Annotated in this window: 64 protein-coding genes (2 of these 64 running past the window's edge); 24 read left to right on the forward strand and 40 right to left on the reverse strand. The window is 73.3% G+C overall.

What is annotated here, in order from left to right:
• From ACFFHU_RS12485 to ACFFHU_RS12525, 9 genes are all read right to left on the reverse strand, one after another.
• Positions 1-26 carry the beginning of a GvpL/GvpF family gas vesicle protein gene (locus ACFFHU_RS12485; RefSeq protein ID WP_377338362.1) on the reverse strand. The gene continues 802 nt to the left of window position 1, outside the view, so only the first 26 of its 828 coding nucleotides appear in the window; its start codon is at positions 24-26; its stop codon lies off the left edge, out of view.
• Positions 23-475 carry a gas vesicle protein gene (locus ACFFHU_RS31680; RefSeq protein WP_446686810.1) on the reverse strand — a complete coding sequence of 151 codons (453 nt, stop codon included), beginning with the start codon at positions 473-475 and terminating at the stop codon, positions 23-25. The genes ACFFHU_RS12485 and ACFFHU_RS31680 overlap by 4 nt, the downstream gene beginning before the upstream one ends.
• Before the next feature lie 7 nt (positions 476-482).
• Complete coding sequence (locus ACFFHU_RS12495; RefSeq protein WP_377338364.1) at positions 483-845, reverse strand: gas vesicle protein GvpO; 363 nt, start codon at positions 843-845, stop codon at positions 483-485.
• Between the two features lie 14 nt (positions 846-859).
• The gene (locus ACFFHU_RS12500; RefSeq protein WP_377338530.1) at positions 860-1,066 is read right to left on the reverse strand and encodes a gas vesicle protein GvpG; all 207 of its coding nucleotides are present in this window, start codon (positions 1,064-1,066) and stop codon (positions 860-862) included.
• A gap of 11 nt (positions 1,067-1,077) precedes the next feature.
• Positions 1,078-1,842, reverse strand: coding sequence for a GvpL/GvpF family gas vesicle protein (locus tag ACFFHU_RS12505; protein WP_377338366.1), 765 nt, complete (start codon positions 1,840-1,842; stop codon positions 1,078-1,080).
• 1 nt (position 1,843) lies between these two features.
• Positions 1,844-2,227 (reverse strand): gas vesicle protein GvpJ, encoded by a 384-nt coding sequence (gene gvpJ / locus ACFFHU_RS31685; protein WP_446686809.1) that lies wholly within the window; start codon positions 2,225-2,227, stop codon positions 1,844-1,846.
• Positions 2,224-3,333 carry an SRPBCC family protein gene (locus tag ACFFHU_RS12515; protein WP_377338368.1) on the reverse strand — a complete coding sequence of 370 codons (1,110 nt, stop codon included), beginning with the start codon at positions 3,331-3,333 and terminating at the stop codon, positions 2,224-2,226. Before ACFFHU_RS12515 ends, gvpJ begins: the two co-directional genes overlap by 4 nt.
• 5 nt (positions 3,334-3,338) lie before the next feature.
• Positions 3,339-4,001: a hypothetical protein gene (locus ACFFHU_RS12520; protein ID WP_377338370.1), complete on the reverse strand. Its 663-nt coding sequence runs from the start codon at positions 3,999-4,001 to the stop codon at positions 3,339-3,341.
• A 329-nt stretch (positions 4,002-4,330) separates the two neighbouring features.
• Positions 4,331-5,011, reverse strand: a complete 681-nt coding sequence (locus ACFFHU_RS12525; RefSeq protein WP_377338532.1) for a DUF3159 domain-containing protein — start codon at positions 5,009-5,011, stop codon at positions 4,331-4,333.
• Positions 5,012-5,143: 132 nt separating this feature from the next.
• Between ACFFHU_RS12525 and ACFFHU_RS12530 the strand changes: the two genes are divergently transcribed.
• Together ACFFHU_RS12530 and ACFFHU_RS12535 are read left to right on the forward strand one after the other, a co-directional pair.
• A complete protein-coding gene (locus ACFFHU_RS12530; protein ID WP_377338371.1) occupies positions 5,144-6,070 on the forward strand; it encodes a phosphatase PAP2 family protein in 927 nt (308 codons plus the stop codon).
• 196 nt (positions 6,071-6,266) lie between these two features.
• Complete coding sequence (locus tag ACFFHU_RS12535) at positions 6,267-7,022, forward strand: maleylpyruvate isomerase N-terminal domain-containing protein (RefSeq protein WP_377338373.1); 756 nt, start codon at positions 6,267-6,269, stop codon at positions 7,020-7,022.
• Positions 7,023-7,148: 126 nt separating this feature from the next.
• Here ACFFHU_RS12535 and ACFFHU_RS12540 read toward each other — a convergent pair whose 3' ends face one another.
• The 5 genes from ACFFHU_RS12540 to ACFFHU_RS12560 form a co-directional block, all read right to left on the reverse strand.
• Positions 7,149-8,036 carry an NmrA family NAD(P)-binding protein gene (locus tag ACFFHU_RS12540; RefSeq protein WP_377338375.1) on the reverse strand — a complete coding sequence of 296 codons (888 nt, stop codon included), beginning with the start codon at positions 8,034-8,036 and terminating at the stop codon, positions 7,149-7,151.
• A gap of 102 nt (positions 8,037-8,138) precedes the next feature.
• Positions 8,139-8,525, reverse strand: a complete 387-nt coding sequence (locus ACFFHU_RS12545) for a VOC family protein (RefSeq protein WP_377338377.1) — start codon at positions 8,523-8,525, stop codon at positions 8,139-8,141.
• Between the two features lie 13 nt (positions 8,526-8,538).
• On the reverse strand, positions 8,539-8,811 hold the full coding sequence (locus ACFFHU_RS12550) for an ArsR/SmtB family transcription factor (protein WP_377338379.1): 273 nt from the start codon (positions 8,809-8,811) through the stop codon (positions 8,539-8,541).
• A gap of 138 nt (positions 8,812-8,949) precedes the next feature.
• A complete protein-coding gene (locus tag ACFFHU_RS12555) occupies positions 8,950-9,786 on the reverse strand; it encodes a DUF1028 domain-containing protein (protein WP_377338381.1) in 837 nt (278 codons plus the stop codon).
• Between the two features lie 41 nt (positions 9,787-9,827).
• A complete protein-coding gene (locus tag ACFFHU_RS12560; protein WP_377338383.1) occupies positions 9,828-10,862 on the reverse strand; it encodes a GlxA family transcriptional regulator in 1,035 nt (344 codons plus the stop codon).
• A gap of 97 nt (positions 10,863-10,959) precedes the next feature.
• Between ACFFHU_RS12560 and ACFFHU_RS12565 the strand changes: the two genes are divergently transcribed.
• Complete coding sequence (locus ACFFHU_RS12565) at positions 10,960-11,577, forward strand: hypothetical protein (protein ID WP_377338385.1); 618 nt, start codon at positions 10,960-10,962, stop codon at positions 11,575-11,577.
• Between the two features lie 24 nt (positions 11,578-11,601).
• On the opposite strand, the gene ACFFHU_RS12570 is transcribed toward ACFFHU_RS12565, so the two are convergent.
• From ACFFHU_RS12570 to ACFFHU_RS12580, 3 genes are read right to left on the reverse strand one after another with little or no spacing between them, the layout of a single operon-like run.
• On the reverse strand, positions 11,602-12,060 hold the full coding sequence (locus tag ACFFHU_RS12570) for a VOC family protein (RefSeq protein ID WP_377338387.1): 459 nt from the start codon (positions 12,058-12,060) through the stop codon (positions 11,602-11,604).
• 34 nt (positions 12,061-12,094) lie between these two features.
• Positions 12,095-12,592: a pyridoxamine 5'-phosphate oxidase family protein gene (locus ACFFHU_RS12575; protein WP_377338389.1), complete on the reverse strand. Its 498-nt coding sequence runs from the start codon at positions 12,590-12,592 to the stop codon at positions 12,095-12,097.
• Between the two features lie 13 nt (positions 12,593-12,605).
• The gene (locus ACFFHU_RS12580) at positions 12,606-13,106 is read right to left on the reverse strand and encodes a cysteine dioxygenase family protein (RefSeq protein WP_377338391.1); all 501 of its coding nucleotides are present in this window, start codon (positions 13,104-13,106) and stop codon (positions 12,606-12,608) included.
• Positions 13,107-13,212: 106 nt separating this feature from the next.
• Between ACFFHU_RS12580 and ACFFHU_RS12585 the strand changes: the two genes are divergently transcribed.
• A complete protein-coding gene (locus ACFFHU_RS12585) occupies positions 13,213-14,115 on the forward strand; it encodes a LysR family transcriptional regulator (RefSeq protein ID WP_377338393.1) in 903 nt (300 codons plus the stop codon).
• Between the two features lie 73 nt (positions 14,116-14,188).
• Here ACFFHU_RS12585 and ACFFHU_RS12590 read toward each other — a convergent pair whose 3' ends face one another.
• Positions 14,189-15,079: a DMT family transporter gene (locus tag ACFFHU_RS12590; RefSeq protein ID WP_377338395.1), complete on the reverse strand. Its 891-nt coding sequence runs from the start codon at positions 15,077-15,079 to the stop codon at positions 14,189-14,191.
• 81 nt (positions 15,080-15,160) lie between these two features.
• Between ACFFHU_RS12590 and ACFFHU_RS12595 the strand changes: the two genes are divergently transcribed.
• Together ACFFHU_RS12595 and ACFFHU_RS12600 are read left to right on the forward strand one after the other, a co-directional pair.
• Positions 15,161-16,090, forward strand: a complete 930-nt coding sequence (locus ACFFHU_RS12595) for a LysR family transcriptional regulator (protein ID WP_377338397.1) — start codon at positions 15,161-15,163, stop codon at positions 16,088-16,090.
• Between the two features lie 107 nt (positions 16,091-16,197).
• Complete coding sequence (locus ACFFHU_RS12600; protein ID WP_377338399.1) at positions 16,198-17,112, forward strand: hypothetical protein; 915 nt, start codon at positions 16,198-16,200, stop codon at positions 17,110-17,112.
• A gap of 63 nt (positions 17,113-17,175) precedes the next feature.
• Here ACFFHU_RS12600 and ACFFHU_RS12605 read toward each other — a convergent pair whose 3' ends face one another.
• The 6 genes from ACFFHU_RS12605 to ACFFHU_RS12630 form a co-directional block, all read right to left on the reverse strand.
• Entirely contained in the window at positions 17,176-17,742 is a 567-nt protein-coding gene (locus tag ACFFHU_RS12605; protein WP_377338401.1) for a GNAT family N-acetyltransferase, read from the reverse strand.
• 52 nt (positions 17,743-17,794) lie between these two features.
• A complete protein-coding gene (locus tag ACFFHU_RS12610; RefSeq protein ID WP_377338403.1) occupies positions 17,795-18,430 on the reverse strand; it encodes a class I SAM-dependent methyltransferase in 636 nt (211 codons plus the stop codon).
• Positions 18,418-19,662 (reverse strand): RNA polymerase sigma factor, encoded by a 1,245-nt coding sequence (locus ACFFHU_RS12615; RefSeq protein ID WP_377338534.1) that lies wholly within the window; start codon positions 19,660-19,662, stop codon positions 18,418-18,420. Before ACFFHU_RS12615 ends, ACFFHU_RS12610 begins: the two co-directional genes overlap by 13 nt.
• 125 nt (positions 19,663-19,787) lie before the next feature.
• Positions 19,788-20,162 carry a YciI family protein gene (locus ACFFHU_RS12620; protein WP_377338405.1) on the reverse strand — a complete coding sequence of 125 codons (375 nt, stop codon included), beginning with the start codon at positions 20,160-20,162 and terminating at the stop codon, positions 19,788-19,790.
• A 260-nt stretch (positions 20,163-20,422) separates the two neighbouring features.
• Complete coding sequence (locus tag ACFFHU_RS12625) at positions 20,423-22,279, reverse strand: DUF1996 domain-containing protein (protein ID WP_377338406.1); 1,857 nt, start codon at positions 22,277-22,279, stop codon at positions 20,423-20,425.
• A 135-nt stretch (positions 22,280-22,414) separates the two neighbouring features.
• The gene (locus ACFFHU_RS12630) at positions 22,415-23,245 is read right to left on the reverse strand and encodes an alpha/beta fold hydrolase (protein WP_377338408.1); all 831 of its coding nucleotides are present in this window, start codon (positions 23,243-23,245) and stop codon (positions 22,415-22,417) included.
• A 163-nt stretch (positions 23,246-23,408) separates the two neighbouring features.
• On the opposite strand from ACFFHU_RS12630, the gene ACFFHU_RS12635 reads away from it, so the two are divergent.
• Positions 23,409-24,410 (forward strand): LLM class F420-dependent oxidoreductase, encoded by a 1,002-nt coding sequence (locus tag ACFFHU_RS12635; RefSeq protein ID WP_377338536.1) that lies wholly within the window; start codon positions 23,409-23,411, stop codon positions 24,408-24,410.
• Positions 24,410-25,225: an SDR family oxidoreductase gene (locus ACFFHU_RS12640; RefSeq protein ID WP_377338410.1), complete on the forward strand. Its 816-nt coding sequence runs from the start codon at positions 24,410-24,412 to the stop codon at positions 25,223-25,225. Before ACFFHU_RS12635 ends, ACFFHU_RS12640 begins: the two co-directional genes overlap by 1 nt.
• A gap of 127 nt (positions 25,226-25,352) precedes the next feature.
• Here the strand turns inward: ACFFHU_RS12640 and ACFFHU_RS12645 are convergent, their stop codons facing one another.
• The gene (locus ACFFHU_RS12645; protein ID WP_377338411.1) at positions 25,353-26,417 is read right to left on the reverse strand and encodes a hypothetical protein; all 1,065 of its coding nucleotides are present in this window, start codon (positions 26,415-26,417) and stop codon (positions 25,353-25,355) included.
• 143 nt (positions 26,418-26,560) lie between these two features.
• Between ACFFHU_RS12645 and ACFFHU_RS12650 the strand changes: the two genes are divergently transcribed.
• Positions 26,561-27,265 (forward strand): helix-turn-helix domain-containing protein, encoded by a 705-nt coding sequence (locus tag ACFFHU_RS12650; RefSeq protein ID WP_377338412.1) that lies wholly within the window; start codon positions 26,561-26,563, stop codon positions 27,263-27,265.
• A 52-nt stretch (positions 27,266-27,317) separates the two neighbouring features.
• Here ACFFHU_RS12650 and ACFFHU_RS12655 read toward each other — a convergent pair whose 3' ends face one another.
• Together ACFFHU_RS12655 and ACFFHU_RS12660 are read right to left on the reverse strand one after the other, a co-directional pair.
• A complete protein-coding gene (locus ACFFHU_RS12655) occupies positions 27,318-28,016 on the reverse strand; it encodes a 4a-hydroxytetrahydrobiopterin dehydratase (protein ID WP_377338413.1) in 699 nt (232 codons plus the stop codon).
• A gap of 48 nt (positions 28,017-28,064) precedes the next feature.
• A complete protein-coding gene (locus ACFFHU_RS12660) occupies positions 28,065-28,538 on the reverse strand; it encodes a nuclear transport factor 2 family protein (protein WP_377338538.1) in 474 nt (157 codons plus the stop codon).
• Between the two features lie 37 nt (positions 28,539-28,575).
• On the opposite strand from ACFFHU_RS12660, the gene ACFFHU_RS12665 reads away from it, so the two are divergent.
• From ACFFHU_RS12665 to ACFFHU_RS12675, 3 genes are all read left to right on the forward strand, one after another.
• On the forward strand, positions 28,576-29,229 hold the full coding sequence (locus ACFFHU_RS12665) for a TetR/AcrR family transcriptional regulator (RefSeq protein ID WP_377338414.1): 654 nt from the start codon (positions 28,576-28,578) through the stop codon (positions 29,227-29,229).
• A 55-nt stretch (positions 29,230-29,284) separates the two neighbouring features.
• Positions 29,285-30,400: a MerR family transcriptional regulator gene (locus ACFFHU_RS12670; RefSeq protein WP_377338415.1), complete on the forward strand. Its 1,116-nt coding sequence runs from the start codon at positions 29,285-29,287 to the stop codon at positions 30,398-30,400.
• 104 nt (positions 30,401-30,504) lie between these two features.
• Complete coding sequence (locus ACFFHU_RS12675) at positions 30,505-31,794, forward strand: low temperature requirement protein A (RefSeq protein ID WP_377338416.1); 1,290 nt, start codon at positions 30,505-30,507, stop codon at positions 31,792-31,794.
• Between the two features lie 16 nt (positions 31,795-31,810).
• Here ACFFHU_RS12675 and ACFFHU_RS12680 read toward each other — a convergent pair whose 3' ends face one another.
• The 3 genes from ACFFHU_RS12680 to ACFFHU_RS12690 all read right to left on the reverse strand — a co-directional run bounded on the left by ACFFHU_RS12680 (position 31,811) and on the right by ACFFHU_RS12690 (position 33,886).
• Positions 31,811-32,491 (reverse strand): DJ-1/PfpI family protein, encoded by a 681-nt coding sequence (locus ACFFHU_RS12680; RefSeq protein ID WP_377338417.1) that lies wholly within the window; start codon positions 32,489-32,491, stop codon positions 31,811-31,813.
• Positions 32,492-32,532: 41 nt separating this feature from the next.
• A complete protein-coding gene (locus tag ACFFHU_RS12685) occupies positions 32,533-33,489 on the reverse strand; it encodes a GlxA family transcriptional regulator (RefSeq protein ID WP_377338418.1) in 957 nt (318 codons plus the stop codon).
• A gap of 70 nt (positions 33,490-33,559) precedes the next feature.
• Positions 33,560-33,886, reverse strand: a complete 327-nt coding sequence (locus ACFFHU_RS12690) for a putative quinol monooxygenase (protein ID WP_377338419.1) — start codon at positions 33,884-33,886, stop codon at positions 33,560-33,562.
• 75 nt (positions 33,887-33,961) lie between these two features.
• Between ACFFHU_RS12690 and ACFFHU_RS12695 the strand changes: the two genes are divergently transcribed.
• Positions 33,962-34,315 carry a winged helix-turn-helix transcriptional regulator gene (locus ACFFHU_RS12695; RefSeq protein ID WP_377338421.1) on the forward strand — a complete coding sequence of 118 codons (354 nt, stop codon included), beginning with the start codon at positions 33,962-33,964 and terminating at the stop codon, positions 34,313-34,315.
• On the opposite strand, the gene ACFFHU_RS12700 is transcribed toward ACFFHU_RS12695, so the two are convergent.
• Entirely contained in the window at positions 34,312-35,076 is a 765-nt protein-coding gene (locus ACFFHU_RS12700) for a class I SAM-dependent methyltransferase (RefSeq protein ID WP_377338423.1), read from the reverse strand. The genes ACFFHU_RS12695 and ACFFHU_RS12700 overlap by 4 nt on opposite strands.
• Before the next feature lie 75 nt (positions 35,077-35,151).
• Here ACFFHU_RS12700 and ACFFHU_RS12705 point away from each other — a divergent pair, with 75 nt between their 5' ends.
• From ACFFHU_RS12705 to rph, 3 genes are all read left to right on the forward strand, one after another.
• A complete protein-coding gene (locus ACFFHU_RS12705) occupies positions 35,152-35,514 on the forward strand; it encodes an ester cyclase (protein ID WP_377338425.1) in 363 nt (120 codons plus the stop codon).
• 64 nt (positions 35,515-35,578) lie between these two features.
• A complete protein-coding gene (locus ACFFHU_RS12710; protein WP_377338427.1) occupies positions 35,579-35,980 on the forward strand; it encodes a VOC family protein in 402 nt (133 codons plus the stop codon).
• A 169-nt stretch (positions 35,981-36,149) separates the two neighbouring features.
• Positions 36,150-38,801, forward strand: a complete 2,652-nt coding sequence (rph, locus tag ACFFHU_RS12715; RefSeq protein ID WP_377338428.1) for a rifamycin-inactivating phosphotransferase — start codon at positions 36,150-36,152, stop codon at positions 38,799-38,801.
• Between the two features lie 59 nt (positions 38,802-38,860).
• Here rph and ACFFHU_RS12720 read toward each other — a convergent pair whose 3' ends face one another.
• Complete coding sequence (locus ACFFHU_RS12720; protein WP_377338430.1) at positions 38,861-39,601, reverse strand: NUDIX hydrolase; 741 nt, start codon at positions 39,599-39,601, stop codon at positions 38,861-38,863.
• 58 nt (positions 39,602-39,659) lie between these two features.
• On the opposite strand from ACFFHU_RS12720, the gene pnuC reads away from it, so the two are divergent.
• The 3 genes from pnuC to ybiA are packed head-to-tail and all read left to right on the forward strand — an operon-like array spanning position 39,660 to position 41,952.
• On the forward strand, positions 39,660-40,253 hold the full coding sequence (gene pnuC / locus ACFFHU_RS12725) for a nicotinamide riboside transporter PnuC (protein ID WP_377338432.1): 594 nt from the start codon (positions 39,660-39,662) through the stop codon (positions 40,251-40,253).
• A complete protein-coding gene (locus ACFFHU_RS12730) occupies positions 40,250-41,347 on the forward strand; it encodes an AAA family ATPase (RefSeq protein ID WP_377338434.1) in 1,098 nt (365 codons plus the stop codon). Before pnuC ends, ACFFHU_RS12730 begins: the two co-directional genes overlap by 4 nt.
• On the forward strand, positions 41,347-41,952 hold the full coding sequence (gene ybiA, locus ACFFHU_RS12735) for a riboflavin biosynthesis intermediates N-glycosidase (protein WP_377338436.1): 606 nt from the start codon (positions 41,347-41,349) through the stop codon (positions 41,950-41,952). Before ACFFHU_RS12730 ends, ybiA begins: the two co-directional genes overlap by 1 nt.
• 6 nt (positions 41,953-41,958) lie before the next feature.
• On the opposite strand, the gene ACFFHU_RS12740 is transcribed toward ybiA, so the two are convergent.
• From ACFFHU_RS12740 to ACFFHU_RS12755, 4 genes are all read right to left on the reverse strand, one after another.
• A complete protein-coding gene (locus ACFFHU_RS12740; RefSeq protein WP_377338438.1) occupies positions 41,959-42,813 on the reverse strand; it encodes a polysaccharide deacetylase family protein in 855 nt (284 codons plus the stop codon).
• Positions 42,814-42,880: 67 nt separating this feature from the next.
• On the reverse strand, positions 42,881-43,540 hold the full coding sequence (locus ACFFHU_RS12745; protein ID WP_377338440.1) for a class I SAM-dependent DNA methyltransferase: 660 nt from the start codon (positions 43,538-43,540) through the stop codon (positions 42,881-42,883).
• Positions 43,541-43,624: 84 nt separating this feature from the next.
• Positions 43,625-44,377 (reverse strand): class I SAM-dependent methyltransferase, encoded by a 753-nt coding sequence (locus ACFFHU_RS12750; RefSeq protein ID WP_377338442.1) that lies wholly within the window; start codon positions 44,375-44,377, stop codon positions 43,625-43,627.
• A 24-nt stretch (positions 44,378-44,401) separates the two neighbouring features.
• Positions 44,402-44,980: a TetR/AcrR family transcriptional regulator gene (locus tag ACFFHU_RS12755; RefSeq protein ID WP_377338444.1), complete on the reverse strand. Its 579-nt coding sequence runs from the start codon at positions 44,978-44,980 to the stop codon at positions 44,402-44,404.
• 49 nt (positions 44,981-45,029) lie between these two features.
• On the opposite strand from ACFFHU_RS12755, the gene ACFFHU_RS12760 reads away from it, so the two are divergent.
• A complete protein-coding gene (locus ACFFHU_RS12760) occupies positions 45,030-45,947 on the forward strand; it encodes an SDR family oxidoreductase (protein ID WP_377338446.1) in 918 nt (305 codons plus the stop codon).
• Between the two features lie 165 nt (positions 45,948-46,112).
• Here ACFFHU_RS12760 and ACFFHU_RS12765 read toward each other — a convergent pair whose 3' ends face one another.
• Together ACFFHU_RS12765 and ACFFHU_RS12770 are read right to left on the reverse strand one after the other, a co-directional pair.
• Positions 46,113-47,315 (reverse strand): RNA polymerase sigma factor, encoded by a 1,203-nt coding sequence (locus ACFFHU_RS12765; protein ID WP_377338540.1) that lies wholly within the window; start codon positions 47,313-47,315, stop codon positions 46,113-46,115.
• Between the two features lie 65 nt (positions 47,316-47,380).
• Positions 47,381-47,755: a YciI family protein gene (locus ACFFHU_RS12770; protein WP_377338448.1), complete on the reverse strand. Its 375-nt coding sequence runs from the start codon at positions 47,753-47,755 to the stop codon at positions 47,381-47,383.
• A gap of 163 nt (positions 47,756-47,918) precedes the next feature.
• On the opposite strand from ACFFHU_RS12770, the gene ACFFHU_RS12775 reads away from it, so the two are divergent.
• The 4 genes from ACFFHU_RS12775 (at position 47,919) to ACFFHU_RS12790 (ending at position 51,265) form a co-directional block, all read left to right on the forward strand.
• Positions 47,919-48,374 carry a carboxymuconolactone decarboxylase family protein gene (locus ACFFHU_RS12775; RefSeq protein ID WP_377338450.1) on the forward strand — a complete coding sequence of 152 codons (456 nt, stop codon included), beginning with the start codon at positions 47,919-47,921 and terminating at the stop codon, positions 48,372-48,374.
• Between the two features lie 85 nt (positions 48,375-48,459).
• Complete coding sequence (locus ACFFHU_RS12780; RefSeq protein WP_377338452.1) at positions 48,460-49,356, forward strand: sigma-70 family RNA polymerase sigma factor; 897 nt, start codon at positions 48,460-48,462, stop codon at positions 49,354-49,356.
• 90 nt (positions 49,357-49,446) lie between these two features.
• Complete coding sequence (locus tag ACFFHU_RS12785; protein ID WP_377338454.1) at positions 49,447-50,313, forward strand: DUF6745 domain-containing protein; 867 nt, start codon at positions 49,447-49,449, stop codon at positions 50,311-50,313.
• A 238-nt stretch (positions 50,314-50,551) separates the two neighbouring features.
• Entirely contained in the window at positions 50,552-51,265 is a 714-nt protein-coding gene (locus ACFFHU_RS12790; protein WP_377338456.1) for an alpha/beta fold hydrolase, read from the forward strand.
• On the opposite strand, the gene ACFFHU_RS12795 is transcribed toward ACFFHU_RS12790, so the two are convergent.
• Both ACFFHU_RS12795 and ACFFHU_RS12800 read right to left on the reverse strand, forming a co-directional pair.
• On the reverse strand, positions 51,192-51,602 hold the full coding sequence (locus tag ACFFHU_RS12795) for a type II toxin-antitoxin system VapC family toxin (RefSeq protein WP_377338458.1): 411 nt from the start codon (positions 51,600-51,602) through the stop codon (positions 51,192-51,194). The two genes, ACFFHU_RS12790 and ACFFHU_RS12795, sit on opposite strands and share 74 nt — an antisense overlap.
• Positions 51,599-51,849 carry the 3' portion of a type II toxin-antitoxin system Phd/YefM family antitoxin gene (locus tag ACFFHU_RS12800; protein ID WP_377338460.1) on the reverse strand. 28 nt of this gene lie beyond the right edge of the window, so 251 of the gene's 279 nt are visible here — the last part of the coding sequence; its start codon lies off the right edge, out of view — the gene reads right to left on this strand; its stop codon occupies positions 51,599-51,601. Before ACFFHU_RS12800 ends, ACFFHU_RS12795 begins: the two co-directional genes overlap by 4 nt.

Below are 51,849 nucleotides of genomic sequence, written 5' to 3' on the forward strand. Positions count from 1 at the left end.
CAGACGCCCTGCTCCGCGGAACTCATCGTGCCTCCCTCGCCGGCCGCCGGGGCCGGGGGCGGCGCTGCGGTGGCGGCGCCGCCCGGGGCTCCTCGTGCCAGTCCTCGTCGTACTCCGGCTCGTCGTACCCGGGCTCGTCCTCTGCCCGGCCGGCGGTGACCGCCGGACGCGAGCCTCGGCGGCGGCCGGCGCGCGGCTCCGCGGCCACCGCCGGCGGCGGGTCCTCCGCCTCGGCCGCGGGCCGCGGCCGGCTGGACAGGAACGGGTCCCGTTCCCACCAGTCGATGCCCATCTCCCGCGCGGTGTCCACGGAGGCCACCACGAGACGCAGCTTGATGGTGAGCAGCTCGATGTCGAGCAGGTTGATCCGGATGTCGCCGGCGATCACAATGCCCCGGTCGAGGACGCGTTCGAGGATGTCGGCCAGGTTGGTGGGCTCCGGCGTCGGGCCCCGCCCGGACTGCAGCATGCTCATCCGCGGCTCACCGCCCGTCGCCGCGGCCGCGGGCGTACCGCTGGACCCGCCGGTAGCCGCGCAGCTCGCCCTCGACGTCGAGGTCGGCCTGGTAGATGGCCAGGACGTCGCTGGAGGACGGGATGCGGTGCTCCTCCACCACCTCGACGCCGACCCGCCAGCCCTCGTCGGCGCGTTCCAGGGCTGTGATGCCGACCGGCTCGCGCCCGGTCAGCTCGGTCACGTACCGCAGCGCGGTCCGGGCCGCCTCGGTCGCCGTCGGACCGTCCGGCGCCCCGTCGTAGGTCGAATCGTCGTACGCCTGCTCGTCGTGCTCCTCGTCGTAGGCGTCCCGGTCGTCCCGGGTCGTGCGCGTGCGGTCCCTGGGCATGGCAACCTCCCCTCTCAGGCGATCAGCCGGTCGATGATCTGCTGTTGCGCGTCCTCAAGCTCGGCGCCGGACAGCTCGCCGGCCGCGGCCGCGCGGTCCAACTCCTCCAACTGCTGCCAGGCGGTGGCCGGGTCGTACAGCTGCTGCTCGGCCTGCTCCTGCAGCACCCCGGCCAGGGCCGTGACCCCGCGCAGCGGGGCCAGCGGCAGGCCGAGCAGCATCCCCAGCACGGTCAGGCTCCGTTCATGAGCTGGTCGACGAAGTCGTACGGGGCCAGCGGGCCGAGCAGCTTGACGCTGGCCCGCTCGTCCCAGTCGGCCGCGATCCGCTGCACCATGCCCTCGAAGTCGGCCTCGCGGTCAACCTTCACCAGCACCGCCAGGTGGGCGGCGTCCAGCTCGGAGGTGGGCGAGCGGAGCGACTGGGCCACGCAGAACGGTTCCAGCTCCGTGGCCAGTCGCTGGGTGTCGGCGTCCCGCCGGGCGGAGACCTCGGCGTTGAGCAGCTCACCCAGCCGGATCCGTTCGTCGCGCAGCGCGTCCTCGGGCTGGCCCCGCAGCCGGTCGCGCAGGGCGGCCGCCTCGGCGTTGCCGGCCAGCGCCTCGGCCAGGACGACGGGCTCGTCGTAGCGGGCCCGCACCACGTACTGGGCGCACCCCTCGACGCGGTCCAGCGCGCGCCGGTAGTCGTCGTGCCGCGCTCCCAGCAGTTCGGCCACGGCGGCCTCGTCCCGGGCGACGGTGCCGAACCGGACCGGCAGCACCGGCGCCACGCCGGTGACCCGGTCCAGCAGGTCCTTGTAGGCCCGCAGGTCGTCCGGCCGGCCCAGCGGCCGGTCGACGGGCACCTCGCTGACCAGTGCGGCGATGTCGCCGTGCGCGACGACCCCGACCGGGGTGGGCGGGTTGCCCACCCCGGTCGCGTCGTCGGTCGGCTCGACGTCGGCCGGCACCAGGCCGTACAGCAGAAGGCCGGTCTTGGTGTCGACGGTTGTCATCTCAGCGGTCCCTTCGCCTTTCCCGACGCGGCGCCCGGTCCCGCTCGTCGCGGTCGTCGCCGCCGCTCACCAGCTCGCCGAGCGCGTCGCCGGCCTTTTCCAGCAGATTTCCCTTGGGCCCCTGGACGATCTCCGGCAGGCCCTTGCCCGACTGCGAACCGTCCAGGGTGAGCCGGTTGGTGGCCTCGGCGAACCGCAGGTAGGTGTCCACGCTCGCCACGACGATCCGGGCATCGATGGTCAACAGCTTGATGCCGATCAGGCCGACCGAGACGTGCGCGTCGATCACCACGCCCTTGTCGAGGATGGTGCCGACCACCTCGGCGAGGTCGCCCGAGGATCCCCGGTCGACCGTCCCGGCGCTGGTGGCGGGTTGCAGGCTCATCGCCGCCCACCACCCCGGCGCTGGCCGCGTCCGCGGCCACGGTCCTGCTCGCCGTCGGTCTGGTCGTCGTCCGGCTCGTCCCGGCCGTCGTCGCCGCCCCGGTCGTCCGCCCGGCCGTCGTCGTTGCCGTCGTCGTCGGCATGGTCGTCGGCGCCGCCGCGGTCCCGGCCGTCAGCCGGGTCCTGATCCTGGTCGCCAGCGCCGTCCCGATCCTGGCCGTCGGCGCCGTGCTGGTCCCGGTCGTCGGCGCCGTTCTGGTCGGCGTCCTGCTCCTCCGCCAGGGCGGTCTCGTGGTCGCGGACCACCTCGCCCTCGCGGATCTCACCGCGCCAGCCCTCGACCGAGTCCGGGTCGAGGATGGTCCGGGTCATCACGTGCCGCACGAAGTGCTTCAGCTCGAGGCGTACCCGGCGGCCCTGGGCGCGCCACAGGTTTCCGGTGTGCTCGAAGAGGCCCTGCGGGTTGTACTCCAGCACCACGAGGATGCGGGTGAGGTCCGGGGTGATCTCGTGGAACGTGACGGTCCCGTCGACGTGGCCCTTCTCGCCCTTGGACTTCCACACGATCCGCTCGTCCGGCACCTGCTCGGAGACCGTCGCCTCCCAGCTGCGGTGCGACCAGAACACCTGCGCCTTCCAGGTGGTCTTCGTGTCCTCGTCGCCGCGGTCGACGTTCTCCACCTTCTTCATGAAGGTGGGGAAGTCCGGGTACTGCGTCCACTGGTTGTAGGCGACCCGGACCGGCACGCCCACCTCGATCGCCTCGACGATGTTGGTGACCTTGATCTTGCCCTTGCCGTCGCCCTTGCCCTTGCCCTTGCCGAACATCGACTTCACCTTCTCCTTCAGGCTGGCCATGCCGAAGCTCAGCCCGGCGCGCGCCGGGGACTTGCCGGCGGCCAGCTGACCCGCTCCGGCCGCCGCGGCCCTGAGGTTGGGGTTGTCGCTGTTGCTCGCGTACTCGGTGAGCCGTTCGGTGGCCGAGCCGAGCCGGTCGGTGGCCGCCGAGACCAGCCGGTCGGTGGCCGCGGTCGCGACGTTGCGCAGCTCCTCGGCCAGCCGGCCGGAGATCTTCTCGCCGATGGTCTGTCGGGGGGTCTCCGACATGCCGCTCACCTGCCTCGCCGGCGGACCGGCGCGTCGGAGGCGGCCGGTCGGGGCCGCGGAGTGGGTCGGGCAGACCGGGTCGGCCGCCGCCGTGGCGGTTCCGGCTCCTCGTCATACGCCTCGACGTCGCCCTCGTCGGGCTCGTCCTCGTCGCCCTCGTCGGGCTCGTCCTCGTCGCCCTCGTCGTCCGCGTCGGTCTCGTCGTACCGCTCGTCCCGCTGGCCGCGGCCGCGCTGCGGGTCCCGCGGCCGCCGCTGGCGGTCCTCCGGCTCGCTGTCCTCGTCGTATCCGGCGTCCTCCGGCTCCCGGTCGGCGTCCTGGTCGGTGGCGTCGTCGGCGTCCTGTCCGGCCCGCTGGCGGGGGGAGCGCAGCGACTCGGCCTGGTCGGCGAGCCGGTCGCTCACCCGGTCGATGCGGCTGCTCACCGCCCGCGTCGCCGCGGCCTTGCCGGCGGCGACCAGGGGGCCACGCAGGTCCAGCACCCGGCCGAGATCGGCCGAGCCGCCGAGGGCCTGCACACCCTGCCGCAACAGGCCACCCGAGTTGGTGCTCAGCCGGCCGGCCGCGGCGGCGCCGCCCAGCACGAGGGCGACACCGAGCTTCTTGCGCCGGCCCAACAGGTAGCCCATTCCGAGCATGAGGGCGCAGCGCCCCGCGCGTTGCATCACTGTCGAACTCCTTTGATCATCGGTGCTCGATAATTGGATTCATCCCGAGCGTTCTTTGCCGTCCTGCAACTGCTGCTGGGGCAATCGGTACCCAGGTCAATCGCAGTCTGAACAAGATCTTGACGATTCCAGGAAATTGACAGGGTCAATGGGCTAGGTTCCCGTCCGGGCCGGTGACGGTGGTCACGGCCGGTCGTCGAAAAATGATTACCACCCGGTTGTCGATCGGCGAAAGGCTGCTATTTTTCGCGACAAAGAATGGACGGGACGGCGAATATAAAACGGCGCACGAAGCGCTCACGGAACAGTGCGGAAGGAAACGGGCGAAGTCAGGCGCCACCGGGCGCGGCCGGCTCCACCGGGTGCCGCAGCCCCGGGTGCCCCGCCGGCAGCGAGCGGCGGATCACCCACCAGCTGGCCGCGAGGGTGGCGGTCACCAGCGGCCAGGACAGCACCACCCGGGCCGCCACCAGCGCCACCACCTGGTCGGCCAGATAGAGCGGCACGAACACGAGGACCCGCAGCAGATAGCCGGCCGTCCACAGCCAGCTGGCCCGCCCGTACGCCCGCAGCAGCGCCGGATCGCGCCGCCACCGCCCGCGCTGCCCCGACGCGGTGCCGACCACCACCCCGAGCAGCGGCCAGCGCAGCACGATGCTGACCGCGAACGCGAGCGCGCTGGCCGCGTTCGACACGACCTGCAGCAGGAAGAAGTCGGCCGCCCGCCCGGTGCGCAGCGCCACGAGCGCCGCCACGCACACGGCCAGCAGGCCGACCAGCACCGATCGGGGCCGGTCACCGCGGCGTAGCCGCCAGCCGGCCACGGCCAACCCGATGAGCAGGGCTGCCACCACGCCGGCCAGGATCGATCGGCCGCCCAGCAGATAACCGGCGCCGAACGCGACCGGTGGCAGCGTGGCGTCGACGGCGCCGCGGCGGCCGCCGAGCAGTTCGGTCAGCGATTCCTCGCGGGTCCCTTCCGCACCGGCCGGCACCAGCCACCCCCTCAGCACATGCTGAGGGCACCCTAACCAATGCGGCTGACCAGGCGGTACCACCGGCGCGGGGGCCGACGTGCCGGATAGTCGCAAAAAGCGCCATCCCCGGGCGCGGCGCGGGTCGGGTACGGCTAGCCTCTCCGCATGAAAAGTCGGCGGATCGGCCTGACGGCCACGTGGCTCGTGCTCCTGACCGCCGTCCAACTGCTCGCGCTCGCCGCGCTCTGGCGCTTCTCGGTGCGCACCGAGGCCGGCCAGTGGCTGGACACGGTGGCGCTGACCAGCAACTACATCGGCAGCAACCACATCGGCGGGCTGGTGGCCACCGTGCTGAACGCCATGTCGGTGGCGTCTCTGGTGGTGGCCACCGCGGTGATCGGCTTCATCGCGCTGATCCGCCGGCGGATCGCGCTGGCCATCCTCGCCACCCTGCTGATCGCCGGGGCCAACATCTCGGTCCAGGCGCTCAAGTACCTCATCAACCGGCCCGATCTCGGCATCGATCCCGAGCGCGCCGCGGCCGGCAACAGCCTGCCCAGCGGGCACACGGCGGTGGCCGCCTCGGTGGCCGTGGCGCTGATCCTGGTGCTGCCCCGGACGGCCCGGGTCTGGGGGGCGTTCGTGGGCGCCGTGTACACGGCCCTGGCCGGCGTGGCCACCCTGTCCGCCGGCTGGCACCGGCCCAGCGACGCCATCGCCTCGCTGCTGATCGTCGGCGCCTGGGCCTCGCTGGTCGGGATCGGCCTGCTGCAGACCGACCGGCTGGACACCGAGTCCCGGTCCGCCGACGCGCACCGGGTGGCCACCGGCCTGCTGCTGCTGGCGGCCGCCGTGTCGCTCGCCATCGCCTGGTACGCCGCCGACTGGACGCTCGCGCTGCGGCCCACCCCGCCAAAGCAGATCAGCGACCACCGGCTGCTGGTGGCCTATGGTGGCAGCGCCCTCGGCATCACCGGGACCACCTGCCTGATCGTGGGCCTCGTGCTGGCCACCGTGCACCGGGTGGTGCCCCGGCTCGCCCCGGTCGCCGGGCCGGCGCCGGTCCGCCCGGCACGCACGCCGACCGCGTGACCGGGCCCGGCGGCGTGCTGCGGGCGGACGCCGCCGGTCCGCCGGACGCGCACGCCGACCGCGTGGCCGGCCCAGGCCCGAGCGTGCCGCGTGCGGACGGCGGCGGCCCTTCCGGCCCGAACGGCGACCGGGTGACCGGCCCGGCGGCATGCCGAGCGCGGACGCCAGCGGCCCACCCGGCGCGGCAGCCGACGGCGTGAGCAGCGCGGACGTCGCCGGCGCGCAGGCCGGTGGATCGGACGGGATCCGCGGGGCGTTCGCGGCCGAGGCGGCGCGGCTGGCCGAGGTGATGCTCGCGCTGCCAGAGGCCGACTTCGCCCGGCCCACCGGCTGTGCGCCGTGGACGGTGGCCGAGCTGCTGGCCCACGTCCGCACCGCCACCGGCCGGCTGCTCGACATGCTCGCCCGGCCCGCGCCGGACCGCGCCGAGGTGGACGCCGCCGGCTACTACGGCCCGAGCAAGTTCGCGGCGGCCACCGACGCGGCGCGGATCACCGGCGCCCGGCGCGAGGCCGCGACCGTGCCGTCCGGGCACGCGCTGGCCGAGGACTTCGACCGGGTGTGGCTCGCGGTGCGCGCGGCCGTGGTCGGCCAGCGCGGCGACCGGGTGGTGGTGACCCGGCACGGTGACCCGATGGCGCTGGACGAGTTTCTGCGTACCCGGGTCGTGGAGCTGGGCGTACACGGACTGGACCTGGCCGCGGCGCTGGACCGCGCGCCGTGGCTCACCCCGGCGGCGGCCGCGGTGATCGAGCGGCTGCTGCTCGGCGACGCGGCCGCGGCGGACGCCGCGCCGGCCGGCCCGGCGCGGGTCGACGTGGCGGCGCCGTACGCGGACCTCGGCTGGGACCGGCTCACGTTCATCGCGAAGGCCACCGGCCGGTCGCCGATCGACCCGGGGGAGCGGGCCGCGGTGGACCGCCTCGGGCTGCGCTGGCTGTCCTTCGGCTGACCCCCGCCCGGTCCGCGGGCGCGGGCGCCGGTCACTCCGTTCCGGTGTCGCGCCCCGGTCCCGGTCCGGGCCGGTGCGGTGGGCCGGCGAAGTCCTGCGCGTGGTCCCGGGCCCAGCGGGCGAACGTCAGCGCGGGCCGGCGAAGTCCTGCGCGTGGTCCCGGGCCCAGCGGGCGAACGTCAGCGCGGGCCGGCCGAGTAGCCGCCGGACGGTGTCGGTGACCGGCTCGGGCCGGCCGACCATGGCCTCGTGCGCCGCGATGATCCCGGCGCCAACCTCGGCCGGCAGGTTGGGAAACAGCCGCGCCGTCGCCTGCTCCGGATCCAGTTCCTCGTAGCGCAGCGTCCGACCCAGCGCGGCGCCGATCGCCGCGAGCTGCTCCGCCTGGGTCAGCTGCTCCGGGCCGGTCAGGTGGTGGACGGCCCGGTGCGGCCCGTCGCCGGTGAGCGCCCGGGCGGCCACGGCCCCGAGATCGGCCTCGTGGATCAGGGCGCGGCTGGCCTCGGGAACGAACCACCGCAACACATCCGAGCTGCGGATCTGCGGCGCCCAACCGAGCGTGTTCGCGGCGAACCCGCTGGACCGCAGGAAGGTGTACCGGGTGGCCGACCGGGCGAGCAACGACTCCAGGTGGGCGTGTGAGCCCAGGATGGTCCCGTCGGGCCGGGCATCGGGCTCGGGGTGCTCGGGCACGCCGTGGGCGGACAGGTAGACGACGTGGCCGACCTGTTCGGTGAGCGTTGCCACCAGCCTTCCGGCCGCCCGGTCGGCGGTCACCGAGGGGAACACCAGAAAGGCCGCGTCCACGCCGTCCAGGGCGCCGGCGAGGGTGTCGGGCTCGGTCAGGTCACCGCCGATGACCGCCACGTCCGGCCCGAGGGCCGCCGATGCTGCCGCCGGATCCCGGGACAGCGCCCGGATCCGTACCGTGCCGGCCGTGGCGAGGTGGGCGAGGACCTGCCCGCCCACTCGCCCGGTCGCCCCGGTCACCAGTACCGTTCGTTCGATGCTCATGCGACGACGTCCATCCGTTCGGCGGGTTTGGCGCGTCGAGCGTAAAAGCTGAAGTGGGCTTGAGGTAAAGCCGACCGCGAGGCGGTCGACCTGGTTGCCGCCCTACGTCAACTGGGCGATCTGGATGAGGTTGCCGCAGGTGTCGTCGAAGACGGCGGTGGTCACCGGCCCCATCTCGGCCGGCTCCTGGGTGAACCGCACGCCGAGGCCGCGGAGGCGGGCGAACTCGGCGGCCACGTCGTCCACCGCGAAGGACGTGGCGGGGATGCCGTCGTCGACGAGCGCCGCCATGAACACCTTGCTGGCGGGGTGCGCGTCGGGCTCGAGCACCAGCTCGGTGCCGTTCGGGTCGTCGGGTGAGACCACGGTGAGCCACCGGTGCTCGCCCAGCGGCACGTCGGCCTTGGCGACGAAGCCCAGCACCTCGGTATAGAAGCGCAGCGCCTTCGCCTGGTCGTCGACGAAGATGCTGCTGAGGTTGATTCTCATCGGTTCTCCCTGGTCAGCTCGGCTTGAGCCAGCGGTCGGCGAGGTGCTCCAGCGGCTCGGTGACGATGTGGTGGAACTTGTAGCGGCCCTCCCGGCGGGTGACGATCAGGCCGACGGCCGCCAGCACGTCCAGGTGCTGGGAGACGGCCTGGCGCGTCGAGGTGAGCCCGTGCTTCATCGCGAGTCGTGAGCAGATCTCGAAGAGGGTCTGGCCGTCGCGCTCGGTCAGCTCGTCGAGGATCTTCCGGCGGGTGGGGTCGGCCAGGGCCTGGTAGAGGTCGGCCACGGCGAGAAGTATAGGCAAGCCGTCACTTGCCTGTCGAGGCTCGATCGTTGACCATCGCCGTGCCGGCACGGTTCGGCGGCCGCCCCGCCGATCAACCTGGCGGTGGCAGGGCTGCCGAGGCGGGCGTCGTGCGCCGGCTCAGGACATCGTGCGCAGGTGCTCCAGCACCACCGGGTCGATCCGGCCCGGCACCATGCGTTCCTCGAGGTTCTCCACCCCGGCCCAGGACTCCAGGGCCGCGTCCAGGTCGGCGCCGGCCGGCGGGTGGCCGAGCGCGGTGAGCCGGCGACCGACCTCGGTGGCCAGGTCGCCGGTGAGATCGAGCAGGGTGGCCGGATCCGGCTTCTCGAACAGCATGACGTGCAGGCCCAGCAGCCGGCTCAGCTCGGTGACCGGGTCCGGGTGGTCCTCCACCCGCAGGTCGACCAGCACGTCGCTGCCGCCGCCGTACCCGCCGCCCGGGCACACCACCAGCAATGCGGCGCTCTGCCGGCCGCGCCGGTCACCGCCGGCGGCGTCGCCGGCCCGCAGCGCGGCGAGCAGGCGCGCGGCGAAGCGCGGCTCGGCGGCGCCGGCCAGCCAGGCGTCGCGCATCGCGTCGATCACCTCGGGCCCGGTGAGGATGTTGCCCTGCGCCGCCCAGCCGGGGCCGGCCTGCCCGCCGGCCCAGTCGTGGCAGCCGTCGCCGGTCCAGGTGGCGCCGTCGCCATCCGGGCCGACCACCCCGAGCTGGCGCTGGTCCCGGCCCGGGTCCGCGGCCACCAGGCCGGCCACCACGTCGGCAGCGGCCACGCCGGTACGCAGCAGCGCCAGCCCCTGCGGCCGGTAGGCCAGATTGGCGTACGCCTGGGTGGCGATCGCCCCCACCCGCGCCTCGGCCCCCGGCACGGCCGCGCCGACGGCAAGAAACTTGCTGGCCACGGCCACGCCGTGCAGGCGCCCGTCATCGGAGCGGGCCACGATCGAGAAGGTCACCCGGGAACGATATCCGCGACGACCTCCGCTGGCGAGAGCCGTCAGGCGGTCGGAGTCGCCGTCCCGGTGCCGGGTTCGAGCGAGCCTGTCGGGACGGTGGCCACGGTCGTGTCCGTGCCCCGGTGGATGCTCCGGTACCGGGATGGGGGGATCCCGTACCGCCCCAGGAAGGTCAGGCGAAGCGTCTCGGTCGAGCCGAAGCCGCACTGTTCGGCGATGCTCCCCAGGGGCAGCGATGTGGTGACGAGGAGGCGTGCCGCTGCCTCCGTGCGGAGGTGCCGGACATGGCGGCCCGGCGTCTGCCCGACGTCCGTCAGGAACAACCGGGTGAGGTGGCGCGCGCCGACGCCGGCCACGCCGGCCAGGGCCATGGTGCTGAGGTCGCCACGGAGGTTCGCGGTCACGTGTTCGACCACCCGCCGGACCGCCGGGTTGGCGGGTGACGGCCCGGCGGTGAACATGCTCATCTGTGCCTGGTTACCGGGGCGCTGCAGGTAGGTCACCAGTTCACGGGCGAGCATCCGGGCTACGTCGACACCGTGGTCCTCCTCGATGAAGGCCAGCGCCAGGTCCAGGGCGCTGGTGACCCCGGCCGCGGTCGAGATCATGCCGTCGCGGATGTAGATCGGGTCCGGGTCGACCTCGACCCGCGGGTACCTGGCCGCGAGGGCATCGGCGAAACGCCAGTGGGTCGTCGCCCGTCTGCCGTCGAGCAGCCCCGCGGCGGCCAGCACACTGGCGCCGGTGCAGACTGAGGCCACCCGGCGGCTGATCTTGGCCAGTCGCTGGACATGGGCGACGACCAGGGGATTCGTCGCGGCGTCGGCATGGCCGAGGCCACCGGAGATGATCAATGTGTCGAGCGGGCCGGTGAGCCGTTCGAGGGCCTCGCCGCTGTGCAGCAACACACCCGGCCCGCAGGAGATCGGCTGTCCGCCGGGGCTGACCACCATGACCTGGTACGGCTTCCGTACTCCGCCGGTCGCGTTGGCCATGCCGAAGCTCGTCGTCACACAGGCGATATCAAGCAGTTCGGCGCCGTCGTAGCCGACGATCGCGACCGGACGTTGATCCATGGCCAGAGCCTAGGCCGAACGGACCGGCACCCCACAGTTCCGGACATGCCTCGCTGCGGTATTGGCTCGGCGTGTCGATCGAGGAGACGGTGTGGGCATGAGGCGAACTGCCGTGCCGGGCACGGTCACAAACCCGGCCGAAGGCACCCTCCCGCGTCGACGGACCGCATGGGAACGCGCCACCTCCTTGGTCGGCCATCGCTGGCCGACGTGGTTGGCGCTCGCCTTAGCGGCTGTCACCGTTCCGGACGTGGGTGATGGCTCGGAACTGGCGCTGGTTCTGGTCCTGGCGGCTTGCGCCTACCTCTTCATGGCGGTCACCGACCGGGTGCGCTGCACCTGGCCGGTGTTGGTCGGGTTCGTGGTCACGGTGGTGGTTCTCAAGCTGCTCGACATCGACCCACGGCCCGTGTTCGTCGTCGTTACCGCGGCCCTCGCCGTGGTGGGCTTGATCGGCGGGCAGCTGCGCGGCGCTGGACTGCGCCGACTGCAGGCACCGGCCGCGCTCGGGTTCGTCGCGCTCGGCCTGATCTCGGCGCCGACCCATTCCAGCATCGGACCGTACCTGCTGGCTGCCGGGCTGCTGGGTCACGCCGCCTGGGACGCGGTCCACTGGCGGGCCAACAGGATCGTCACGAGATCCTTCTCCGAATGGTGCGGGGTGCTTGACCTGACACTCGGCCTCGGGATCCTGGTGCTGGCGACCATGAGCTGAGTGACCTGTCGGGGCAGGCGCGGGTCAGCCGAGCTGCTCGGCCAGCGCGACGGCGATGCCGGCGGGGCCGCGCAGGTAGGCGAGCCGGTAGCTGTCGCCGTACCGCACCACCTCGCCCATAAGTTCGGCACCGTGCGGCTTGAGGCGGGCGATGACCTCCTCGATGTCGTGCACGGCGAACATGATGCGGTGCGCGCCCAGCGCGTGCACCGGGCTGGGCTGGTCGCCGCCCGGGCTCGGCGGCGCGTGGTACCTGGTCAGCTCGATCCGGCCCGGGCCGTCCGCAGCGCGCATCATGGCGATGTCCGTCCGCACCCCGTCCAGGCTGATGAGGCGGTCCACCAGGGTGCCCTCCAGCGTCGCCTCGCCCTCCAGCTCCATCCCGAGTTCGGCGAAGAACGCCGTGGCCGCGGTGAGGTCGTCGACGACGATGGCGATGTTGTCCATCCGCGGGAGCGTGCGGGTGTGTTCGACGTGGGTCACGATGATCTCCTGTTCGGGGTTCCGTGGGGGGTGGTCAGGCCCGCTGGCGTTCCTGCTGCCGCTGCATCAGCTCGGCGATGGCGGTGGGCATGGTCGTCTCGAAGTCGATCAGCTTGGCCCAGGTGGGCTTCACGACGACCCGGACCATGCCGTCGTACAGGGCGTGCACGCCCTTCTCCCACTCGGCGCGCTGGTCCGGCGTCATCTCGTAGGTGCCGTTCCACTGGAGGTACTCGTCCGGGATGCCGTCGACGACGTCCAGCTCCGCCCGGCCGCGGATGAGCAGGACCTTCGGCGGGTGCGACTCGGTGTCGATCGTCAGCGCGACGGCGGGGTTGCGGCGCAGCGCCGGGAGCTTGCGGGCGTTCTTGGCGGTGCACATCACGATCTGCGAGCCGTTCCAGACGATCCCGATCGGGATGGCCCGCGGCGTGCCGTCCAGCGCGACGAAGGCCAGCCGGGCCAGGTCGCGGGCCAGCAGTTCCTGGCTGAGCGGGTGGTTCAGCACCTCTTCGACGGCGTTTTGGTCCATGGTTGGCAGCTCCTCAGTTGTAGAACCGGCGGGCGCTGGAGCCCACCCGGGAGATGTCGGTGCCGTAGACGTGCAGGCTGATGGCGGTCTCGTGGCCGACGTTGCGGATCCGGTGGATGTCCCCGGGCGGCGCGAAGCCGCCGACCGCGCCGGGCGGGTTGTCGCGTACGCCGATCGGGTCGAGCGCCTCGTCGAACAGCTCCTCGTGCTCGACCCCGGACAGCACGCCCACCACGCACCAGGTGAGGTGATCGTGGATCCGGGTGGTCTGGCCGGGGCGCCAGACCAGGCCGAGGATGGAGAACGCGCCGTCGGGTTCGGCGTGCAGCAGGTGACCGGCGACCCGGTCGGGCCGGCCGCGACGCTGATCGATGGTCAGGATCTCGGGGCCGGGCAGGTGCGCGCGGAGCTGGTCGGCGACCAGCTCCGCGGTGCCGGCCCAGTCGGTCCGTACGTCGACGGCCTGGCGTACGGACGCGACGAGATCGGTGAGCCGCACCAGTGAGCGGATCATGGCGGCGTCCTCCTTCGTGCTGTGGGTTCGTCCTGATCAGCGTCTCGTGCGTCGATCCATTCGTCCAATGACAATCCTTGGGCGAACCCATGCGTATCCTTTATATGTGCTGGATATCCTGCGGTTACGGGTTCTCGCGGCGATCGCCGCCCAGGGCTCGGTCACCAAGGCGGCCAGGCAGCTGAACTACTCCCAGCCCGCCGTGAGCCACCATGTGGCCCGGCTGGAGGCCGAGACCGGGGCCAGACTGGTCCAGCGGGTCGGCCGGGGCATCCGGCTCACCCCGGAGGGCGAGCACCTGGCGCGACGGGCCACCGAGATCATCGGGCGGGTCGACACGGCCGCCGCGGAGCTGTCCGCGATGGTGGGCCTGCGCACCGGTCGGGTCCGGGTCGCCGGCTTCCAGTCGGCGCTCGCCGCCCTGGTGCCGCACGCCGCGGGCACCCTGCGCCGCGAGCACCCCGGCATCGAGCTGCACCTGGTCGAGGCCCACCCGCGGGTGGCCCTCGACCAACTGCGGGCCGGGCAGGTCGACGTCGCGGTCGTCTTCCGCTACGGCGACACGATCCCGGACGACGTCCGCGTCGCGCACCTGTTCGACGACCCGATGTACCTGCTCAGCCTCGAACCGGGCCAGACCCTGGCCGGCAATCGCGACTCCGCCTGGATCGCCGGCTGCGAGAACTGCCGCCGCGAGTTCGTCGACGCCTGCGGCACGGCGGGCTTTGTCCCGCCCATCGCGTACACCAGCGACGACATCATCGTGCAGCAGGCGCTGGTGGCCGCGGGCATGGGCGTGACCACCATGCCGGGGCTGGCGTTGCGCACCCACCGCGCGCCGGGAATCGAGGCGAGCGTGGTGCCGGAGTTCCGGCGGCGCGTCGACCTGGCGACCTACGGCGACCCGCCCGATCCGCCGGCGACGTCGGCCTTCGTCGCCGCCCTGCGCCACGCCGTTCAGGAGACCCGACCGGGCGAGCTGACCCGACAGCCGGCCGGCCCGGCGTGATGCCCGGGAGCGGACCCGCATGCCGCACGAGCGCACCGATTCCCGGGACATCCCGCCGATTTCGCGAGCTGCGTCAGCTGCCCCACCTGGCCACGGCGACGCCGGCCAGGCACAGCGCCCCGCCCGCCAGGGCCGCCGGCGGCGGGACCTCGCTCAGCAACAGCCAGGACAGCAGGACCGCGATGCCGGGTACCAGGTAGGACGACGAGCTCAATCGGCCGGCGCTCATCCGCTGCAACGCGTACGCCCAGGTGGCGAACGCGATCGCGGTCGGGAACAGGCCGAGGTAGACGACCCCGGCGGTGGCGCTGGCCGGCGCCGCCGTCAGGTCACGGATCAGGGCGGGAGCGTACGGCAGGCAGGCCACCGCGCCGGCCACGCAGCCGAGCCAGGTGGCGGTGAAGGCGTCGACGGTTCGTAGCGCCTGCTTCTGCAGCAGCACCCCGACCGCGTAGAGGGCGGCGGCGCCCAGGGCGAGCAACACCCCCACCGGGTCATGCCGTCCGGTGGAGGTGGCCGCCGCGACCACGGCCACGCCAGCGAACGCGATCACCAACCCGAGCATGAGGCTGCGGGGGAAGCCCTCCTTGAGGTAGATCCCGGCCAGTACGGCGATGAGGATCGGGCCGACGTTGACGACCAGCGCGGTGGTGCCCGCGTCCAGATGCCGCTCCGCTGCGTTCACGAAGACCGCGTAGACGCCGAACCAGAGGACCCCGTACGCGAGGACCAGCAGTGCCGCACGGCCGCGCGGGATGCTGCGCGGCCGCAGGGCCGCGACCGCGCTGAGCGCCGCCGCCCCGGTGAGCAGGCGACCGAGGGCCAGCGCCCCCGGTCCGTAGTGTGCCCCGGTCGAGCGGATGGCGATGAAGGCGGAGGCCCAGAGGATCATCGTGGTTGCCGCGGCGAGCAGTGGCAGGACGCTCTTGCGGCCGGTCTCGGCCGCCGGGAGGACGGTTGTCATGCCCCCACCGTTGACCCGTCCAGCCATCAGCACAAGCAAAACTTCCTTGGCTATAGTTAAGCGCTGCTGTACGGTCAGCTCATGCTAGACGTGCATCGATTGCGGGTCTTCCGGGCCGTCGTCGCCAGCGGTTCGGTCAGCGCCGCCGCGGCAAACCTCGGTTACACCGCCTCCGCCGTGAGTCAGCACGTCAGTGCCCTGCAACGGGAGACCGGCCTGACGCTGCTGGCCCGCAGCGGGCGCGGGATCGAGCCGACCGCCGTCGGCCGGGCCCTGGCCCGGGAGGTCGACGGGCTGCTCGCCCAACTGGGGACCATCGAGGCGTTCGTGGCGGATCTGCGGCAGGGCCGCACGGGCTCGCTGTCGATCGCCTACTTCGCCTCGGTCGGCGCGGCCTGGCTGCCGCGGGTCACCGGGACGCTGCTGCGGGAGTTCCCCGATCTGCGACTCGACCTGCAACTGCGCGACGACCTGACCGCCGGTCCTGGCCAGCGGCCGGACGTGCAACTGGTCGTCGGGACGCCGCCGCTGCGGGAAACGCGGGAGGCGCGCGCTCACCACCTGCTGGATGACCCCTACGTCGCTGTCGTCCCCGCCGGCCACCCGCTGGCCGGCGCGGAGATGGTCGAGCTTGGCGCGCTGGCCGCCGAGGGGTGGGTCGACAACGACTTCGCCCGCGGTTGGTGCCGGCGCATCCTGCTGGAAGCCTGCCAGGCCGCCGGATTCAGCCCGTCGTTCCGGGTGGAGGCGCACGACTATCCGACGGCGCTCGCCCTGGCCGCAGCCGGCATCGGCATCACCGTGCTGCCCCGGCTTGGCGCCGCCAAGCTGCCGCCGGGCGTCGCGGTCGTGCCGGTGGTGGCCCCGACCCCGGTACGGACGATCTATGCGCTCGTGCAAACCTCTGTGGAGTCGGCGCCAGCGGTCGAACGCACGCTCGACGTGCTGCGTACCTGTGCGTCCGGCGAGCCGTCCCGAGCCGCTGCGCCCGCGCCGCTGGGCGGCCGGTAGAACCGATCGGCCGATCCGTCCGTGGGATGACGGTAGGGGATCTCGTCGGCGTGCCGCGTCGGTGAACGGGGCATGGGTGGTAGCCGGGCGGGATCGAGGAGGCGTCGATGGGCTTGCGGAGGCGTACCGCAGCGCGGTCGGTGAGCGGCGGGCTGGCCGTACTGGTCGGCGTGCTGCTGGCCGGGTGCACCGGGCCGGACGGGCGGGGCGGTGACGGGTCCGGGAGGAACGGATCCGGGCCGGTCGACGCCGGGCGGCTGGACGACCGTACCGGCCGCGGCGCGCCGGCCGAGCCGGCGCCGCCGTCCGGCCGCCGGGTGGGCTCGGCCGACGCGCGGGCCACCGCCCTGCCCAGCACGCCCGGACCCGGCGGGTCCGGCCCGGCGGCCGGCGGGAACGGCCCGGCGGCCGGTGGCGGGCCGGCGACCGGGTCCGGGGACGGCCGCCGGGACGCCACCTTCGACCTGGCCGACGGCGCCGACCGGATCCGGGTACGCGCCGACGACATCGGCGCCGACCTGTACCGGCTGTCCACTCCGGACGGCTCGCGGGTCCGGCCGGCCGCCACGGTCGACGGCGGCACCGTGCGGGCCCGGCTCGTGGGCACCGGCCTGACCGGCCCGGCCAACGTGGACGTGGTGCTGAACAGCGGCGCGCGGTGGACGGTCCGGCTCGGCGGCGGCGCAATCGAGGAGGTCGTCGACCTGAGCGGCGGGCGAGCGGCGGGGGTCGACCTCGTCGGCGGCGCCACACGGATCGAGGTGGCGCTGCCGCGGCCGGACGGCACCGTCACGGTGCGGATGAGCGGCGGAGCGAGCGAGTTCGTGGTCCGGCCGGCGGGCGGCACGCCGGTACGGGTACGGATCGGCGCCGGCGCCGGGGCGGTCGACGTCGACGGGGACACCCGGTCGGGCGTGGCCGCCGGAACCGTCTTCCAGGAGCCGGCGTGGGACAGGTCGACCGACCGGGTCCAGGTGGACGCCGCGGGCGGGGTGTCCACCCTGACGGTGCGCCGCGGCTGAGCCGTCAGACCCGGACGCCGAGCGAGCGGTCAGGACGGCTGGCGGGCGCGCCGGGTGAGCGGGTCAGGACGGCGCGGCGCCGAGCGCGTCGCTCAACCGGGAGGCGTCCGGCCAGGCCATCCGGAGGCGTTCCGGGCTGCCGTTGAGCCGGTCAGGGTGCCCGCCGGGCGGCGGGACGGGTGCGGTCTCCACCGGCACGCCGCCGCACCGGCGGTAGAAGGCCAGCGCGGCGGCGTTCTGGCGCAGCACCCACAGGTACAGCCCGGGTTGAGCCGCCCCCGCAGCCGCCGCGTCCGCACACCTGGCCAGCAGCCGGCGGCCGACGCCGGCGCGCTGGTGTCCGTGACCGACGTGCAGGTTGTCGATCAGCGTGCCCCACCGCGGATCCTGGTCGAGCACGGCGTGGATGAAGCCCACGAGCCGGTCGTCCCGCTCGGCGAGAATCGTCGCGGTCCCGGCCGGGACGGCGAGCCGGGCCGACCAGACCGCGCGGCGGTCGGCCACCACGTCCCCGTCGAGGAACGCGTCGGCGTACGCGCCGCGGTAGTGCCGGCGCCAGCTGTCGGCGTGCAGCGCCGCCACCCGGTCGGCGTCGGCGACGGTGGCGGAACGCAGCCGTAGGGGCGTCATCGGGTCTCCTCGGTCATCGCGGGGCGGGAGAGTCTCTCGTTTCGACCGGCGCCTACTCGGAGCCCGGACGGCGCAGCGTCAGCGACTGGAACCGGCGGTGGCGGTCGACGACCACCGGATGGAAGTCCAGCACGTCGAACCGGTCGGTGGCGAAGCCGAGCAGTTGCTCGTCGGTGCGGAAGGAGAAAAAGCGGGGCGGGACGTGATCGTCCCCGACCAAGGGGCCCTCGGCGCTCTCGCCGCCGCCGTACACGCCGATGAAGAGGAGGCCGCCGGGGCGCAGGATCGCCCGGATCGTCGCGAGGACCTCGGGCAGGTCGTGGTTGGGCACGTGCAGCAGGCAGTTCATCGCGAACACGGCGTCGAACGAGGCGGCCGGGAATTCCAGTTGCAGGAAGTCCATGGCGTACGCCTCGATGCCCTTGGCCCGGCAGCGCTCGACCATCTCCGGGGACAGGTCGGCGGCGACGACCTCGAAGCCCTGCCGCTGGAAGTGGACGCTGTCCTGCCCGGTGCCGGCGCCGATCTCCAGCAGCCGTGCGCCCGGGGAGAGCCGGTCGGCGAACCCCTGCCGTTCGGCCAGCTTCCACGGCTCCTTGTCCACCCGGTCGCGAGCGGCCGCCCCCGCGTCGTACGCGGTCCGCAGCGGCCCCACCACCTCGTCGTAGCGCACTGTCATGTCGAGCATTGTGCCGGGCCGGGCAGCGGTCCGAGGTCCCCGGCCGCGGGTGCCAGCGCGGCGCGGCGGGCGAGCAGGAAGTCGCGTTCGGCCGCGTTGCCGGCGCGGGCCGCCGCCCTCTCGTATGCCGCCGCGGCCTCGACCGTACGGCCGAGCCGGCGCAGCAGGTCCGCCCGCACGGCGTGGAACACGTGGTATCCGGCCAGGTCCAGGCGGTCGACCAGGGCCAGCGCCGGCCCGGGACCGTCGGTCTCGGCCACCGCCACCGCGCGGTTGAGCGCCACCACCGGGTCCGGCCGGTACGCCAGCAGCTGGTCGTACAGCATCCGGACCTGGACCCAGTCGGTGGCCGCGGCCGTCGGGGCGTCGCTGTGCACGGCCGCGATGGCCGCCTGGATCTGGTACGGGCCGGGCCGGTCCCGCCGCAGGCAGCGGCGGACGATCCGCTGGCCCTCGTCGATGAGTGGCCGGTCCCACCGGCCGCGGTCCTGCTCGCCGAGCGGCACGAGGACGCCGCCCGGGCCGGTCCGGGCGGGCCGGCGGGACTCGGTGAGCAGCATGAGCGCGAGCAGGCCCCACGCCTCGGGCTCGTCCGGCATCAGGCCGGTGAGCAGCCGGCCCAGCCGGATCGCCTCGGCGCACAGGTCGGCGCGGATCAGCAGATCGCCGGAGCTGGCCGCGTAGCCTTCGTTGAAGACCAGGTAGATCACCGCGAGCACCGCGCGCAGCCGGCCCGGCAGGTCCGCCTCCCGGGGCACCCGGTACGGGATGCCGGCCGCGCGGATCTTGGCCTTGGCCCGGACCAGCCGCTGCGCCATGGTGGCCTCGCCGACCAGGAAGGCCCGGGCGATCTCGGCGGTGCCGAGGCCGCCGAGCAGCCGCAGCGTGAGCGCCACCCGGGCGTCCGGAGCGAGCGCCGGATGGCAGCAGGTGAAGATCAGTCGTAGCCGGTCGTCGGGCACGGCGCCCTCCTCGGGCGGCTCGTCGGGGGCGTGCAGCAGATCCGCCTCGGCGTGCCGGTCGGCGCGTACCGAATCGTGCCGGTGCCGGTCGATGGCCCGGTTGCGCGCGGTGGTGATGATCCAGCCGGCCGGGCTCGGCGGCAGGCCGGTCTCCGGCCAGCGGCGGACGGCCGCGGTGAACGCGTCCTGCACAGCCTCCTCGGCCGCGTCGATGTCGCCGACCACCCGGACCAGCACGGCCACCGCCCGGCCGTACTCGGCGCGGAACACCCGTTCGATGTCCGCCGCTGTGACGGCCGGTCGCGGTGGGTCCGGCTGGTCCGGCTGTTGGTCCGGCGCCTCCCGCCGGCCGCTGGCCGGTTGCGGCGTGTCGGGCTGTTCCCGCCGGTCGGTGGGGTCCGGCCTCACCGGGCCGGGTCGTCCCGCATCGGCCGCACCTCGACCGGCAGCGTGCTGGCCCGGGACAGCCGGCGGCCCCACTCCAGGGCCTCGTCCAGGTCGGCGGCGCGGATCGCGGTGAAGCCGCCGAGGTGTTCCTTGCCCTCGACGAACGGCCCGTCGGTCATGCTCACCTCGTCGCCGGACCCGGACCCGGGGGCGCCGCCGGGCCGCAGCACCGTGGCGGTCTCCGGTGGGTGCAGCGCGGTGGAGAAGACCCAGGCGCCGGCCGCGCGCAGCTCGGCGTTCAGCGCCGCGAGGTCGCGCATGATCGGCTCCAACACCTCCGGCGGTGGGATCGGACCATCGGGCTGGTAGATGCTCAACAGGTACTGCCGCATGCGGCCATCCTCCTCGTACCGGTGGATCGGCCGGCACGACCGGCCGGTCACCCTCCATACGATCGGGCCGCGGCGGATTCGACATCCGCTGCCCGAGCAAGGTCGCAGCTTACGGCTGATCTCGTCGACGGCCTGGTCGACGCCTGCCGGGTCGTCCGACTGGCGCGGCGGTGCCCCACAGCGGCGGTCGGCAGTCCCGGCCCGGGCGCGCTGGTCCGGTCGGTGCGGCGGGCCGGGCGGTCTCCCGGCCCGCCGCCGGATCACCGGCAGTTTCCGCCCGCGTTGATGCAGGCGGCGATGCGCTGCATGGTCCGGACGGAGTTGACGTTGATGAAGTCGTTGTGGTCGGAGAACGGGTTGTGGTTCTCCTCCGGGAAGGAGTCGAGCGCGTACTGGCCCCTGAGCTGGACGTCGCGCGGGATGTCGTACGAGATGGTGATCCGCAGCTGCGGGATGGCGACGAAGCCCTGCGGGCAGGCGCCGGTGGTCTTGTCGGCGAAGGCGACGTGGCTGCGATGGTTGGCGCTGTCGGTGTTGCGGCCGTCCCAGCAGCCCGGGAAGTCCTGGACGCGCTGGACCGCGCTGCCGGCCGGGCAGATCGGGTACTTGTCGGAGAGCCGGTCGGCGAATCCGGAGCAGGTCCAGGTGGCGCGGGCGTTGGCCGGGCCGCGGCTGGTGGGCTTGGCGTCGCCGGTCAGCTCGCGCAGGAACCGGGGCATCGGGACGACCTTGCCGACGGCGTTGCCGCGGTACTCGATGAGCACGGACGCCGGGCGCACGATGCCGCCGGTGTTGTTGGGCAGTTCGAGGTTCGGCCCCTGCGGTTCGGGCAACGGGCTCGCCGCACCGGTCGGCGTGGCCTGGACGGCGGTCGGCGTGGCCTGGGCGGCCGTCGGCGTGGCCTGGGCGCCGGTCGGCGTGGCCGCGGCGCCGGTGGGTGGGGCCGGCGGCGGGCCGCCGGCGGCGCCGTTCTGCTGGTCGTCGCCGAGCGTGCAGGCGGCGAGGGCGTCGAGCCCGCCGAGACGGGCGGCGGCACGGCCGATCGAGGTGGCGATCCGGTCCAGCACGGCGGCGCGCTTCGCCGCCAGCGGGCCGAGGATGGCGTTGTCGATGAAGTTCGGGCCGCCCTGACCCCGGGTGGTGACCAGGCGCTGGTTGGCCTCGGAGATCTGCCGGTCGAGCTCATCGAGGCCGCGGTTGACCTCGGCCACCGCCTGCGGGGGCACCCCGGGGAGCCGGTCTCGCACGGTGGGGCACCGCACCTGAGGGCTGGCCACCCCGCCGGCCGGGGCGCTCGCGGTGTGGTTGGCATGGAGCCGGGCGTGGATGCCGTCATAGCTGACGTCGCATTCCGTGAGCGAGACCATGCCGGCGGGGCGCTGCCCGCCGGCGGCGCGAATGGCGTCGCTGATCCTTGTCAACGCCTGGACGCGGCCGGCCCGCAGCCGCCGCAGCAGATCATTGTTGAGCCGGGTGTCCACGCCACGGGCGGCGGCGATCCGCTGGTCGGCGGCGGCCTGCAGCCGGTCCAGGAGGGCCAGTTGACGATCGACCACCGCCTTCGCCGCTGCCGGTACGGCGGGCATTCTGGTCCGCGCCGACGGGCAGACCACGGCGCCCGGGGTGGCGGCGAGAGCCTGCTGGACCTGCTCACCGGTGGCCCGTACCGACCGGTCGATCCGTACCACCGGCCAGAAGTAGGACGACCTGTCACCGTTGCGGCAGGTGGTGCCCGAGGCGGCCAGGTCCGCGTCGGACGAGTTGGCGGTGATGGCGAGGTTGCCCACGAAGTCGTGCAGGTGCTCGGCGCCGTTCCTGATGCCCGGCTGGGCGACCGGGTTGTCCGGGCTGAACTTGCCGTTGCCGTTCGTCCCGCAGTCGACGGTGAACCTGCCGGTCGACGCGTCGGGGCCGGTCTTCGGCTGCACCACGTTGGGCGTGACCTGCCCGATGGGTCGGAAGTCGGCCGGACTGGTGGCCGCGTCGGCGGTGCCCCGCCCGCCGCTGGTGACGAAGGTGAGCGTCAGCGCGCCGGTCGCCGCCAGCACCACCGCCACCAGGGCCAGTCGGATCAGCGGCGAACCTTGCCATCTCGATCGTCGGTACCGGGTTCTCATCTTTTCCCGCCTTCCCTGCATGAGCGGCCACCGGGAGTGGGGCCGACATGCCGGGGTACGGCGGCACCGGGGCGCGGCGATCGGTCGACGGCCGGTACGTCATCGCCCGGTAAGAATTGCGGCGGCGCCGGAAGGTCACTTGAGGAAGGTCAGCAGCTCCCGGTTGATCTCGTCGGCGTGCGTCCACGGGATGCCGTGCGGCCCGTTCTCGATGACGATGAGCTGGCAGTCCGGGATGGCCTCGGCCAACCGCTGGCCGGTGGCGGGGAACGGCAGGATCCGGTCCGCGTCGCCCTGGATGATCAGTGCCGGCACGTCGATGGCGGCCACGTCCGAGCGGAAGTCGGTGAGCCAGGCGTCCACGCAGGCCATCGTGCCGATCGGCGAGGCGTCCACGGCCACGTTCCAGCTGGCCCGGACCACCTCCTCGCTGACCCGCTTGCCGAGGTTCTGGTCCAGGTTGTAGAAGTCGTGCAGGAACTGCGTCTGGTAGGCGTACCGGTCGGCGTGGATGGCGGCCTTGATCTGGTCGAAGACGGCCTGGTCGACGCCGTCGGGGTTGTCGGACTTCTTCAGCAGGTACGGCGGGATCGGCGAGATCAGCACCACCTTGTCGATCCGTTCGGAGCCGAACCGGGCCAGGTACCGGGTCACCTCGCCGGTGCCCATCGAGTGGCCGATGAGGAGCACGTCCCGCAGGTCGAGCACGGTGAGCAGCTCGGCCAGATCGGTGGCGAACACGTCGTACTCGTAGCCCCCCACGGGCTGGCTGGAGCGGCCGAAGCCGCGCCGGTCGTACGCGATGGTCCGGTAGCCGGCGGCCACCAGGGCGGTGACCTGCTTCTCCCAGGCGGCGCCGCTGAGCGGGAAGCCGTGGATCAGCACGACGGGCTGCCCGTCGCCGTGGTCCTCGTAGTAGATGTCGATGGTTCCCGAGTTCTCCGCCCCGACGGATAGATACGGCACAGCTTCCCCCTTTTGCCCGTATATGAGCCGGATACTAGCCGGACCCGGGTGTTAACAAGGGGCCCTTCCTATACAAAAAGCGATAACAAGGGGCCCTTCCTTCGTGGATCTTGCGGGGGGCGGGCGTGGCGGGGACGATCGGGCGATGACGTACCGCTGGGGGATGACCGTTCCGCTCGACGGCGTGCCGCTCGCCGATCACGCCGCCGTCTACACCGCCCTGGCCGGAGCCGGCTTCACCGACGTGTGGTCGGCCGAGGTGGCCGGCGCCGACGCGTTCACCCCGCTGGCCCTGGCCGCGGCCTGGCGGCCGGACCTGCGCCTGGGCACGGCCATCGCGTCGGCCTTCACCCGGGGGCCGGCGCTGCTGGCCATGAGCGCCGCGGCGCTGGCCGAGGCCGCGCCCGGCCGGTTCGCTCTCGGCCTGGGCGCCTCCTCGCCGGTGGTGGTCCGGGACTGGAACGCCGTGCCGTTCGACCAGCCCTACCGGCGGACCCGGGACGCGCTGCGGTTCCTCCGCGCCGCGCTCGCGGGGGAGACCGTCGACCGCGAGTACGACACCTTCGCCGTCCGCCGGTTCCGGCTGGAACGCCCGCCCGCGGTGCCGCCGCCGCTGCTGCTGGCCGCGCTGCGTCCCGGCATGCTCCGGCTGGCCGGCGCGGAGGCCGACGGCGTCATCCTGAACTGGCTGGCCGCCACCGACGTGCCGCGGGCGCTGGCCGAGCTGGGCGAGCCGCGGGACGACTTCGAGGTGGTGGCGCGGCTGTTCGTCTGCCCCACCGAGGACGCCGGGCACGCCCGCGCGCTGGGCCGCCGGCTGATCGCCGGCTATCTCACCGTGCCCGCGTACGCCGAGTTCCACCGCTGGCTGGGTCGCGAGCCGCAGCTGGCCGGCATGTGGCGGGCGTGGGCGGCCGGAGACCGGCGGGCCGCCGCAGCGGCGGTCCCGGACGAGGTGGTGGACGCGCTGGTGCTGCACGGTTCGCCGGCCGCCTGCCGCGAGCAGGTGCGGGCGTACGTCGAGGCCGGCGTCGGTACGCCGGTGCTGGCCCTGCTGCCCACCCCGGAGCTGGCCGGCGGCGGGGCGGCGGAGCTCGGCCGGGTCATCGCCGCGCTCGCCCCCGGCGCTCCCGCTCCGGCCGCCCGGCCGGGAGGGGTGGGCTGATGCGGCCGGGCGGCAAGATCGTCGTGGTCACCGGCGGCGCCGGCGGCATCGGGGCGGCCCTGGCCGGTCGGTTCGCCGCCGAGGGGGCCGAGGCGGTGCTGGTGGCCGACCTGGACGGCGCGGCCGCGACCGAGGTCGCGGACCGGATCGGATCGGCGGCGACCGCGGCCGCGGTCGACGTCACCGACGAGGCGCAGGTGGCCGACCTGGTGGCCACGGCCGAACGCCGGTGGGGGCGGATCGACCTGTTCTGCGCCAACGCCGGCGTCACCTCCGGCGTCGGCCTGGACGCCCCGGCGCAGACGTGGCAGCGGACCTGGGCGGTGAACGTGCTCGCGCACGTGTACTCGGCCCGGGCCGTGCTGCCCGGCATGCTGGAGCGGGGCGAGGGCTACCTGCTGCACACCTGCTCGGCGGCCGGGCTGCTGACCGCGGTGGGCGACGCCCCGTACAGCGTCACCAAGCACGCGGCCGTCGGCTTCGCCGAATGGCTGGCCGTCACCTACGGCGACCGCGGCATCCGGGTCAGCGCGCTGTGCCCGCAGGGCGTGGACACCCCGATGCTCACCGACGGGCTGGCCGCCGGGCACGTCGGCGCCCGGGTCACCGCGGCCTCCGGCGCGGTGCTGGCGCCCGCCGACGTGGCCGCGGCCGTGCTGGACGGGCTGGCCGCGGAGCGGTTCCTCATCCTGCCCCACCCGGAGGTGGCCGAGTACGCGCGGCGCAAGGCGGCCGACCCGGACGGCTGGCTGGCGGCCATGCGCGGCCTGAGCCGGCGCTTCGACGGCGAGTCGGGCGCGGCGCAAACCGGCTGAGCAGCCCCGCCTCCCGGCCAGCGCCGGCGGGCCTCCCGGTCCGTGTCGCGCGGCCTGCGCGCCAGCGCGTCGACGTGCGGGTGCGGCGCCGCTGCCAGGCGGCGCCGCACCCGTCCGGGCGGTCGGCTCAGCAGGACTGGCGCATCCCGTGCGAGGGTCCGTTGCCCCAGCCGATGAGGTAGTCCCCCTGCGGCTGGCCGTTGTTGTCCTGGAAGTTGATGTCGGTGACGTTGGCGGCGCTGAACACCTTGTGCCAGCCCTCCAGCGGCTGCTCGTCGACCGAGGCGTAGTACTTGGTGGTCACGCCCGTGCTCGGGTTGCGCACCCAGTAGCCGAAGACCACCTTCGCCGTGCCGTACCCGGCGGGCACGTAGAACCAGAAGTCGCACGTGGAACTCTTCGTCACGGGTGGGAACGTCACCCGGACGCAGGCGTGCGAGCCGTTGGAGTACGTGTAGTTCGTGGGCAGACCGTACAGGTCGGTGGCGCCGAAGTACTGCTGGGTGCCCGGGCAGTTGGTGGTGTTGTTCTCCAGCACGCTGACCGTGGCCGTCAGGTAGGAGGCCGCCTTGCGGTTGATGTGGATGATGTCGCGCATACCCGCGCTGCCGTAGGTCCCGTTGAGCTCGGCCGCGTTGTGCCCGTCGTACTGCGCCTCGCTTTCGGTGCCGGCCCGGACCACCAGCGTGGTGTGCACCCGGGTGGAGTCGTTGCGTTGATTGGGATCGGTGGTGTTGTAGTAGAAGATGACGTCACCGGGGCGCGCTGCGGTGGGTGTGTTGCCGATCCACGTACCGAGGCCGGTGTCACGCAGGAAGTTGTAGAGGCCGGGAACTCCGCTGCTCCCCACGTTCCACAGGTGATAGACCCGGCCGTTGCTGGCGGTGTAGGTGGCGAATGCCGACTGGGGCGAGTTGGCGGACAGGCCGGGAATCAGGCCCTCGAAGGCCAGCGCCCGGGCGACGTACTCGGCGCACTGGAAGTTGGGCTGCCAGTCGCCCGCGCCGACGAACCCGTGGCTCGACGAATCGAACCAGTCCCAGTTCCACGTCTTGTCGGCGTACTGCACGCTCGCGTTGTTGGGATCGGTGACGATGGTGGCGTGTGCCGGCGCGCCCACGACGAGCGAGGCGGCGATCGCGGCGAGTCCGGTGGCCATCGCGGCCACCATTCGCCACAGTGGTCCGTTCATAGTCGTATTCCCCTTCAGCCGATTGCCGATGCAATCAGGATCATTGATCATCGGTCTCGTGTGGACATGGGCGGTGTCAGCTGACAAACCCCTGTCAATGCGGGCAGCGGACCGGTATAACAAAGTCGGTCGATGGAGGTGGGATGGGTCGTCAGGAGGCTCCGCTCGACTCGGATCAGGGGGAGCCTCGGCAGTTCGCGGCCGCGCTGCGCCGCCTGCGGGCCGAGGCCGGTAACCCGAGCTACCGCGAGCTGGAAAGGCGTACCAACTACTCGCGGACCACGCTCGCCGAGGCGACCAAGGGACGAGGACTGCCGTCCCAGCCGGTGGCGCTGGCGCTGGCGGCGGCGCTCGGCGGCGACCCGGCCGAATGGCGGCACCGGTGGGACCTGGCCTGGAAGGCGCTGCACCAACAGCAGCCGGTGGCGGAGGTGGTCGCCCCGGCCCTGTCCCCCCAGCCGGTCGCCGACGGCGCAGATCCGGATGCCGCTGGCTGCCTCACGGACGCGGTGACCGCGCACGCCCGCAAGGTGTCCCTGCACGGGCGCCAGCGCCTGGTGGGGCAGATCGAGCTGCGCTGGTCTCCCGGCAGCCACGCCGCCTGGGCCCGCTTCGAGCCATACCGGTTCCTGGAGCATCTGGCCGGCAAACACGCCGTCGAGCTCGAGTTGGAGGTCTGCCGGGAATCAGACGGCGCGCGGACCACCTACCGGGACGAATTCATGTACGACACGCACTGGTCGGATCTGCTCTGCACGTTCGGCAGCGTCTTCGTCGCCAGCGTGGTCGTCTACCTCGACGGTGTGCAGGCCGCCGTCGGCGCGACCGACCGGCGGGTCCTGGACTGATCGGGGGCGGCCGGGGGAGCGGTACCGTCACGAGCGGTGCTCGGGCGGCCGGTCACCCCCGGGCGGCGGAGGTGCACACGCACGCCTTGTTGCCGTCCTGGTCGGCGATGACCGTGAACGACGGCGCCTCACTGTCGTCCACGATGGTGCCGCCGGCGGCCACGGCCGCGGCGATGCGGTGCTCGGCCACCTCGGGGGCCACCCAGATGTCCAGGTGGAACCGCTGCCGCGGCGGCTCGTGCTCGTCGGTCTGCTGGAACCACAGGTTCGGCACCCGTCCCGTGGCGTCCCGGATATCGTCATCGATGCCTCCGCGGCCCAGAGCCTCGGCGTCTCCGGTCAGCAGGGCCGCCCACACCGGGGCGATCGTCGCGGCGTGCGCCGTGTCGAGGGCCAGCTCGATGTCGGTGATGCCGGCCGGATCGGCGACGATCCCCTGCTCGACCGCGATCCCGGTGATCCGCCGGGCGAGGTCGACGTCCCGCCGGGTCACCCACTCGACGGTGTGCTCGGCGCCCGCGCCGTCCCGGTAGACGGCGTCCCGGCTGATCAGCTTGAGGTCGACGTACCCGTCGCCGATCGTCACCCGCGGGTGGTGGCCGGCCCGGTCGCCGGCCTCGCCCACCGCGGCCACGAACCGCGCGGCCGTGGTGAAGCCGGCGACCAGGTAGCGCGCGTGCAGCCCCTGGGCCAGCTTGCGCCAGTCGGTCAGGTCGGCGTCGGCGATCTGCTCGCCCGTCAGCATGTCCATGCGCGGACGGTAACCGGGGTTCCGGACGATCGGCGTCCGCTGGGCTGACTAGGCGCCGGGCCGGTCGGCGCGCGCGAGGCTCGCGCGGGCCTCCATCAGGGGGAGCGGGTTGATGTAGTCGCGGTACGACCGGACCTGGCCCTCGCGCACCCGGAACACCGCGATCACGGTCTGCCGGAACGGCGCACCGGTCGCCACGAGGGTGCCGAGCGCGTCGTACTCCACGATGACGACCTCGGGGTCGGCGGTCTCGTGCAGCACGAGGTCGCGGTATTCGGTGAACCGTACGAAGTTGCCGGCCTGGCTCAGGTGCCGGTGGATCTCGGCGCGGCCCTGCAGCCGGCCGGGCACGCCGGGCGGCCGGTAGGGCCACTCGATGCATCCGTCGGGCGCCATCAGCGCCACGACCGTCTCGACGTCCATCTCCCGGCCGGCCCGCAGCATCTGCTCGACGACCTCGCGCGATGTGGCGCTCATGGGTGTCCTTTCGTTGAACGCACGTTGATTGAACGACCGTAGAATGAATGGGCGGCTCGGTCAACGCCCGTAGAATGCACAGGTGAGCGATCCCAACCCTCGGCCGAGCCGGGCGCAGCAGCGCCGGCGGACCGAGCGGAACATCCTCGCCGCGGCCCGGCAGCTGTTCGCCGAGCTCGGGTACGACCGCACCACGATCCGGGCGGTGGGCCGGGCGGCCGGGGTCGACGCCGGCCTGGTCATGCACTACTTCGGCTCGAAGGATGAGCTCTTCTCCCGGGCCACCGAGCCGCCCGTCGCGGACCCGGCCGCCGCCGGTATCCCGCCCGACGAGACGCCCGTGGGGCCGCCGGCCGGTGCAGGGCAGGCGGCCGAGGCGTTGCTCGCCTCGCTGGCCGGCCGGCTGGACGGCGAACCGGTGGCCTCGCTGGCCGTCCTGCGGTCCATGCTCACCAACCCCGAGGCCGCCGACCGCTACCGGGCGTTGGCCGAGTCGCAGCTCAGCCAGATCACCGCCGGCATCCCCACCGGCGACGCCGAGCTGCGGGCCAGCCTGCTCGGCGCAATCGTGCATGGTGTGATCATCGAGCGCTACCTGCTTCGCCTCGGCCGGCTCGCGGACGCCTCGCCGGAGCAGATCATCGACCTGCTCCGCCCGTGCTTCCGGCTGCTCACCACGGCCGAGGCGCCGGCCCCGACCCATCCGCCCGCCCCCCACGACGGGCCGGGCGCCTGATCCGAGGCGGCCGGCGCTTGTTCCTGACGCGGCGTCATGTCCCATAGTCGGTGCCGTGGCAGACCACCTGACCGTGGGGCGCGTGGCGGAGCTGGCCGGAGTGAGCGTCCGCACCCTGCACCACTATGACCAGATCGGCCTGCTGACGCCGTCCACGCGGACCATCGGCGGGCGGCGGGCCTACTCGGCGGCCGACGTGGAGCGGCTCCGGGAGGTGCTCGCGTACCGGCGGCTCGGCTTCGGCCTGCGGGAGATCGCGGAGCTGGTCGACGACCCGGCCACCGACGCGGTCGCGCGACTGTGCCGGCTGCGCGGCCTGTTGATGGATCAGCGCGACCGGGCCGCCGCCATGGTGACGGCCATCGACCGGGAACTGGAGGCACGGGCAATGGGAATCAGGACGACGCCGGAGGAGCAGTTGAGGGTGTTCGGGGCGCGGCTGTACGACAACATCGGCTCGGCCTACCCGGCGACGCGCCGCACCGAGCCACGGATCGCCGCGCGCATCTGGGACGCGCTGGGGGACGCCCGTACGGTGCTGAACGTCGGCGCCGGGACCGGCTCCTACGAACCGCCCGACCGCGACGTCACCGCGGTGGAACCGTCGGCGGTGATGCGGGCGCAGCGTCCGGCCGGCGCGGCGCCCTGCGTGGCCGCCGCCGCGCAGAGCCTGCCGTTCGCCGACCAGTCCTTCGACGCGGCCATGGCGGTCAGCACCGTCCACCACTGGCCGGACCCGGTGGCCGGGCTCCGGGAGATGCGCCGGGTGGCCCGCCGGGTGGTGGTGTTCACGTACGACGCCGACGACACCGGCTGGCGGCAGCGGTTCTGGCTCACCCGCGACTACCTGCCGGAGTTCGCCGACCTGCTGGTCGGTTGGCCGTCGCTGGCCGACCTGACCCGGGCGGTCGGCGGACGGGCGGAGCCGGTGCTGGTCCCATGGGACTGCGCCGACGGCTTCTTCGAGGCGTACTGGCGCCGGCCGGAGGCGTACCTGGACGAGCGCGTGCGCCGGGCGGTGTCGGTCTGGACCCGGGTCGGGCCGCGGGCCGAGCGGCGGGCCGTGAGCACCCTCCGGGAGGACCTGGCCACCGGCCGGTGGGCGGAGCGCAATCGCGACCTGATGGCGCTCGACGCGGCGGAACTCGGCCTGCGCCTGATCGTGGCGTGAGCCGGGAACCGGCCCCGGCCGCCGGCCGCCTGGGCGGTCGTCACGGTGTCGGCAGATCGCGCCTTCGGGGTCGGGGACCCCCGGTGAGGTGAAACACTGCCGAAGTGGGACGAATAGGCGCGTCCGGGCTGATCAACTGGGGGGGCCCGGGCACCCGGGTCACCCGGTTGGAACTCTTCTACGATCTGATCTTCGTCTTCGCCTTCCTCAACGTCACGAGCGTCACCGGCAGCAACCTGCGGATGCGGGGGCTGCTGGAGGCGCTGCTCGTGTTGGCTCTGCTGTGGTGGTGCTGGACGGGATTCGTCACCATAGGTAATTCCGTGCGTGCCGACTCGGGCGTCATGCCGATCATCGGGTTCTGCCTGGTAGCCGCGATCTTCGTGCTGGCGCTGAGTGCGGCCGGGGCCTTCCATGACATTCCGGGCGGCCTCTACGGCCCATGGCTGTTCGCCGTGGCATACCTGATCACCTGGCTCCTGAAGACGGCGACGATGTGGACCGTTGCGATGCTGGAACACACGCCTGTGCTCCCCACCCTGCTGCTCATCGGACCGGCCCTGATCAGCGCGGCAATCGTCCTGCTGGCCGCGGCGGTTCCGCAGCGGGTCGCACCGGAGGGCGTGGCGCAGAACGTCCGGCTCGGGTTGTGGGTCATCGCACTGCTTTTCGAATACCTGGGCGGCCTGCTGGTGGGCCGGACGGGGTGGTACCTGCGCTCGGCGGGCCATGCGGCCGAACGGCACGCGTTGATCGTGCTGGTGGCGCTGGGCGAGTCGGTGATCGCACTGGGTGTCGGCGCCAGCGCCCGGCCCGGCCAGCCGTTGACCCTGCCGATCGTCTTCGCGGCGGTCCTGGGCGTGGGTGTCATCGCCGGCCTCTGGTGGCTGTACTTCGACTGGATCCCCCTCGCCGTGGAGCAGAAGCTGCACGGGATCCGCGGCCCGGAGCGGTTGCCGGTCGCGCGGGACATCTACAGCTACCTGCACCTGCCGCTGGTCGTTGGAATCATCCTGTTCGCCCTCGGCCTCAATCAGGTGCTGGCGGTCGTGTCGCCCGCGCGTGGTGGGGCCGACGGCGCGCTGGGACCAGCCACCCTCTACGGTGGCGTGAGTCTCTTCCTGCTCGCCCTGGCGGCGATCGAGCTACGCGGGCTCCGCCGCCTCGACCGGGTGTTGCTGGCCGCCGCCGTGCTCGTCGTAGCCCTGATACCGGCGGCGTACCGGCTTTCGGCGCTGGCCGCGCTGGCGCTGCTGGCCGGCGTGGTCGTGGCCGTCGTACTGGTCCAGCTGTGGGCGACGTGGACGCTGCGCGGGACGGTCCGCGCGGTCGCGGTCGATGAGCAGACCGCGATGGAGGCCGAGGCGAACCGATGGCGAGCCCAGCACCTGTGATCCGTGCCGGCGGCCCTCACCGGGGTTGAGCGGGGCGACCGGGCGGCCCCGGTGGGGCGATCCGCGCCGCGCTCTCGTACGCCGCCGCCCGCGCCAGCACCTCGGCGGTCACCCGGGCCGGGTGGCCGCTGTCGTACGGTGGTTGCGGGTCGTACTCCATCCAGAGCTGGACGGCCTGGGCCGTCGTCGCGTCGGTGAGCAGCTCGACCAGCCGCAACGCCATGTCGATGCCGCTGGAGACCCCCGCGGCGGTGATGATCCGCGCAGCCGGCTCCTCGACGACCCGTTGGTCCGTCGGGTGGGCGCCGAAGCGGGTCAGCTCCTGCGCCGCCCGGTAGTGGCTGGTGGCCCGGCGCCCGGTCAGCAGCCCGGCCGCCGCCAGCAGGATCGAGCCGGAGCAGACCGAGGTGGTCCACCTCGTGGTCTCGTGGATCCGCCCGATCCAGCGGGGCAACGGCCCGGCGAGCGCCTGGATGGTTCCGGGTCCGCCCGGGACCACCAGGACGTCCGCCGCCTCGACCTCGGCCAGCGTCGAGTCGGCCATCAGCGCGGCCGTCCCGCAGTCGTCGCGGACCGGACCGGTCCGCTCGGTGGCCAGCACCACGTCGATGCCGGGGGCCAGCGCCAGCGGCTGGTAGGCGCCGATGACGTCCAGCGCGGTGAAACGCTCGTAGAGCGGGATGACGACACGGGTCATCGGTACGTCCCTCCGGTCGGGGTCCGCGGATGGCGCCGCGGTCAGCGGGTCGAGAAGCGGGCGCGGTATGCGCCCGGGGTGGTGTCGAGCCGGTCGCCGAACACCCTCCGGAGCGACTCCGCGGAGCCGAGCCCCGACCGGGCCGCGACCGCGTCGAGGGTGAGGTCGGACTGGGCGAGGAGCCGCTTGGCGACCTCCAGGCGCAGCTCGGTGACGTACCGCCCGACGCTCAGCCCGGTCTCGCGGGCGAACAGGCGCTGGAAGTGCCGGGGTGACATGGCGGCCCGTGCGGCGAGCTCGTCCACCCGGTGGGCGGCCGCCGGCTCGGCGTCGATGATGCGCTGAGCGGCGGCCACCCGCTGCTCCCGGGCGCGTTCCAACCACACCGGGCCGGAGAACTGGCCCTGATTTCCGGGGCGGTGCAGGAACATGACGAGCCAGCGGGCGATCTCCTGGGCGACCCGTGGCCCGTGGTCGAGGGCCACCACGGCCAGCGCCAGGTCGATCCCCGCCGTGACGCCCCCGGACGTCCACACCGGACCGTCGCGGACGTAGAGGGCGTCCCGGTCGACAACAACGTCGGCGAACCGGCGGTCGAGTTCCCGGGACAACGACCAGTGGGTGGCCACCCGATGCCCGGTGAGCAGCCCGGCCCGAGCGCAGAGGAACGCCCCGGAGCAGATCGACAACAGGCGCGCCGGCCGGCACGCCCGCAGCCAGTCGACGAGGTCGGGGTGCGCGGCGCGGTCCGCCGCGGCGGTGCCGCCCGGCACGACCAGGGTGCCGGCGCCGACCGGGGCGCCGAGGGGGCCGGCCACGAGGACCAGGCCGCTCTCGGTCGCCACCTCGGCCGCCGTACCGACCAGCCGCAGCTCGTACCCCGGAGGCTCGCCCCGGGCGGCCCGGTACCGGTTCGCCCCGGCCAGGACCTCCCACGGCCCGGTGACATCGAGCGACTGCACGCCCGGGAATGCGACAACGGTGACGGGCTCGACCATGGCCCGAGTCTGCGGGTCCGACCCGCCGTGGCGCCATGACGGCATTCCCATGGATCGTGACGCGGTGATGCTAGACCGAGTTGATTGCGCCGCCACCGGGCCCGGCGACGGGCGTGGGTGCGTAGTGGGTCATCTCCTCGATGTCGGGCAGGTAGGGCCGGATCTCGGCGAAGAACTCGGCGAAGTGCGGCCCGCTTCGGAACCCGCGCAGGTGCTCCTCGGCGGAGGTCCACTCGATCCGCAGGACGTACCGGCTGGGGTCCTCGGTGCTGCGCAGGAGTTCGTAGTCGACACACTGCGGCGCGGCCCGCAGCGCCACGGCGGCTCGGGCGTACGCGGCCTCGAAACCGTCCAGGCGTTCCGGCTGCAGCTTGTACCTGATGTACTCGATCACCATGGGCACCAGCCCAGCACGCCCGACCGTGAATGATCAAGTACGCACCGTTTGGTGCGTACCCGTACGGAGGCAGGAATGACCGAGCGGTACCGCTGCCCGGTGGAGCTGACCGTCGACCTGCTCGGCGGCAAGTGGCGCACGGTGATCCTGGCGTACCTCAAGGAGGGCATGCACCGGTACGGGGAACTGCGCCGGCGCATCCCCGGCGTGAGCGAGAAGGTGCTGACCCAGCGCCTGCGGGAACTCGAGGCGGCCGGGCTCGTCGTCCGGACCGACCACGGGGCCGTGCCGCCGCACGTCGAGTACCGGCTCACCGACGATGGCCGCAGCCTCGCGCCGGTGCTGCAGGCGCTCTACGACTGGGGTGCCGAGCGAGCCGCCCGCGCCGGCGTACGGGTCGACCCGCCGGCCGGGCGCGACGCCGGTTAGGCTGCGTGGCCCAGCGCGGCCCAGGCGGAGGCGGCGATCTCGATGGGCCCCTCCCGGGGCAGCGACGCGGCGCACCGGGCCCGCAGCGCGTCCCGGTCCCGTTCGTCGAGCCCGCCGACGTACGCACCAGCCGGACCCACCCCGAGGGTGAACGGCTCCCACCATTCGGCGAAGTCCGCGAAGGTCGTCCGGACCGTCAGGACCGTCGACTCGATGTCGCGCAGGCCAGCGGCCGCGAACAGTTCGGCCAGGTGCCCCTCCCGCGCGCCGGCCAGGCCCGACTCGTCGTGCGCCCGCGGATCGAGGTCGAGGGCAGCCCGCCAGAACACCGCCAGCGGCCCGCTGCCACCGGCGTGGTCCCACACGCACGCCGCGACCACGCCTGCGGGCCGGGTCACCCGGGCCATCTCGCGCAGCCCCGCCACCGGGTCGGCCATGAAGTGCACGACCAGTTGGGCGTACGCGACGTCGAAGGCGTCGTCGGGGAACGGCAGCGACTCCGCGGCGGCGCGCCGGATGTCGACCTCGGGGAAGCGGGTACGGGCCGCCGCGACGAGCGCGTTCGACGGGTCGACCGCCGCCACGGCTCCGGCGCCGAGCCGCGCGACGAGTTCGGCGGTCAGCGCGCCGGCCCCGCAGCCGACGTCCAGGGCGCTTTGCCCCGGCGTGAGACCCGCGAACTCCACGAACCTCTCCGCCAACGGCTCGGAATATCGGCCCATGAACCGGCCGTACGCGTCGGCGCCAACCTCGAAGCTCACCCGCGCATCCTATGTCTCCGGTTCGACGGCCGGCCCCGGGATGCGGCCGTGGCCGGCGCTGGCATCATGGCCGGGATGGACCACGACCGCGTGGAGCTGAAGGCGTTCTATCGGCGTTACCTGCAGCGCTGCAACGAGCACCGCTTCGACGAGCTGGCCGAGTTCGTGGCCGAGGACGTCGAGGTGAACGGCCGGCCCCACGGGCTGCGCGCCTACGGTGCCGGGCTGGGCGACGTGGTCGAGGCGCTTCCGGACTTCCACTGGGACCTGCGCCACCTGCTGATCGACGGCTCCTGGTTGAGCGCCCACCTGACCGACACGGCCACCAGCCCGACCGGCCGGTCCGTCACCATCCGGGAATTCGCCCTCTACCGCATCGTCGACGGGAGGATCGCCCAGTGCTGGGGCGATCTTGAGCGGTCCCGGCTGATGATCTGAGCCGCGGCGTGCCGGCCCGCTCGGCGCGGCCGACCCGCGGCGATTCGAGCGTATCGTCCGACTGATGACTGTCATCTCGCTCATGCTCGCGGTGCCGGACGCGGCCGCCGCGTCCGCGTGGTACGCCCGCGCCCTCGGCGCCACCGAGTTGTGGAATCTCGGCTCGGTCATCGGCCTGGAGGCGCAAGGGGCCGCGTTCTTCATCGCCGAGGCCGAGAACAACGGCTGGCAGAACCCGGGCGCGCTCGGTGGCACGACGGTGCGGGTCGAGGTGTTCTTGGACGATCCGGACGGGTTCGCCGAGCGGGCCGCGGCGGCCGGCGCGAACTACCACGACCCGGTGCGGGACCACGAGATGCCGTGGGGAACGCACCGGCAGGGCGGCTTCTTTGACCCGTACGGTCATCTCTGGCTCGTCGGTGACGCGTCACCGCTGCGGCGGCACGCGGAGACCGGCCACGAGTGAAGGCCGGCCCGGCCGGCGGCCGGCGGTGGGTGAGACGGCGATGGCAGGGAGGAAACCCTCCCTGCCACTTTCAACATATACCGCACCCGGGGGCTTGCGGCAAGACCCCGGTCCTGCCGCAGAATCGTCGGCCGTACCCGACACCGGCGAAAAATATGGGGGACACGACGTGGGTTTGTTGCCGTCAACGTACGTGGTGGGGCTGCACGAGATCGACGAGACGCGGGTCGCGCTCGTCGGCGGCAAGGGCGCGCACCTGGGGGCGCTGGCGCGGATCGACGGCGTCGGTGTACCGGCGGGTTTCTGCGTGACGACGGACGCCTTCGCCCGGGTCATGGCCGCGGCGCCGGAGCTCGACGACCGGCTGGAGCGGCTGGTCCGGCTGGACCCGGACGATCGGGCGGCGGTCCGGACGCTCAGCGCGCAGCTGCGCCGGGCCGTCGAGGGCACCGCCATTCCGGCGGAGCTCACGGCGGAGATCACCGCCGCCCTCGCCGAGCTGGACGAGCGGGCGGGGCCGGATGGCCAGGCGGGACCGGGCGGCCAGGGTGGATACGCCGTCCGGTCCAGCGCGACGGCCGAGGACCTGCCGAGCGCCTCGTTCGCGGGCCAGCAGGACACGTACCTGAACGTGCTGGGCCCGGACGCGGTGCTGGCACACGTCCGCCGGTGCTGGGCGTCGCTGTTCACCGAGCGGGCCGTGACCTACCGCCAGCGCGCCGGCATCGACCACCGGACGGTCCGGATGGCCGTGGTCGTGCAGCGGATGGTCGTCCCGGACGCGGCCGGCATCCTGTTCACGGCCGACCCCGTCACGGGCAATCGGACGGTCAGCTCCATCGACGCCAGCTTCGGCCTGGGGGAGGCGCTGGTCGCTGGCCTGGTGAACCCGGACGTGTTCACCGTGCGCGACGGCGCGGTGCTGTCCCGGACGATCGGTGACAAGCAGCGGGCCGTTCTCGCGGCGCCCGGCGGCGGCACGCGGGAACAGGCGATCGAACCGGCGCGGCAGCGGCAACCCGCGCTGACCGACGCGCAGGCCGTCCGGCTCGCGGAGCTGGGCCGGCGGATCGAGGCGCACTTCGGTCGTCCCCAGGACATCGAATGGTGCCGGGTCGGCGACGACTTCCGGATCGTCCAGAGCCGGCCGATCACCACGCTGTTCCCGGTGCCGGCGGCCGGCGACGGGAGGAACCACGTCTACCTGTCGGTCGGCCACCAGCAGATGATGACCGACGCCATGAAGCCGCTGGGGCTGTCGATGTGGCGGCTCACCGCCATGGCGCCGTTCCACGAGGCCGGCGGGCGGCTGTTCGTCGACGCCACCCCGCGGCTGACCTCGCCGGCGGCCCGGGCCGGGCTGCTGGAGCTGATGGGCCGGGCCGATCCGCTGATGCGGGACGCCCTGGAGACCGTCCTCGACCGCGACGGCTTCGTCCCGCTGGTGCCGGACACCGGCCCCGCCGGGCCGCCGGCGGGCCACACGGCGGGGTCGATCGAGACCGAGCCGGCCATCGTGGCCGGGCTGATCGAGCGCAACCAGGCGTCCCTCGCGGCGTTGCGGCGCGAGGTCGGGACGGTGTCCGGGCCGGCGCTGTTCGACTTCCTGCTGACGGCCTTCGAGGAGCACAAGCGGGTGCTCACCGATCGGGAGAGCATGCAGGCGATCATGGCCGGCATGGAGGCCACCTGGTGGCTCAACGACAGGCTGGGGGAGTGGCTGGGCGAGCCGAACGCGGCCGACACCCTCACGCTGTCCGCTCCCGGCAACGTCACCTCGGAGATGGGGCTGGCGCTCCTGGACGTCGCCGACGCGATCCGCCCGTACCCGGAGGTGGTGGCGTTCCTGCGCGGCGTCCCCGAGGGGAGCGCCGAGCCGTTCCTGGACGAGCTGCCGAAGCTCCCGGGTGGGGCCGAGGCCCGGGACGCCATCGAGGCCTACCTCGACCGGTACGGCATGCGCTGCGTCGGGGAGATCGACATCACCCGGCCGCGCTGGCGGGAGCGGCCCGGCACCCTCGTACCGGTGCTCCTCGACCACGTCCGGAATTTCGAACCCGGCGCCGCCCGGCGGCGCTTCGAGCAGGGCCGGCAGGTGGCGGAGGCCAAGGCGCGGGAGGTGCTGGCCCGCCTGCGGGCCCTGCCGGACGGCGAGCGGAAGGCCGAGGAGACCGGGCGGATGATCGAGCGGGTCCGGACCTTCATCGGCTACCGGGAGTACCCGAAGTACGGCATCATCAGCCGCTACTTCGTCTACAAGCAGGCGTTGCTGGCCGAGGCCGAGCGCCTGGTGCGGGCGGGCGTGCTGGCCGACCCGGAGGACGTCTTCTTCCTCACCTTCGCCGAGTTCCACGACGTCTCCCGGACGCACCGGGTGGACGACGGGCTCATCCGGCGGCGCAGGGAGGAGTTCCGGACCTGGCAGGCGCTCACGCCGCCCCGGGTGCTCACCTCCGACGGCGAGGCGCTGACCGGCGCGTACCGGCGGGCGGACGTGCCGCCCGGCGCCCTGGTCGGACTGCCGGTCTCGACCGGGACCGTGGAGGGGCGGGCCCGGGTCGTCCTGGACCTGGCCCGGGCCGACCTCGAGCCCGGCGACATCCTCGTCACGGCCTACACCGACCCGAGCTGGACGCCGCTGTTCGTGGCCGTCGCCGGCCTGGTGACGGAGGTGGGCGGTCAGATGACCCACGGCGCGGTGATCGCCCGGGAGTACGGCCTGCCGGCCGTGGTGGGCGTGCCGGACGCCACCCGGCTGATCCGGGACGGCCAGCGGATCCGGGTGCACGGCGGCGGCGGGTACGTCGAGCTGCTGTCCTGATCCGGCTCGGGCAGCCGGGCCCTGGTGCTGGCGTCCGGGGCGGCGCCCTCTCGGCGTTGTCAGGCCGCCGGGCGGGGGCGCAGCAGCGCCGGGTGCAGGTTCGTGGTGGCGCCGCGGGTGTACAGCTCGGCCCAGCCGCGCCCGGTGGCGCGTTCCTCGCCGGTGGGCACCACGAGGCCCGGGGTGGACAGCACCTTGCGGCGGAAGTTGGCCGGGTGCAGCTCGACGCCCCAGACGGCCTCGTAGACGCGGCGCAGCTCGGCGATGGTGAACGGCTCCTCGAGGAAGGTGGTGGCCAGGCTGGTGTACTCGAGCTTGGCGCGGGCCCGCTCGACTCCGTCGGCGAGGATCCGGTCGTGGTCGAAGGCGAGCGCCGGGTGCTCGCCGTCGCGCAGATCGGCCACCGGCCAGTACCGGGCGTCGGCGGCGTCGGTGCTGGCGACCGGGCGGGGCAGGTTGGCCGCCAGCGCGAGGTAGGCCACGGAGACGACGCGCATCCGGGGGTCTCGGTCGGGGGCGCCGTAGCTGGCGAGCTGTTCGAGGTGGGCGTGGCCGTCGAGGCCGGTCTCCTCGGCCAGCTCGCGGCGGGCGGCGGCGTCGAGGTCCTCCCGGGCGCCCACGAAGCCGCCCGGGAGGGCCCACCGGCCGCGGTACGGGTGGGCGCCGCGGCGGATGAGCAGCGCGCAGAGCTGGCCGTCCCGGACGGTCAGCACCGCCAGGTCGACGGTGACGGCGACCGGCGGGAAGGCGCGCGGGTCGTAGTCGGCCAGGAAGGACTGTTCGTCGGCGTCGGCGCTCATCCCACCATCCTACTCAAACTGAGTTGTGTCGAGACTCAGATTGAGTCATGATGTCGGCATGTCATGGATCGAGATCGCCGGATTCGCCACCGGTGGCCTGTCGGTGTGGCTGTACGTCCGGCAGAACGTCTGGGCGTGGCCGGTCGGCATCGCCAACTGCGCGTGCTGGCTGACCCTGTTCTGGACCTCCCGGCTCTACCTGGACGCCGGTCTGCAACTGATCTACCTGGCGCTGGGCGTGGCGGGCTGGTACTGGTGGCTGCGTGGCGGAGACCGGCGCGGCAGGCTGCCGGTGACCCGCGCCGGCCGGCGGGAGACGCTGGTGCTGACCGGGATCGGCCTGGTCGGGACCCTCGGACTGTGGTGGGCGATGGCGGCGGTCTCCGACGCCGCGCCGCTGCCGGACGCGGCCACCACGACGGTGTCGCTGATCGCGCAGTACATGTTGACCCGCAAGCTGCTGGGCAACTGGTGGTGCTGGGTCGCCGTCGACGTGGCGTACACCATCATGTACGCCACCCAGCACCTCTACCTGACCGCGGCGCTGCAGCCGCTGTTCATCGTCATGTGCCTGGTCGGCCTGCGCGACTGGCGTGCCGAGCTGCGCCGGCCCGCCGAGTCGGCCGCGACCGCCCTGGCGGTGGCCCGGTGAGCGCGCGTGGCGATGGCCCGGCCAGCGTCGCTGCCGGTGCCGCGGTGCGCGCGCCGGCCGGTGACCCGACGCGCGCGCCGGCCGGTGACCCGACGCGCGCGCCGGTAGCGGTCGTCGTGGGCAAGTTCCTGCCCCCGCATCGGGGCCACTCGTACCTGATCGAGACCGCCTGCGCCGGCGCCGACCGGGTCACGGTGATCGTGTGCGCCCGTCCCGACGACCCGATGCCGGCGGATGTCCGCGCCGGCGTGCTGCGGGACCTGCACCCCGGGGCCACCGTGCTGGTCACCCCGGACGACATCCCCGACGACCAGGGGGAGGCGACGTCGCGGGCGTGGGCGCAGCGCACCATCGGGCTGCTCGGTGGGCGCGGCCCGGACCTGGTGTTCAGCTCCGAGGAGTACGGGCCCCGGTACGCGGCCTTCATGGGTGCCCGGCACGTCAGCGTCGACCCGGGCCGGACCCGCTTCCCGATCTCCGGTACGGCCGTCCGCGCCGATCCGTGGGCCACCGCCCGGTTCCTCGCCCCCGCGGTGCGGGCCTGGTTCGTGCGCCGGGTCTGCGTGCTGGGCGCGGAGTCCACCGGCACCACCACGCTGGCGCGGGACCTGGCCGAACACTACGGCTGCGACTGGGTGCCCGAGTACGGGCGGACGTATTGCGAGCGGCGGCTGGCGCAGGCGCCGACGATCGACTGGGACACCGACGACTTCGTCCACATCGCCTGCCGCCAGCAGGCCGACGAGGACGCCGCCGCCCGCCGGGGCGGACGGCTGCTGATCTGCGACACCGACGCCCTGGCCACGTCCATCTGGCACGAACGCTATCTGGGCGCCGCCTCGCCGCGGGTGGCCGGGCTCGCCGCGGCCCGCTCGTACGCGCTGTACATCCTCACCGCCGACGACATCCCGTTCGTGCAGGACGGCACCCGCGACGGCGAGCACCTGCGCGGCTGGATGACCGACCGGTTCCGGCAGGCGCTCGGGGCCCGCACCGAACCGTGGATCGAGGTACGCGGGTCCCGCCGCGAGCGCCTGGCGGCCGCCCGTACCGCCATCGACACCCTGCTGACCATCCCGATGGGAGCCCGCTGATGCCCGACCGGCCTACCTCCGACCGGCCTACCTCCGATCGTCTGGCGCCCGAGCGGCCGACCCCCGAGCAGCGCCTGGACCGGCTGCGGGCGGCCGAGGCCGCCGGCGAGCCGCTGGACCTCATGCCGTTCTGGGGACACAAGCCGACCCGCACGGGCGTGATCGGCGCCGGTTGCCTGAGCCAGTGGTGGCCGGTGACATTCACTGTGGACGGTGTGTCGTATCCGAGCGCCGAGCACTGGATGATGGCGCAGAAGGCGAGGCTGTTCGGCGACCCCGACGGCCTGGCCGCCGTGCTGCGCGCGGCGAGCCCCGGTGCGGCGAAGGCGGCCGGTCGCAAGGTCCGCGGTTTCGACGAGGAGCGGTGGACGGCGGCCCGGTACGACATCGTGGTGGCCGGAACCCTCGCCAAGTTCGGCCAGCACCCGGAGCTGGCCGGGTTCCTGACCGCCACCGGCCGCAAGGTCCTGGTGGAGGCCAGCCCGTACGACCGGATCTGGGGCATCGGCATGGCCGCCACGAACCCGGACGCGGCCCGCCCGTCGCGCTGGCGGGGGCTCAACCTGCTCGGCTTCGCCCTCATGGAGGTCCGGGAGCGACTGTGAGCCCGGTCAGCGGATGTAGTCCTCCAGCAGCGCCGGGGTGAGCCCGCTGGCGCGAATGGCGGTCAGCGCGGCGGTCACGTCCTGGACGAAGGTCGACCGGAAGTGCATCAGGATGATGTCGCCGGGCTGGATCCGGTGATCGGGGGTCTGGTAGAAGACCTTGCCCTCTCGGACGGTTTCCGACCAGTGGAACGCGGCCTCCAGGCCGCAGTCGTGCACGGCGGCGAGGGTGTTGTGGTCGTAGTTGCCGTACGGCGGGCGGAAGAACCTGGGCGGGGCGCCGAACGTGGCCCGCAGGCTGTCGCGCGCGCCGCAGATCTCGCGACGCTGGATCGGATAGGGCAGCCCGCGCAGGCTCCGGTGGGTGAGCGTGTGGTCCTCGATCACGCCGCCGGCGGCCACGAGCTGCCGGAAAAACTCGGGGTTCCCGGCGGCGACCGGGGCGATGAGGAACATCGTGAACGGGACGTGGACCGTGCGCATCAGCGCCGGCGCGCCGGGTAGCTGGACCTGGCCGTCGTCCATGGTCAGGAAGGCAACCGGTTGGTGCACCGGCAGGCGGTGGTAGATCGGCGCGGCCGCTCCGCCGCGGATGGCCACCGGCTGCGGCGCCGGGGTCGTCGGGAAGCCCGGTGACGTCGGCCCGACCCCGGGACTCGGCACGGCCGCCCGGCCCTGCGCCGGGGAGCCTCCGGGCGGGGCCAGCGCCTCGCCCGGCTGCCGCGTCGGCTGGCCGGAGGGTGAGGCGGACCCAGAGTGTCGGGTGTCCTGGTGGCCGCAGCCGGCCGTTCCGCTCACCAGGACGATCACCATGACGGCCGCGGTGATCAGGGCACGGTGCACGGGCAGGTGACGTCGCACGCCGGTGAGCCTATAAGCGAGCGATTTTCGCTTGGGTAGTGCCTGGGGCGGCCCCGACGCGCTGCGGCTACGAACGTCCGGAGTCGGTCCTGCGGACCAGCATGTAGCCGTACGGGGGGTACGACTCCTCCGGCGGCGTACTGCCCTGGAAGATCAGGGCGAAGCCGGCGGCGGCGAAGCGTTCCTGCATCTCCCGCGCGGAGAGCCAGTACCGGTCGAAGTCGATGCCGAACCTTTCGACGCGGCTGCCGGGAGCGTTGCGGTGCACGGTGCCGTCGCCGTGCTTGAAGGCGGTCACCAGGTAACCGCCCGGCCGGACCACCCGGGCGAGTTCGGCGAAGGCCGGAACCCTGGCGTCCGGCGCCAGATAGATCAGCGAGAACCAGCACACCACCCCGGCCAGGGAGGCGTCCTCGAACGGCAGCGCGCGCAGGTCGGCGACCTCGTAGGCGAAGCCGGGGTTCTCCCGTCGCGCCACCTCCACCATCCGGGGAGACAGATCCACGCCCCGCGGCGACAGGCCCCGGCCCGCGAGATAGGGGAGCAGGCGTCCGGTGCCGCAGCCCACGTCAGCGACCTCGGCGCCGACGGCCAGGGTCAGCTCGGCGAACAGGTCGAGCATGGCCCGCTCGACGGGCATGCTGTCGAGCGCCCCCGACAGGTTCTCCGCGTACCACTCCGAAAGCACATCGTGCGCGTTCCGCAGCTCTTCGGTCCTGGCGTCCATCCCCGTTGGCCTTTCCGTCGGAAGCGTTGCGGCCGCGAATCTACCGCCGGCCGCCCCGACATCTGGCATCCGGGAGCAGTGCCGTCAGGCGGACTCGCAGATGCAGAGTTGGAGCGGTGAGTCCGCGGCGAGGGGTCGACCGGACCAGTCGCCGGAGCGCTCGACGAGACGAAGGCCGCCGGCCGAGAGCAGCAGCGGCAACTCCTGCGGGAAGATGCTCCTGATTTCGAGTGGCGCGACGACGAAGTCGGGCTCGGCGTCGGTCGAGAGGTGCCACGTGCCGCGGGTGACCTGTGCTGGCGCATCATAGATCTCACTGACCTCGACGCTGACGGTGCCACGGTCGGGATCCACGAACGACAACGACTCCCGGGTGCGCCGGACGCCATCGGCGGCGGCAAGCAGGCGCACGCTCGGGTTGAACACATCGAAGACGAATCGAGCCCCAGGCGCGAGGTGCCGTCGAACCGCCCGGAAGCAGCTCACCAGATCCTCTGTCTCGTGCAGATGCAGCAGGGAATTGGCTGCGATGAACACGAAGTCGAAGGTGCGACCCAGCTCGAAGCCCCGCATGTCGCCCCGTAGCCATTCGACCACAATGCCGCGCTCGTTCGCCTTCCGCTGAGCCTGCGCCAGCATGTCCGCCGAGAAGTCCAGGCCGACGCACGGGTGCCCGTCGGACGCGATCGGGACGAGCTTGTGTCCGGTGCCGCACCCGAGCTCCAACACGCGCCCGCCGTACCGGTCGGCGGCGGCCCGGTAGAAGCCGACGGCAGGGCCGCCGCCCGGGAACATCAGGTCGTACAGCCTCGCGTGCGAATAGAACGACTCACTCATGTGGCACCTCTGGAGGCTCGCCGGTCAGCCCAGCGACGCGCTCGCGGCGCGCAGTTCGTCCAGGGCCGCCAGGGCGTACGGTGCGAGCTCGTCATTGGCGTCGTGGTCGCCCTCGGACCAGTCCGCGTAGCCGCGCTTGAACGCCAACACTCCCAGCTCGCCCGCGAGGGCCGCGGTTGGGTCGGGTACGCCGCGGGCGACCAGGGCGGCCGTCATCGCGGCCGCGAGGCTGACGCTCTTGAGCGCGTCCCGCTCCTGCAGTTCGGCGCTGGCGGCGATGGCGGCCTTCAGTCGCGGCCCGAGCTGCCGGTTCATCGGGCCCATGGCGGCCGACGCGCGTTCGAGGCCGGCGGCCACCGCCGCGAGCGGGCTGGCGTCCGCCGGCGCCTCGGCGATCCCCTCGGCCAGCAGCCGGCTCAGCATCTCCTGGCCGGCCACCAGCAGCTCGCGCTTGTCCGGGAAGTGTCGGAAGAAGGTGCTCTTGGTGACCCCGGCCCGCTCGGCGATCTGGGCGACCGTCGTGGCGTCGTACCCCTGTTCGGTGAACAGGTCGACGGCGGCCACGACGAGGCGCTCGCGTGCCCCCGGCTCCCATCGACCCATGGTCCCAGCATAGGCGACGGGACCTTTGTCCCATCACTCTGGTAGGGTGATGGGACAAGAGTCCCATCACCTGCGGGAGATGTCCATGCACGTCTTCATCACCGGCGGCACCGGCCTGATCGGCTCCGCCGTCGTCGCCGAACTCCTCAGCAACGGCCACACCGTCCTCGCGCTCACCCGATCCGACGCATCCGCCGCGGCCGCCGAGAAGGCCGGCGCCGAGACCATCCGGGGCGGCCTGGCCGACCTCGACGTCCTGCGCGCCGGGGCCGCCCGCGCCGATGGGGTGATCCACTTGGCGTTCGACCACGACTTCAGCACGGCCGAGGCCGTCGCGAAGGCGGTCGCCACCGAGGGCGCCGCCCTCGCCGCCCTGAGCGAGGAACTCATCGGCAGCGACCGGCCCTTCGTCACGGTCTCCGGCACGCCCGCCGTACCGGGCCGGGCCTCGACCGAGAACGACCCGCCGATCGTCGACGGGCCGGTCGGCGGTCGCGGCCGCGCGGTCGCGGCCGTGCTGGACCTGGCCGCACAGGGCGTACGCAGCGCCGCCATCCGGCTGCCGCGCACCGTGCACAACGAGGGCCGGGGCGGGTTCGCCGGCCTGCTGACCGACATCGCCCGGCAGACCGGGGTGTCCGGCTACCCGGGTGACGGCACCCAGCGCTGGCCCGCCGTGCACGCGCTCGACGCGGCGGTCCTGTTCCGGCTGGCCCTGGAGCGGGCGGCGGCCGGCACCTCCTGGCACGCGGTGGCCGACGAGGGAGACCGGGTACGCGACATCGCCGCGGTGATCGGCCGGCGGCTGGGCCTGCCGGTCCGGGAGGTGTCGGCGGAGACCTACGGCCCGCTCGGCGGCATCTTCGCGGCCGACCAGCCCTCGTCCAGCGCCCACACCCGGGAGGCGCTGGGGTGGGCGCCGAAGCACCCGAGCCTGCTGGCGGACCTGGAGAACATCCAACCCTGACCGGAGCCCGGGGACCGGCCAGGACGAGGTCACTCCGGTCCCTAGGCTGGTCGAATGCGGATCGATCTGGTGACCCTGATCGTCGACGAGTACGACCCCGCGATCGCAATCTTCACCGGCGGTCCTGAGCCCCGCCGCGCCGCCGATCGGGAGATTCGACGCCGATCAGCCGCCGTTCAGGCGTCGGGACAGGAACTCCCGCTCACCGTCGTTGCCGGTCAGCTCCAACGCCTGCCCGTAGGCCAGGGCGGCCTCGGCGGTCCGGCCCAGCCGCCGGAGCAGGTCCGCCTTGACCGCGGGCAGGTACCGGTAGCCGGCGAGCCGTCCATGGTGCTCCAACCGCTCGATCTCGCGCAGGGCGTGCTCGGGACCGGCGACCTGTGCCAGCGCCACGGTGCGGTTGAGCCGCACGACCGGAGAGGGCCACACCGCCAGCAGCTCGTCGTAGAGCGTGAGGATCTGCGGCCAGTCGGTCTGCTCGAAGGTCGGTGCCTGGGCGTACAGGGCGGCGATCGCGGCCTGCAGCGCGTACCGTCCCGGCCGGCCGCCCCGCAGGGCGGCCACGATCAGCTCGTGCGCCTCGGCGATGGCGGCCCGGTCCCACCGGGAGCGATCCTGTTGGTCCAGCCGCAGCAGCCGGCCCCGGTCGTCCACCCGAGTGCCGCGCCGGGCGTCGGTGACCAGCAGCAGCGCGAGCAGCCCGCACACCTCCCGCTCGTCCGGCGCCAGCGCGCGCAGCATCCGCGCCAGGTGCAGGGCCTGACCGGTCAGCTCGGCCCGGACCAGCGCCGCGCCGGACGGGGCGGTGTGCCCGGTGGTGAACAGCAGGTGGATCACCCCGAGGACCGCCCCGAGCCGGGCCGGCAGCTCGGCCGCCGCCGGAACACGGAACGGGATCCGGGCGGCGGAGATCTTCTTCTTCGCCCGGGTCAACCGGGCCGCCATCGTCGGCTCGGAGACCAGGAACGCCTGGGCGACCTCCGCGGTGGTCAGCCCGCACACCAGCCGCAGCGTGAGCGCCGGCTGAACCTCCGGCGCCAGCGCCGGATGGCAGCACATGAAGATCAGCCGTAGGCGCTCGTCCGGCAGGTCCGCCGGCGCCCGCAGGGCGGGTTCCGCCGGTACGGCGGGAGCCGGTTCGTCGCTCTCGTCGCCCGGACGTACCAGCAGGGCGAGCTTGCTCCGGTAGACCCGGTCCCGCCGGATCGCGTCGATGGCACGGCGCCGGGCCGTGGTGGTGAGCCAGGCGACCGGCTCGGCCGGGACGCCGGCCGCGGGCCACGCCGTCAGGGCGTCCGCGTACGCCTCCTGGACACACTCCTCGGCCAGGTCAAGATCCCGGGCGACGCGCACCGTCGCGGCGAGCACCAGGCCCCAGCCGCGACGGTGCGCGTCGGCCACCGCCCGGGCGGCGGACGCCGGTTCCCGGCCGGTCATCCACCCGCCGTCGGGCGGACGAAACTGCCCTCGACCGGCCGGACCTCGACGCCGCCGCCCTGCGCGACGGCCGGGTTCGCGCCGGCGATCCGCAGCGCGGCGTCCAGGTCGGGCGCCTCGATCACGTAGAAGCCCGCGACGACCTCCTTGGCGTCCACGAACGGCCCGTCGGTCACCGCGTCGGCGCGGATCGACGTCGCGGTCGCGTCCGGCTCCAGCGCGAACGCCGCCACCAGGCCACCGGACCGTTCCAGCTCCGCGGCATGCCGGTCGTGCGCCTGCAGGACCTCCGGTCCGGCCTGCGCGTCGTCGGCCGCCGGGTAGATCAGAACCGCGTACTGCGGCATGTCGTCCTCCCTCACAAGATCCACGATTGTCCTCCACCGGGATGTCGAACGGGCCGGGCGGATTCGACAGCGCCGCGGGAAAGAATTTTCGGCCCGTGCTGTTACCTCGCCGCCGCGCCGCGGGTCATCCCGGTGGACACGATCAACCGCCGGTCCAGGGCCGGCACGGAGAGCCGCGGAGGCAACCATGCAGGCACGGATGTCCAGCGTCGGGCTGCTCGTACCGGAGGCGGTGAAGGCGCTGATCGCGTTCAACGCGGCCGGCCGGACCGACGCGGTCCCCGAGCAGACCGCCCAGCTGATCCGGCTGCGGGCGAGCCAGATCAACGGCTGCAGCGTGTGCACCGGGATGCACGCGCTGCAGCTGAGGCAGGCGGGTGCGAGCGACGAGCGCGTCGCCGCGGTCGCCGCCTGGCGGCACGCGCGCTGCTTCACCGACCCCGAGCGGGCCGCGTTGGCGCTGACCGAGGCCGCCACGCGGCTCGCCGACGCCACCGACCCGGTCCCCGACGAGGTCTGGGACGCCGCGGCCGCCCACTACGACGAGCGCGGTCTCGCCGGTCTGCTCATCGAGATCGCCACGATCAACGCCTTCAACCGGCTCAGCGTCCCCATCCATCAGCCGGCGGGCGTGGACTCCTGACCGCGGCCGGGGAGCGCCGGACGTCACGTCGACGACGCGAGGCGCGTCAATCTGGCAGGGACCCGAACACGAGGACGAGAATCGTTTGAACGACAGCGAGTGGCTGGCCGATCGCTTCGAGGAGCACCGGCCACGCCTGCGGGCGGTGGCGTACCGGATGCTCGGGTCGCTGACCGAGGCCGACGACGCGGTGCAGGACACCTGGTTGCGGCTGAGCCGCTCGGGCGCTGACGACGTGCGGAACCTGGGCGGGTGGCTCACCACGGTGCTCGCCCGGGTCTGCCTGAACATGCTCCGCTCGCGCGCGCACCGGCGCGAGGAGTCCCTGCCGGACCACCTGCCCGACCCGGTGGTCAGCCCGGTCGGGCACCCGCAGCCGGAGGAGCAGGCGCTGCTGGCCGACTCGGTCGGCCTCGCCCTCCTGGTCGTGCTCGACACCCTGAGCCCCGACGAACGGCTGGTGTTCGTCCTGCACGACCTGTTCGACCTGCCCTTCGACCGCATCGCCGGCATCGTCGGACGGTCGCCGAACGCCGCGAAGCAGCTGGCCAGCCGGGCTCGGCACCGGGTCGCCGGCGCGCGGGCGCCGGCCCCGGATCTGGTACGACAACGGCGGCTGGTCGACGCGTTCTTCGCCGCGGCCCGGCGGGGTGACTTCGACGCGCTGGTCGCGGTGCTGCACCCGGACGCGCTGCTGCGTACCGACGCGGGCGCCCCCGAGGCCTCGATGATGCTGCGCGGCGCGGCCGCGGTCGCCCGGCAGGCGACCAGCGGGCTGCGGCAGTGGCTCGCGGCGCCCGCCGCCGAGCTGCGCCCGGTGCTGGTCAACGGCGCGGCCGGGATGCTGGTCGTCGTGCACGGGCGGCCGGTGACCGTCATGGGCTTCACCGTGGTGGCGGACACGATCACCCGCATCGACGCGATCGCCGATCCGGCCCGCCTCCGGCGACTCCTCGCCGGCGCCGATCCCGGACCGGGATGACTCGCGAGGTAAGGGGTTGCGGCGGCGCCGCGGTCCGGGTCATAGTCGATACATGATCTCCTACCGGAAGGGCGGCGACGCCCCGGCGCGATGAGCGCCGCCGCGCGGCGCAGTGTCGCCGCGACGCCTCCGCATCCCGTACGCAGTGGCCCAGCCGAGCTGTGGCAGCAGGCACTCCGGATCCGCCAGGAATGGCTCGACCACGCCCTGTGCACCGAACCGGCCGACAGGCCCACCGCCGAAGAATCCCTCAGCGCCATCTACGCCCGGGCGGGACGGCCGCGTCCCCGGTTCGAGTGGGTGGACTCGCCGGCCAAGGTCCGCCCGCTGATCGCCGGCTGGCCCACCCTCGACCAGCTCTACGCGTGGATCCGCGATCCCGCCCCGGCCGGCCCGCCACCGTTGGCCAGCGACCTGGCCATGCTGGGGTCCCAGCTGCGTGCCGCGCTGAGTGACGGCACCACGTACCCCGATCCGGAACTCTCGCCGATGCGCCGCGGGAAGAAGCGGGAGCCGTGGCCGGAGCTGGAGCCGCTGCACGCGCTGGAGGTCGGCGTACCGCTGGCCGTCGTGCTGCACCAGGGCGTACGCGCCACGCTGCACCGCAGCCTCGCGCACGGGTACTACCTGCCGGTGCGGGCGGCGCTGGCCGGCGACGGGCCCGTGGCGGTCTGCTGGTACGGGCAGCAGGACGCCTTCTGGATCGGCTACTACGACACGCTACGCCGGCTGGGCCTCGCCCGGTACGGGCCGGACGAGGCCGCGCACCTGGACGAGTGGGCCACCCTGGCCCGATCCTGCGGCTGGTGGTGGCCGGGGGAGCAGGTCTGCGTGGTGGTGGACCGGCCGGACCTGATTAGCACGGAGCCGGTGGCCGGCACGGTGCACGACCAGGTCCGGCTGCGGCCGCACGGCGTGCGCTACCGGGACGGTTGGCAGCCGCCGCTGCCGCGCTGATCTCCACCGGCGCACGCCGCTTGACCGGACGGCCGAGTGGGAATCAGCGACGCATGACCACCCACACGCTCATCGGCATCTTCCTCACCGTCGGGCTGATGATCGCGGCGTACCTCGTCCATAACGTGTATCCGCGGCACCTGCGGAGCAGGCGCGGCGGGAAGTGACCGGCCGGGCCCCGGCGAACTGTTCGTCGGAGGCCGGCCGGCAGGGTCCGGGCACGCGGCCGCCGGTCAGCGTGTCGAGTTGGGACGGACCCGCCGAGGCGACCCCGGCGATCCTGATCCACGGCACGCTGAGCTGGGCAGCCCGGGCCTTCGAGCGGCAGCGGCCGCTGGCCCGGGCGCGGCGCGTCCTGCTGCCCGACCGGCGGGGTTTCGGCGCCAGCCCGGATCTCCGGGACGCCGACGTGACCAGCGACTACGTCGTCGACGCCGAGGACGTGCTCGGGTTGCTGGCCGGCGGCGCCCACCTGGTCGGGCACTCGTACGGCGCAACGGTGGCGACGGTGGCCGCCGCCGCCCGGCCCGACCAGGTCCGGTCGCTGACGCTGATCGAGCCGTGCGCCCATGGGCTGGCGTCGGACGATCCGGTGGTGGCCGGCGCGGTCCAGGACGCCCGCCGGTTCATGTCCGAGGCCCGCCGGCGGCCGGCGGAGGACTATCTCGACCAGGTGTACGGGGACCGGCCGCGGCCCGAGCCGGCGAGCTGGCTGCTCCGGGCCGCGCACACGGCCCTGCACGAACGACCGTGCTGGCTGGCGGAGTTGACGACCGCGCCACTGGCCGCGGCCCGGAGGGTGCGCAGGTGCGCAGGCCGCAGCCGTGGCCGCGATGCCACACGGCGGCCAGACTCCGCAGCAGGATGGGGGATCTGTGTCAGTCTTGGCCGGGGCTTGCTACGGGTAGTCCTGCTTCTTTGGCGCATTCGAGTAGCCGTCGGTCGTAAGTGACGAAGGCGGTGAGTGCCGTGCCGGACTCGTTGGTCAGCACTTGGGCGGTCGCCAGATGGATGGCATCGAGGCTGCGGAGCGTCGGCTCGGCGAAGGCGGCTGCGGTCGCACGGATCGTACTGTCGATCTCCAGTCGGAACAGTCGTCCAACGGCAGCTGGCACTCCGATCAACGCTTGCGGGGCTGATCGACGCAGCGCTCCGGGCACTTCCACCTCGACGAGGGCGGAGGAGACCAGCGGCACATCGTCGTGCTTGTTGAGCCAGGAGACAAGTTCGACGCTGCATACCTCCTGCCGAACCAGCTTGACGACGGCAGCTGAATCGAGATAAATCACCAGCGCTCCTCGTCGCGCATCGCAGCGAGCGAAGCGGCCACGTCCACACTTTCGTCACCGAGCTTCGGTGGAAGTGGCACAGAGCCGCCGCCGGTCGGGGAGACGGCCCGCCCTGCCGCTACCAACTTGGCCAACACCGACCTGTCGTCGCCCACCGGAACAAGTCGGGCAATCGGGTGCCCGCGATCGGTGATCTCGACAGTCTCGCCGCCGCTGACCCGAGCCAACACCTGGCTCGTGTTCTGGT

The sequence above is a fragment of the Plantactinospora siamensis genome, assembly GCF_042434095.1.
Classification (GTDB): domain Bacteria; phylum Actinomycetota; class Actinomycetes; order Mycobacteriales; family Micromonosporaceae; genus KBS50.

What these genes read in the sequence shown, in the direction of transcription:
- ACFFHU_RS31680 (WP_446686810.1), bottom strand. Translation starts at nt 475, where the DNA reads ATGAGCATGCTGCAGTCCGGGCGGGGCCCGACGCCGGAGCCCACCAAC.
- ACFFHU_RS12495 (WP_377338364.1), bottom strand. Translation starts at nt 845, where the DNA reads ATGCCCAGGGACCGCACGCGCACGACCCGGGACGACCGGGACGCCTAC.
- ACFFHU_RS12500 (WP_377338530.1), bottom strand. Translation starts at nt 1,066, where the DNA reads ATGCTGCTCGGCCTGCCGCTGGCCCCGCTGCGCGGGGTCACGGCCCTG.
- ACFFHU_RS12505 (WP_377338366.1), bottom strand. Translation starts at nt 1,842, where the DNA reads ATGACAACCGTCGACACCAAGACCGGCCTTCTGCTGTACGGCCTGGTG.
- gvpJ (WP_446686809.1), bottom strand. Translation starts at nt 2,227, where the DNA reads ATGAGCCTGCAACCCGCCACCAGCGCCGGGACGGTCGACCGGGGATCC.
- ACFFHU_RS12515 (WP_377338368.1), bottom strand. Translation starts at nt 3,333, where the DNA reads ATGTCGGAGACCCCCCGACAGACCATCGGCGAGAAGATCTCCGGCCGG.
- ACFFHU_RS12530 (WP_377338371.1), top strand. Translation starts at nt 5,144, where the DNA reads ATGAAAAGTCGGCGGATCGGCCTGACGGCCACGTGGCTCGTGCTCCTG.
- ACFFHU_RS12540 (WP_377338375.1), bottom strand. Translation starts at nt 8,036, where the DNA reads ATGAGCATCGAACGAACGGTACTGGTGACCGGGGCGACCGGGCGAGTG.
- ACFFHU_RS12545 (WP_377338377.1), bottom strand. Translation starts at nt 8,525, where the DNA reads ATGAGAATCAACCTCAGCAGCATCTTCGTCGACGACCAGGCGAAGGCG.
- ACFFHU_RS12560 (WP_377338383.1), bottom strand. Translation starts at nt 10,862, where the DNA reads ATGGATCAACGTCCGGTCGCGATCGTCGGCTACGACGGCGCCGAACTG.
- ACFFHU_RS12565 (WP_377338385.1), top strand. Translation starts at nt 10,960, where the DNA reads ATGAGGCGAACTGCCGTGCCGGGCACGGTCACAAACCCGGCCGAAGGC.
- ACFFHU_RS12575 (WP_377338389.1), bottom strand. Translation starts at nt 12,592, where the DNA reads ATGGACCAAAACGCCGTCGAAGAGGTGCTGAACCACCCGCTCAGCCAG.
- ACFFHU_RS12580 (WP_377338391.1), bottom strand. Translation starts at nt 13,106, where the DNA reads ATGATCCGCTCACTGGTGCGGCTCACCGATCTCGTCGCGTCCGTACGC.
- ACFFHU_RS12590 (WP_377338395.1), bottom strand. Translation starts at nt 15,079, where the DNA reads ATGACAACCGTCCTCCCGGCGGCCGAGACCGGCCGCAAGAGCGTCCTG.
- ACFFHU_RS12595 (WP_377338397.1), top strand. Translation starts at nt 15,161, where the DNA reads ATGCTAGACGTGCATCGATTGCGGGTCTTCCGGGCCGTCGTCGCCAGC.
- ACFFHU_RS12600 (WP_377338399.1), top strand. Translation starts at nt 16,198, where the DNA reads ATGGGCTTGCGGAGGCGTACCGCAGCGCGGTCGGTGAGCGGCGGGCTG.
- ACFFHU_RS12605 (WP_377338401.1), bottom strand. Translation starts at nt 17,742, where the DNA reads ATGACGCCCCTACGGCTGCGTTCCGCCACCGTCGCCGACGCCGACCGG.
- ACFFHU_RS12610 (WP_377338403.1), bottom strand. Translation starts at nt 18,430, where the DNA reads ATGCTCGACATGACAGTGCGCTACGACGAGGTGGTGGGGCCGCTGCGG.
- ACFFHU_RS12620 (WP_377338405.1), bottom strand. Translation starts at nt 20,162, where the DNA reads ATGCGGCAGTACCTGTTGAGCATCTACCAGCCCGATGGTCCGATCCCA.
- ACFFHU_RS12625 (WP_377338406.1), bottom strand. Translation starts at nt 22,279, where the DNA reads ATGAGAACCCGGTACCGACGATCGAGATGGCAAGGTTCGCCGCTGATC.
- ACFFHU_RS12635 (WP_377338536.1), top strand. Translation starts at nt 23,409, where the DNA reads ATGACCGTTCCGCTCGACGGCGTGCCGCTCGCCGATCACGCCGCCGTC.
- ACFFHU_RS12640 (WP_377338410.1), top strand. Translation starts at nt 24,410, where the DNA reads ATGCGGCCGGGCGGCAAGATCGTCGTGGTCACCGGCGGCGCCGGCGGC.
- ACFFHU_RS12645 (WP_377338411.1), bottom strand. Translation starts at nt 26,417, where the DNA reads ATGAACGGACCACTGTGGCGAATGGTGGCCGCGATGGCCACCGGACTC.
- ACFFHU_RS12650 (WP_377338412.1), top strand. Translation starts at nt 26,561, where the DNA reads ATGGGTCGTCAGGAGGCTCCGCTCGACTCGGATCAGGGGGAGCCTCGG.
- ACFFHU_RS12655 (WP_377338413.1), bottom strand. Translation starts at nt 28,016, where the DNA reads ATGGACATGCTGACGGGCGAGCAGATCGCCGACGCCGACCTGACCGAC.
- ACFFHU_RS12680 (WP_377338417.1), bottom strand. Translation starts at nt 32,491, where the DNA reads ATGACCCGTGTCGTCATCCCGCTCTACGAGCGTTTCACCGCGCTGGAC.
- ACFFHU_RS12685 (WP_377338418.1), bottom strand. Translation starts at nt 33,489, where the DNA reads ATGGTCGAGCCCGTCACCGTTGTCGCATTCCCGGGCGTGCAGTCGCTC.
- ACFFHU_RS12690 (WP_377338419.1), bottom strand. Translation starts at nt 33,886, where the DNA reads ATGGTGATCGAGTACATCAGGTACAAGCTGCAGCCGGAACGCCTGGAC.
- ACFFHU_RS12695 (WP_377338421.1), top strand. Translation starts at nt 33,962, where the DNA reads ATGACCGAGCGGTACCGCTGCCCGGTGGAGCTGACCGTCGACCTGCTC.
- ACFFHU_RS12705 (WP_377338425.1), top strand. Translation starts at nt 35,152, where the DNA reads ATGGACCACGACCGCGTGGAGCTGAAGGCGTTCTATCGGCGTTACCTG.
- ACFFHU_RS12710 (WP_377338427.1), top strand. Translation starts at nt 35,579, where the DNA reads ATGACTGTCATCTCGCTCATGCTCGCGGTGCCGGACGCGGCCGCCGCG.
- ACFFHU_RS12720 (WP_377338430.1), bottom strand. Translation starts at nt 39,601, where the DNA reads ATGAGCGCCGACGCCGACGAACAGTCCTTCCTGGCCGACTACGACCCG.
- pnuC (WP_377338432.1), top strand. Translation starts at nt 39,660, where the DNA reads ATGTCATGGATCGAGATCGCCGGATTCGCCACCGGTGGCCTGTCGGTG.
- ybiA (WP_377338436.1), top strand. Translation starts at nt 41,347, where the DNA reads ATGCCCGACCGGCCTACCTCCGACCGGCCTACCTCCGATCGTCTGGCG.
- ACFFHU_RS12745 (WP_377338440.1), bottom strand. Translation starts at nt 43,540, where the DNA reads ATGGACGCCAGGACCGAAGAGCTGCGGAACGCGCACGATGTGCTTTCG.
- ACFFHU_RS12750 (WP_377338442.1), bottom strand. Translation starts at nt 44,377, where the DNA reads ATGAGTGAGTCGTTCTATTCGCACGCGAGGCTGTACGACCTGATGTTC.
- ACFFHU_RS12755 (WP_377338444.1), bottom strand. Translation starts at nt 44,980, where the DNA reads ATGGGTCGATGGGAGCCGGGGGCACGCGAGCGCCTCGTCGTGGCCGCC.
- ACFFHU_RS12760 (WP_377338446.1), top strand. Translation starts at nt 45,030, where the DNA reads ATGGGACAAGAGTCCCATCACCTGCGGGAGATGTCCATGCACGTCTTC.
- ACFFHU_RS12775 (WP_377338450.1), top strand. Translation starts at nt 47,919, where the DNA reads ATGCAGGCACGGATGTCCAGCGTCGGGCTGCTCGTACCGGAGGCGGTG.
- ACFFHU_RS12785 (WP_377338454.1), top strand. Translation starts at nt 49,447, where the DNA reads ATGAGCGCCGCCGCGCGGCGCAGTGTCGCCGCGACGCCTCCGCATCCC.